The following is a 56,648-nucleotide window of genomic DNA, read 5'->3' on the forward strand; positions in this document are numbered from 1 at the left end:
AGGATCTTGAGTAGCAACAAATCCAGGAGCGCTAGTGTTTATAGAAGCTATAGCAGCGTCTAATTTAGTAAACAGGTCTAGATATATGGTTTCAGCATCGTCATATTTTGGACTTGGATTATTTGGGTTTAATGCATCTGTATAAGGCACATCACCAAAAATTTCAACCAAGTGTGCATAGGCTGCAACTTCTAAAATAGTGATACAGGCAACTTTATTATCTGCATTAGCTTCAGCATTAGCTATAACGATCTCTTTAGATCCTTTTAAATCCTGTAATACATCTTTGTACATTTCTCTCCAAATGTTTCTACCATGATTTCTGGTAACTTGAGTGTACTGGCTCTCTTCTGGGTATGTTGTTTGTGCCCAGTATTGCGCATACATTCTTAATGGATTGAAGTTTACACTCGCAGAGTTTTGCTGATCAAAGAATTGTCTCATACCTTCTGTAAACAAACCAGCAGAAGGTACTGATGACGGGCTTTTTGTATCGATGTTCAAGCTTTCATCAACCTCGCACGATACGAGAACGGTGAAAGCACTGACGATTGTTAAAATTATTTTTTTCATATTCAATATTTATTAAAATTCTAAATTTAGATTTAAACCAACGGTTCTAGCAGTAGGATAAGATCCTGAAATATATCCTTGAGCATTTCCAGCACCTAATCCAGATTCTGGATCAGCATAAGGAACACTCTTATCAATGATCCATAAATTTCGACCTATTAATGATAAGGATAATGCAGAAATATTATCACCTAGTAACTTACTTGGGAAACTATACGTAAATGCTAATTCACGAAGTTTTACATAACCTGCATCATAAACTGTCATTGCAGCTGGGTTTCCAGTTGAATTACCCCAGTAGTAATAACCACCAAAATAATCTGCTCTACCTCTTACAGTATTAGGTGTTCCGTCAGCTTGTACACCTTCACGGATAAGACCACCACTATCTGCACCTGCAGTTACAGGGTCTCTAACAGGATTTCCTAAATCATTAAGACCAGCTGTATGCTTTAATACACCAGTTCCTTGACCATAGTGCATATCTAAAGAATAAACATCTCCACCTTTTTGAACATCAATTAAGAAACTTAATGTCATGTTCTTGTAAGTAAATCTATTTGTAATACCACCATTCCAATCTGGGTTTGCATTACCAATTACTTGATCGGCTTGTGCCTGATACCAACGGCCATCTGGTCTAACTACTCTATTATCTTTTCTTCTTTCTGAAGGATCAGTAACACCATTACCATTGGTATCAAAGAAAACATAACCAGTACCTCTAATAGTTCCATAAGGCTCACCTTTAGTAGCATTAATGGTAATACCACCTTGATAAGAACCTAATACTATATTTTCAGTATCTGCATATAAATCAACCACTAAACTTTCGTTTTTAGCCCAGTTTACATCAACACCCCATTCGAAGTCTTCTGTTCTAACAGGTACCAAATTAACACCAACTTCCCAACCTTTATTTTGGACTTCACCAGCATTAACCCATCTGAATATTGCACCAGTTGCAGCTGTTGTAGTAACCGCCATTAATTGGTCTGTTGTATTTTTCTTATACCAAGACACATCAAAACCAACTCTGTTGTTAAACATACGAGCTTCTAATCCAACCTCAATTTCTGCAGTTCTTTCTGGTTTTAACTCTGAATTGTTTTTTGTATTTGGAAATGAGAACAATGAAGCCGCTCCAAATGCATCATTAACGATAAACGTATCATAAACATTATTAGCTGGTAAGTCATTACCTACTTCAGCATAGCCTCCTCTTAATTTACCAAAATTTAACCAATCTAAATCCATCAGACTTGAAAAGATTAAACTTGCACTTGCTCCATAATAATTATAATCATTTTTACCAGGAGGTAATGCCGAAGAAATATCATATCTATCAGTTAAATCTAAATATAAAAAGTTTTTATATCCAAAAGATGCTTGAGCATATACTCCATTAACTTGCTTTTTTTGTAAATTCTCTACTGGAAATGGATTAGCATTTACAGAATTGGCCAAAAAGTATAAATCTGGAACTTTTAAACCACCAGAAGTAGAATTCTTAAATAAAGAATACGTTTCTCTACGAATATTCACACCTGCAACACCACTTAATGTTAAATCTTCTGTTATGTTAGTATTGAAATTCAACATGAAATCGTAATTATAGTCTGTAGATTGGATGTCATATCTTGTATATCCAGAAGGCTCAGAGTTTGTTAATTCCAATATACCAAAACCGTTAGATACAGAACCTACTGCTCTTCTTTCTTCTCTAAGTTCTGTATATGTATCAACTGAAGCTCTAACTGTAGCGTCTAACCAATTGGTTAGAGAATAGGTCATATAGACATTTCCGAAAAAACGATTTCTTCTATCAGAGTTGTAGTTTTTATAACGTGTCCAATAAGGGTTATCCCAGTATAATCCATCGGCTTGAGATCCACCAACACTTCCTTGTCCGTTCCAAGTCCAGTTTTCACCAGTTTGGAAGAATATGGCTCTTTGATCTAGAACGTCTACATTGGTATTCCACCACTGTCTCATTTGTGACATTAAGTTATCACTATAACCAGTGGAGTTACGACCTTTGGCACGTTGAGCTATGAAATTAGCGTTAGAACCTACTTTAAATTTATCTGAAACCTGTAATGTTCCATTGAAATTAATTGTGTTTCTGTTCAATTTAGAGTTAGGTAAGATACCTGTAGATTCTAAATTTGTAAAACCTAATCTATAGGTTGCAGTTTCTGAACCACCACTAATAGCAATAGAGTTATTTAAATCGTAAGAAGTTTCAAAGAACTCTACTGGCGTATTTTTAGCAGCTACATAAGGTGTAGCAGTTAAATAATTTGGATGCGCAGGTACAAAAGCGTCCCATTGATATACCAATAAATTTGGATCAAATTCAGCTCCATAAGAAGCATCATCATATTGAGGCACAGCCAAATCGTCAATACCATCACCATTCACATCGATATCTTCAAAATAACCGGTTGATCCATAATATGCACCATAACCAACTCCATATTCATCTTGGTACTCAGCAAAAGTTTCTTTGTCAATATTACCAATTTGTATACCAGATGTAACAGTTACTTTAGCGCCTTGTCCTTTTTTACCTTTTTTAGTTGTAACAATTACAACACCATTTGCGGCCTGTGATCCATATAATGCCGATGCAGCAGCGCCTTTAAGTATGTTTATAGATTCTACATCATCAGGATTAATATCCGATGCGGCGTTACCATAATCATAACCAGTACTACCAGCTGCTTGATTAGCACTATTGTTAACTCTATTGGAAATTGGTACACCATCTACAACAAATAATGGTTGGTTGTTTCCGGTTAAAGAACTTGCACCTCTAATTAAGAAGTTTGCAGAACCACCAAAGTTGTTGTTCCCTTTAATTTGAACACCACTTACCTTACCAGAAAGTGAGTTTACAACATTTGTTTGTCTAACAGTAGAAACTTCTTCACCACCAACTTCTTGAGATGAATATCCAAGAGATTTCTTTTCTCTTGAAATACCTAATGCTGTAACAACAACTTCATCAAGTAAAGCAGCATCTTCTTCCATAGTTACACTAATAGAATTTGACGCTCCAACAGTAACCTCTTGAGTTTTTTGACCGATGTAACTAAAAACTAAAACATCGCCAGTGCTGGCTGTTATAGCATAATTTCCATCAAAATCTGTTTGAGTTCCATTGGTTGTCCCCTTAACAATGATATTTACTCCAGGAAGGGGTAAGCCAGAATTATCTGACACAGTTCCTGAAATAGTTTTTTCTTGTGCAAATGTTAGTTGCACAACAAACGCTAGTAATAGCGTTAGAATTCCACTAAACTTTGTTTTCATTTTATATTAATTTGAATTAGTCAAGGCCAAAAATCTTAATAAATTCTTAATAAAACAATAATTAAAGGTTAAAATTTCAATTTTTTTAGAAAATTTGTACCGTTGGATGCTAATATCACTAAAAATCAGCTATTAAGCTTATATGAATTTTGGAGTTTGAGAACTTAAATTTTTGATTTTCTATTTTGCCATTGGCATAGTTGAATTTAAGAAGACCAGCTTTGTTGATAATCCCAAAACCCAATCCAAATGAGTAGAGTTTTTCTTTTTGTAAGGCAATTTCATTTTCAAAATAGGCAAAATCCAAAATTGAATGGATGTATAAATTTCTCGCGAATTGAATTCTGTATTCTGAATTTATTAAACCATATAATGATGCAACCAAACTATTTTCTTCAAACCCTCTAATAGAGTTGATTCCTCCAAACCGTAATAACTCATTTTCTACATAGTTGTCAGAAAAGAGCGCGCCACTATTTATTCTAAAATATATGCTGTTTGTATGATTCAGTTTAAAAATTTTAAACCCATCTAGACTTGTTAGGTTTTGTTTTTCTGAAACTCCTTCAATCTTTCTTTGTCCAAATCCAGTTTCAAAGTAAAAAGACGACGTGTATGGGAATAGAATATTATCTGATAATGAACTTGTATGTTGATATCCTATTGAATAGTATTTAGAATCATAATCAGTAATTAAACCAGCAGTATTTTGAGATAATAAATCATTAGATTGCGTAGAGGTAAATCCTAAATAGATTGTATTTTTTGGATTTACTTGATAAAAAGTACGGGCTTTTTGATTAACCGTTGTAAATGAGGAATCTTTCTTGAAAATTCGTAATTCCAATTCAGCACCTAAAGGCGATCCAAACAAATATGGTGTTTTCAAATTTGCATTGAACGACTTTTGCTCACTTGCATCGCTTTTGTAGGTAAGATTAAAAGTCTCTCCATAATTTAAATTATTAATTAAAGACAAATTTAAATAACCATCAAACTTAAGCTTACCATTGTCTTCGTTGGTTCCAAAACCTAGAAACCCATCAAAGGAATTACTTTTTCTTTTCTCTATATATAAATACAGAGAAGTTGAGTCTTCAGTAAACAAAACTTCTGGTGGTTTAATTTCGTTAGCAAACTTCAAATCATTTAGTAAACTTGTCTTCTTCTTTATAGTGTTTAAATCAAAAACTTGAGAGGGTTTTATTTTTACGAAATGCTTTAAATAAGATTTTGGAAATTTTTCATATCCCTTGATAATAATTTGATCAATATTTCTTTTGGTTCTTTCAGACTCTATGATCAGTTTGGCTTGAAGGCTGGAAGAATCTTTAGCTTTAATATCAATGAGCTTAAGTTTTGCGAAAGGGAATCCATCTTCTGCAATTTTAGAATTTAGATAGTTTAAAGATTCTTCAGTTTTATCAATTGGTAATATAAAATGATCTTTATGAATCTGGTATGAAATCGAATTAATTAAATCTTTATTCAAAACTGTATCGTTGTAATATATATATATGGTATCAATTTTCTTTTTTAAATAAATCAAAGCGAAAAATGTGCTGTCATTAAATTTGGTGACATTTTCCAACTTGTTTTCTATAAAACCTATGTTGAATAATCTTTTTCTTAAGGAATCAATTTCAGTTTCTATACTAGAATAATCAAGATGGTAATTAGAATAATTTAGGGAGTCAATTAATTTGGTTTCGACATCACTCTTTCCTTCAATCAGCAACTGCAAATTTTGGCAAGATAAATCCTGAAAAAAAAGTATATATATAATAAGGAGTAAACTACCTGTTTTTTGCACGCTTCAATAGACTTTAATAATGCGTAAATCTAACGGAAAAACAACACTAATAATATATAGAGAAAATTATTTTTCAAATAAAGAATAAAATTAATCTTCTACTATTTGAAAAATACAATTTAATTTCTACCTTTGCAGCCCTCTTAACAGAGGTAATTAAAAATATATAGTAAATATATGCCAACAATTTCACAATTAGTACGAAAAGGAAGAGCCAAAATAACCAAGAAGAGTAAATCGGCTGCTTTAGACTCGTGTCCTCAAAGGCGTGGAGTTTGTACTCGTGTTTATACTACAACACCAAAGAAACCTAATTCAGCAATGCGTAAAGTTGCAAGGGTAAGGTTAACCAATGGTAATGAGGTAAATGCATACATTCCAGGTGAAGGTCACAATCTACAAGAGCACTCGATAGTATTGGTTAGAGGTGGAAGGGTAAAAGATTTGCCAGGTGTTAGATATCATATCGTTCGTGGAGCTTTAGACACAGCAGGTGTTGCAGGCAGAACACAACGTAGATCTAAGTACGGTGCAAAACGCCCTAAAAAGTAATTAAACTTTTATTGATTAGAGATGAGAAAAAGACAAGCAAAGAAAAGACCACTTTTACCAGATCCACGTTTTAACGATCAGTTAGTAACACGTTTTGTTAATATGATGATGTGGGACGGTAAAAAATCTGTGGCTTTTAAAGTTTTCTATGATGCTATTGACATTGTAGATGCAAAAAAAACAGACGAAGAAAAAACAGCTTTAGAAATTTGGAAAGATGCTTTATCAAATGTGATGCCTCACGTTGAAGTACGTAGCCGTCGTGTTGGAGGAGCAACATTTCAAATTCCAATGCAAATTCGTCCAGACCGTAAAGTTTCTACGGCAATGAAATGGCTTATTAGTTATTCAAGAAAAAGAAACGAAAAATCTATGGCTCAAAAGCTTGCTGCTGAAGTTTTAGCCGCAGCTAAAGAAGAAGGAGCTGCTGTTAAAAAGAGAGTTGATACTCACAAAATGGCAGAAGCAAACAAAGCATTCTCACACTTTAGATTTTAATTAGTAATGGCAAGAGATTTAAGATATACAAGAAATATAGGTATTGCTGCTCACATTGATGCTGGTAAAACAACAACAACAGAGCGTATTCTTTATTATACAGGAGTTTCTCACAAGATAGGCGAAGTACACGATGGTGCTGCAACTATGGACTGGATGGAACAAGAGCAAGAAAGGGGTATTACAATTACATCGGCCGCTACAACCTGTACTTGGGTTTTTCCAAAAGAAAATGCGATGCCAACTGAAGATGCAAAAGATTATCACTTTAATATAATTGATACTCCAGGCCACGTTGATTTTACTGTAGAGGTAAACCGTTCATTACGTGTATTGGATGGTTTGGTGTTTTTGTTTAGTGCAGTTGATGGTGTTGAGCCACAATCTGAAACTAACTGGAGATTGGCAGACAATTATAAAGTTCCCCGTATGGGATTTGTTAACAAGATGGATCGTCAAGGATCTAACTTTTTAGCAGTATGTCAGCAGGTAAAAGATATGTTAGGTTCTAATGCCGTGCCTATTGTATTGCCAATTGGAGATGAAATAGATTTTAAAGGAATCGTAGATTTAGTTAAAAACAGAGCAATTGTTTGGCACGATGAAACTCAAGGCGCAACTTTTGATGTTATTGAGATTCCGGAAGAATTAAAAGCAGAAGCACGTAAATACAGAGCAAACCTTATTGAAGAGGTAGCTACTTACGATGAGAATCTTCTTGAAAAATTTATGGAAGATGAAGATTCTATTACTGAAGATGAAGTTCATGCTGCGTTAAGAGCTGCTGTTATGGATATGTCTATCATTCCAATGATTTGTGGTTCAGCATTCAAGAATAAAGGGGTTCAGTTTTTATTAGACGCTGTATGTCGTTATTTACCTTCACCTGTAGATAAAGATGCAATTGTAGGTACTAATCCTGAAACCGAAAAAGAAGAAAAAAGAAAACCATCAGTAAATGAACCTTTCTCTGCTTTAGCTTTTAAAATTGCAACAGACCCTTTCGTAGGTCGTTTAGCATTCTTTAGAGCATATTCAGGTCGTTTAGATGCGGGTTCTTATATATTGAATAACCGTTCTGGTAAAAAAGAACGTATTTCAAGAATTTATCAAATGCATTCTAATAAACAAAATGCTATCGATTTTATTGAAGCAGGAGATATTGGAGCGGCTGTTGGATTTAAAGATATTAAGACTGGAGATACCATGTCTGATGAGAAACATCCAATTGTTTTAGAATCAATGAATTTCCCTGATCCAGTAATTGGTATCGCGGTTGAACCTAAAACTAAAGCAGATGTGGATAAACTAGGTATGGCTTTGGCAAAATTAGCTGAAGAAGATCCAACATTTACAGTTAGAACTGACGAAGCTTCAGGACAGACTATTATTTCTGGAATGGGTGAACTTCATTTAGATATTATTGTTGATCGTTTAAGACGTGAATTTAAAGTAGAAGTCAATCAAGGTCAACCTCAAGTTGAATACAAAGAGGCTATTACAAGACCTGCAGATCACAGAGAAGTTTACAAAAAGCAATCTGGTGGACGTGGTAAATTTGCAGATATTGTATTTACTCTCGAACCTGCTGAAGAAGGAAAAACTGGACTTGAATTTATTTCAGAAATTAAAGGTGGTAATGTTCCAAAAGAATTTATCCCTTCTATTGAAAAAGGATTTAAGATGGCGATGATTAATGGACCATTGGCAGGTTATGAAGTTGATGCCATGAAAGTAACATTAAAGGATGGTTCTTATCACGATGTAGATTCTGATCAATTATCATTTGAATTGGCGGCAAAATTGGGGTTTAAAGCTGCTGCAAAAGCTGCAAAAGCTGTGATCATGGAGCCAATTATGAAATTAGAAGTGCTTACTCCTGAAGAAAACATGGGAGATATTGTAGGAGACCTTAACCGTCGTCGTGGTCAAGTTAATGACATGAGCGACAGAGCAGGATCTAAAGTTGTTAAGGCACATGTGCCGTTATCAGAAATGTTTGGCTATGTAACTTCGTTACGTACGCTTTCATCTGGTCGAGCAACATCAACTATGGAATTTTCACACTATGCTGAAACACCTTCAAATATAGCAGAAGAAGTTATTAAAGCAGCTAAAGGAGTAGAAGCTTAAATCTAAAAGAAAATGAGTCAAAAAATTAGAATAAAATTAAAATCTTACGATCACAATTTAGTAGACAAATCTGCTGATAAGATTGTAAAAACAGTGAAAAGCACTGGTGCTGTTGTAACTGGACCAATTCCTTTACCAACTCACAAGAAAATTTTCACAGTGTTACGTTCACCGCACGTAAATAAAAAATCTAGAGAACAATTTCAATTAAGCTCTTATAAAAGGCTGCTTGATATTTATAGTTCTTCATCTAAAACAATTGATGCTTTAATGAAGCTTGAATTACCGAGTGGAGTAGAAGTTGAGATTAAGGTGTAAGTAAGACACGAACATGTCCTCAACGATGGTTGTGGAAAAACGGAAAAAATACAATTCAGGGTTGAAACGTATTTTGACCCTGAAGTTTTTTAAATAAGTAACAATTAATAAATAATAATTATGTCTGGGTTAATAGGAAAAAAAATCGGTATGACCAGCATTTTTGATGACAAAGGGAAGAATATTCCATGTACTGTTATTGAAGCTGGACCATGTATCGTTACCCAAGTCAGAACCGAAGAATTAGATGGCTATGAAGCCATTCAATTAGGTTTCGATGACGCGACAGAAAAAAGTGCTACAAAAGCAGACCTAGGTCATGCAAAAAAGGCAGGTACTTCTGTTAAGCGAAGAATCGCGGAATTTAAAGGTTTTGAGGAGGAGTACAAATTAGGTGATGCTATAACAGTTGAGCATTTTGTAGAAGGTGAATTTGTTGATGTTTCAGGAACATCAAAAGGTAAAGGGTTTCAAGGTGTAGTAAAACGTCACGGCTTTGCCGGTGTTGGTCAAGCAACTCACGGTCAGCATAATCGTTTAAGAGCACCTGGTTCTATTGGAGCCGGTTCAGACCCATCACGTGTATTTAAAGGTATGCGCATGGCTGGTCGTATGGGTGGCGAGAAAATAAAAGTTCAAAATTTAAGAGTTTTGAAAGTAGTTCCAGAAAAGAACTTACTTGTGGTTAAAGGATGCGTTCCTGGTCACAAAAATTCTTATGTAATTATTAGAAAGTAATGAAAGTAGCAGTTTTAGATATAAATGGAAAAGACACAGGTAGGAAAGCAGAGCTTTCTAAAGATGTGTTTGCTATAGAGCCTAATAACCATGCAGTTTATTTGGATGTTAAACAATATTTAGCAAACCAAAGACAAGGTACTCATAAGGCTAAAGAGCGTGCTGAAATTACAGGTAGTACTCGCAAGATTAAAAAACAAAAAGGTACTGGTACAGCAAGAGCAGGAAGTATCAAATCTGGTGTTTTTAAAGGTGGAGGCCGAATATTTGGTCCAAGACCAAGAAATTATGGCTTTAAGCTTAATAAAAATGTAAAGCGTTTAGCTCGTAAATCTGCCTTATCTATTAAAGCTAATGAAAAGGCAATTACAGTTTTAGAAGACTTCAATTTTGATGCTCCTAAAACCAAAAATTTCACAGCAGTTTTAAAAGCTTTAGACCTAGAGAACAAAAAATCTTTGTTTGTGTTGGGAGGCTCAAATAATAATGTATATTTGTCGTCGCGCAATTTGAAAAGCTCTAAAGTTATAACTAATTCAGAATTAAGCACTTATAAAATAATGAATGCTAATCAAGTTATACTTTTAGAGAGTTCATTAGAAGAAATTGAAACGAATTTAAGTAAATAAGAAAACATGAGTATCTTAATTAAACCTATAATCACAGAAAAAGCGACAGCAGATAGCGAGTTAAGGAACTGCTATACTTTTGCTGTGAATACAAAGGCGAACAAGGTAGAAATCAAAAAAGCAGTAGAAGCTGCTTATGGTGTTTCTGTTGAAAAAGTTCGTACTATAAATGTCCGTCCAGATCGTAGTACTAAGTTTACAAAAACTGGTATTCAACATGGTAAAACAAATGCCGTTAAAAAAGCAATTGTACAACTGGCGGAAGGTGAAATGATTGATTTATATGCTAATATGTAATTAGAAAAAATGTCAGTAAGAAAATTAAAACCAATCACACCAGGACAGCGATTTAGAGTAGTAAACGGATTTGACGCCATTACTACTGATAAGCCGGAGAAAAGTTTATTAGCTCCGAAAAAAAGGTCTGGTGGTAGAAACAGTCAAGGAAAAATGACCATGCGCTACAAAGGTGGAGGTCATAAGAAAAAGTATCGTATTATTGATTTTAAACGCAACAAACCTGGGATTCCAGCTGAAGTAAAGTCGATAGAATATGATCCAAACAGAACCGCTTTTATTGCCTTGTTGAATTATCAAGATGGCGAAAAAAGATACATCATTGCTCAAAACGGTTTGCAAGTAGGTCAAACAGTTGTTTCTGGAGATACTAATGTGGCTCCTGAAATTGGGAATGCAATGCCTTTAAGTCAAATTCCTTTAGGAACTATTATTTCTTGTGTTGAATTAAGACCAGGACAAGGAGCAATTATGGCTAGAAGTGCTGGTGCATTTGCACAATTAATGGCGAGAGACGGGAAATTTGCAACAATAAAATTACCTTCAGGTGAAACTAGATTGATTCTTTCAACTTGTTTGGCAACTATAGGAGTTGTTTCAAATTCGGACCATCAATTATTGGTTTCTGGTAAAGCAGGAAGAACAAGATGGTTAGGTAGAAGACCTCGTACAAGACCAGTAGTAATGAACCCAGTAGATCATCCAATGGGTGGTGGTGAAGGTAAGTCTTCAGGAGGACATCCACGTTCTAGAAATGGTATACCTGCAAAAGGTTATAGAACCCGTTCTAAAACAAATGCGAGTAATAAATATATTGTAGAACGTAGAAAGAAATAATTAAGTCATGTCAAGATCATTAAAAAAAGGACCTTACGTTCATTATAAATTAGAAAGAAAAGTTGCTGCCAATGTTGAAGCAAATAAAAAGACAGTTATTAAAACTTGGTCGAGAGCTTCAATGATTACACCAGATTTTGTTGGTCAAACTATTGCAGTGCATAACGGTCGTCAATTTGTTCCTGTTTATGTTACGGAAAATATGGTTGGCCATAAGTTAGGAGAATTTTCACCAACAAGATCTTTCAGGGGTCATGCTGGTGCCAAAAATAAAGGTAAAAAGTAGTAAGCTATGGGAAGTCGTAAAAAACAAATGGCAGACGCTATTAAGGAAGAAAAAAAGCATATTGCTTTTGCAAAACTTAATAACTGTCCTACATCACCAAGAAAAATGCGTTTAGTAGCCGATTTAGTTAGAGGTGAAAAAGTAGAGAAAGCACTTAATATACTAAAGTTCAACAATAAAGAAGCATCTGGACGTTTAGAAAAGTTGTTATTGTCAGCTATCGCTAACTGGCAGTCAAAAAATGAAGATGCAGATGTTGAATCAGCTGAATTATTTGTAAAAGAGATTAGGGTTGATGGAGGATCTATGTTAAAAAGATTACGTCCAGCACCTCAAGGTCGCGCACACAGAATAAGAAAACGCTCAAATCATGTAACGTTGGTGGTTGGAGCTAATAATAACACACAAGCTTAAATAGAGATATGGGACAAAAGACAAATCCAATCGGAAATCGTTTAGGAATTATCAGAGGATGGGAGTCTAACTGGTACGGAGGAAATGATTATGGTGATAAACTTGCCGAAGACGATAAGATTAGAAAGTACGTTCATGTACGTCTATCAAAAGCTAGTGTATCAAGGGTAATTATTGAGCGTACACTTAAACTTGTAACCGTTACTATCACAACGGCTCGCCCAGGTATCATTATTGGTAAAGGCGGTCAAGAGGTAGACAAGTTAAAAGAAGAGCTTAAAAAAATTACCGGAAAGGAAGTTCAGATTAACATCTTTGAAATAAAAAGACCTGAACTTGACGCATTTTTAGTAGCATCAAGTATTGCCCGTCAAATAGAAAATCGTATTTCTTACAGACGCGCAATCAAAATGGCAATTGCTGCAACAATGAGAATGAACGCTGAAGGAATAAAAGTTCAAATTAGTGGACGTTTAAACGGTGCTGAAATGGCACGTAATGAGCATTATAAAGAAGGACGTATTCCTTTATCAACTTTTAGAGCCGATATTGACTATGCTTTGGTTGAAGCACATACTACTTATGGTAGATTAGGTGTGAAAGTATGGATCATGAAAGGTGAAGTATATGGTAAAAGAGAACTTTCTCCGCTTGTAGGATTATCTAAAAAGCAAGGAAAAGGTGGACGTGGAGGAAACAGAGATAACAAATCTCGTCGTAGAAAGTAATTTTTTAAAGTAAAGAAAAAATGTTACAGCCAAAAAGAACAAAATTTCGTAAAATGCAAAAGGGCCGCATGAAAGGCAATGCTGGAAGAGGCAATCAACTTTCGAGCGGAACTTTTGGGATAAAGTCACTAGACTCAAATTTTTTAACATCACGTCAAATTGAAGCAGCACGTATTGCAGCCACACGTTATATGAAAAGAGAAGGACAGCTTTGGATTAAAATATTTCCAGATAAGCCAATTACAAAGAAACCTCTTGAGGTACGTATGGGTAAAGGAAAAGGAGCTGTTGAATATTGGGTTGCTGTTGTAAAACCAGGAAGAGTACTTTTTGAAGTAGGAGGAGTTACATTAGAAACTGCTAAAGAAGCATTACGTCTTGCTGCTCAAAAATTACCTGTTAAAACAAAGTTTGTTATCGCTAGAGATTACGAAGCATAATTTATTTGATATTATGAAACAATCAGAAATTAAAGAATTATCTACAGCCGAATTACAGGAAAAACTTGGTGAGACAAGAAAGAGTTATACAGACTTAAAAATGGCTCATGCAATATCGCCTTTAGAAAACCCAATTCAGTTACGAAGTATAAGACGTACTGTAGCAAGAATTGCAACTGAATTAACTAAAAGAGAATTACAATAATTCTGCTGAAAGATGGAAACAAGAAATTTAAGAAAAGAACGTATAGGAATAGTTACTAGCAATAAAATGCAAAAGTCTATTGTTGTTGCCGAAGTTAAAAAGGTAAAACACCCTATGTATGGAAAGTTCGTGTTAAAAACAAAAAAATATGTTGCACACGACGAAACAAACGACTGTAACGAAGGAGATACTGTAAGGATCATGGAAACAAGACCTTTAAGTAAATCTAAGTGTTGGAGATTAGTTGAAATAATCGAAAGAGCGAAATAATTATGGTACAGACTGAATCAAGATTAAAAGTAGCCGATAATACTGGAGCAAAAGAGGTATTAACAATACGTGTTCTAGGTGGTACAAAAAGAAGATATGCTTCTGTAGGAGATAAAATTGTTGTAACTGTAAAAGATGCAACACCAAACGGAACCATTAAAAAAGGTTCTGTATCTACAGCAGTTGTAGTTCGTACTGTAAAAGAAGTAAGAAGACCAGACGGATCTTATATAAGATTTGACGATAATGCTTGTGTCCTTTTAAACCCAACAGGTGAAATGAGAGGAACACGTGTATTTGGTCCTGTTGCTAGAGAACTTCGTGACAAACAATTCATGAAAATTGTATCATTGGCACCCGAAGTGCTTTAATGAAATTAAAAAGATGACAAAGCTTAAAATTAAATCTGGAGATACGGTAAAAGTAATTGCTGGAGACCATAAAGGTTCTGAAGGTAAAGTACTCCTAGTAATAAAAGATAAGAACAAAGCGATCATTGAGGGTATAAATATGGTTAAGAAACATATTAAACCAAGTGCACAAAACCCACAAGGAGGTATCGTAGAGAAAGAAGCAGCTATTCATATTTCAAACCTGTCGTTGTTAACTTCTAAAGGTGACGCAACAAGAGTTGGATATAGAATGGAAGGCGATAAGAAAGTAAGATTTTCAGTAAAATCTAATGAAGTAATATAGTTATGGCATATTCACCTAGACTTAAAGAAGAATTTAAAAGCAGAGTAGTTGCTGCTCTTACCGAAGAGTTCGGTTATAAGAATGTAATGCAAGTACCTAAACTTCAAAAGATAGTTATATCTAAAGGAGTTGGAGCAGCTGTTGCAGATAAAAAGTTAATTGACTACGCAGTAGAAGAATTAACTACAATATCTGGGCAAAAAGCTATTGCTACTATTTCTAAAAAAGACGTTGCATCCTTCAAATTACGTAAAGGAATGCCAATAGGCGCAAAAGTAACTCTACGAGGTCAGAGAATGTATGAGTTTTTAGATCGTTTAATTACTTCTGCCTTACCACGTGTAAGAGATTTTAACGGAATTAGAGCAACAGGTTTTGACGGAAGAGGTAATTACAATTTAGGAATTACAGAACAAATCATCTTCCCAGAGATAAACATTGATAAAGTAAACAAAATCTCTGGAATGGATATCACATTTGTAACAACTGCAAATACTGATAAAGAAGCAAAATCATTATTAACAGAATTAGGATTACCTTTTCAAAAGAATTAAGATATGGCTAAAGAATCAATGAAAGCCCGTGAGGTAAAAAGAGCAAAAACAGTAGCAAAATATGCTGAAAAACGTAAAGCTTTAAAAGAAGCTGGAGACTATGAGGCATTACAAAAGTTACCGAAAAATGCTTCTCCAGTTCGTATGCACAACAGATGTAAATTAACTGGAAGACCAAAAGGTTATATTAGAAATTTCGGTATTTCGCGTGTATTATTCAGAGAAATGGCCAATAAAGGTTTAATCCCTGGAGTAAAAAAAGCAAGCTGGTAAAATTATAAATTGGTTTCAGGTTCGGTATTAAAAATCGAAAACCAAAACCGCAAATTAATATATATGAATACAGATCCAATATCAGATTATCTAACAAGAATTAGAAATGCAGTACTTGCAAACCACAGAGTGGTTGAGATTCCTGCGTCTAATCTTAAAAAGGATATCACAAAAATATTATTCGATCAAGGATATATTTTAAGTTACAAATTTGAAGATTCTTCAGTACAGGGCATTATCAAGATAGCACTTAAGTACAATAAAGAAACCAAAGAATCTGTAATTAAAAAGATTGAGCGAATTAGTAAACCTGGTTTACGTAAATATTCAAGTTCAAAAGAATTACCTAGAGTTCTTAATGGTCTTGGTATAGCAATCGTTTCAACTTCTCATGGAGTAATGACTGTTAAACAAGCTCAAAGAGAAAATGTAGGTGGAGAAGTTTTATGTTACGTCTACTAATTTTTTAAAAGGAAAGAGAAATGTCAAGAATAGGTAATAATCCAGTAGTAATTCCAGAAGGCGTTACAGTAGAAATTAACGACGGTTTAGTTACAGTAAAAGGAAAATTAGGTGAATTAACTCAAAACTTCGATTCTGTTGAAATTAAAGTTGAAGATGGTAATGTTTTAGTAACACGCTCTTCGGACACTAAAGATCAAAAAGCAAAACACGGTCTTTACAGATCACTTATGGACAATATGATTGCAGGTGTATCTAAAGGATGGACTAAAGAACTTGAGTTGGTTGGTGTAGGTTACAGAGCGTCCAATCAAGGACAAAAATTAGATTTAGCTTTAGGGTTTTCACATAATATAGTTATGGATTTAGCTCCAGAAGTTAAAGTAGAAACTGTTTCTGAAAAAGGTAAAAACCCAATCATTAAGTTAACATCTCACGACAAACAATTAGTTGGACAAGTAGCTGCTAAAATTCGTGGTTTTAGAAAACCAGAACCTTACAAAGGCAAAGGTATTAAGTTTGTTGGAGAGCAAATAAGAAGAAAAGCAGGTAAATCAGCTTAATAAGTAAGTTATGGCATTAACAAAATATCAAAGAAGAATAAGAATTAAAAACAGAATACGTAAGGTTGTTTCTGGTTCAGAATCAAGACCAAGATTATCTGTTTTTAGAAGTAATAAAGAGATTTATGCTCAAATTGTTGATGATGTTACTGGTAAAACTATCAGTGCTGCATCTTCAAGAGATAAAGATATTAGTTCGGCAAAAGGCACAAAAACAGAAATAGCTACTTTAGTAGGTAAATCTGTTGCCGAAAAAGCTTTAAAAGCTGGTGTAGAAACTATTGCCTTTGATAGAGGAGGTTACCTATATCATGGTAGAGTAAAATCATTAGCTGAAGGAGCAAGAGAAGCAGGACTTAAATTTTAAGAAATTATGTATCAGAAATACAAAAGTGCAGAATTAGTAAAGCCAGGTGGATTAGAACTTAAAGATCGTTTAGTTGGCGTACAAAGAGTTACCAAAGTAACTAAAGGTGGTAGAGCATTTGGGTTTTCAGCAATTGTAGTAGTTGGTGATGAAGCAGGTGTAGTTGGTCACGGTTTAGGGAAGTCTAAAGACGTTGCCAGTGCAATTGCAAAGGCTGTTGAAGATGCTAAAAAGAATTTAGTTCGTATTCCCATTGTGAAAAAAACATTACCTCATGAGCAAAAAGGGAAATATGGTGGAGCAAGAGTAAATATTATTCCTGCTGCACCTGGTACAGGAGTTATTGCTGGTGGAGCTGTAAGAACAGTTCTTGAAGCAGTTGGTGTACATGATGTTTTATCAAAATCTCAAGGTTCTTCAAACCCTCATAATGTGGTAAAAGCAACATTTGACGCTTTACTTCAATTAAGAGATGCGAGAACTATTGCAAGAGATAGAGGTGTTTCACTTGAAAAGGTTTTTAACGGTTAATTATTTAAGAAGATGGCAAAGATTAAAGTAACAAAGGTTAAAAGCGCAATCAATCGTACGCAAAGACAAAAAAGGACTTTAGAAGCTCTTGGTCTTAAAAGAATTGGTCAAGTAGTAGAGCATGATGCTACTCCTAATATTTTAGGAATGGTTAATAAAGTTTCACATTTAGTTTCTGTTGAAGAAACAAAATAATAATACTGAAAAATGGATTTAAGTAATTTAAAACCTGCAGAAGGTTCAGTTAAAAGTCAAGGCAAAAGAATAGGACGCGGACAAGGCTCTGGTAAAGGTGGTACCGCAACGCGTGGACATAAGGGAGCAAAATCTCGTTCAGGATATTCTAAAAAGATAGGATTTGAAGGTGGGCAAATGCCACTTCAAAGACGTGTGCCTAAATTTGGCTTTACAAACATTAACCGTAAAGAGTACCAAGGAATTAATTTAGATACTTTGCAACAATTGGTTGATGACAAGAAAATAAAAGATGTATTAGACATAGATACAATAATTTCTTTGAGATTGGCTGGTAAGAATGATCTGGTTAAGATATTAGGAAGAGGAGAATTAAAATCAAAGTTAAAAGTATCAGCACATAAATTTACTGCTTCTGCAAAAGCTGCAATTGAAGCTGCTGGTGGTGAAGTAGTATCTTTATAAGACCAGAATTAGTATGAAATTTATAGAGACTTTAAAGAATGTTTGGAAAATAGAAGAGTTAAGAAACAGAATAGTTCTTACTCTTGGTTTACTCTTGGTTTATCGTTTTGGTGCACAGATTGTTTTACCTGGTATAGATGCTGAACAACTAGGTGGTTTGGCAGACAGCACCGATTCTGGTATACTTGGATTACTAAATGCATTTACAGGTGGAGCATTTGCTAATGCATCGGTATTTGCATTGGGTATCATGCCATACATTTCAGCCTCTATTGTGGTTCAGTTAATGGGAATTGCCATTCCTTATTTACAGAAACTACAAAAAGAAGGTGCTAGCGGACAAAAGAAAATTAATCAAATTACACGTTGGTTAACAATTGCCATTTGTTTAGTACAAGCACCAGGTTATTTAGCAAGTTTACCAGCTTTAGGAATACCACAAAGTGCATTTTTATTGGGACATGGAGGTTTATTCTATTTCTCGTCCGTAATTATACTTGTTACTGGTTGTATTTTTGCAATGTGGTTAGGTGAAAAAATTACTGATAAAGGAATTGGTAATGGAATCTCATTATTAATTATGGTTGGTATTATAGCAACTATGCCACAAGCATTCTTACAAAACGCAGCGTCAAGATTGGAAGGAAACAATGTAATGTTAATTCTTTTTGAAATTGTTATCTGGTTTGTCATTATACTAGCTTCAGTTATGTTGGTTATGGCTGTAAGAAAAATTGCTGTCCAATATGCAAGACGTACTGCTTCTGGTGGTTACGAAAAAAATGTTTTTGGGTCTAGACAATATATTCCACTTAAGTTAAATGCTTCAGGTGTTATGCCAATCATTTTTGCACAAGCCATTATGTTTGTGCCTAGCTTAATAGGAAAATCATTGTCCTCAAGTGATGCAGGACAATGGATGCAAACTCAATTTTCAGATATTTTTGGGTTTTGGTATAATTTAGTTTTTGCTTTATTGATAATTGTTTTCACATATTTCTATACAGCAATTACAGTACCTACCAATAAGATGGCTGATGATTTAAAAAGAAGTGGAGGTTTTATTCCTGGAATTCGTCCTGGTTCTGAAACATCTGAATATCTAGATAAAATTATGTCACAAATTACATTCCCTGGATCAATCTTTTTGGCTTTAGTGGCTGTGTTCCCTGCTGTTATTGTTAAACTAATGGACGTGCAATCTGGATGGGCATTATTTTTTGGAGGAACTTCACTATTAATTATGGTTGGAGTTGCAATAGATACTATGCAACAAGTAAATTCTTATTTGTTAAATAGACACTATGACGGCTTGATGAAAACTGGTAAAAATAGAAAGGCTTCGGCTTAATATAAAATACTATGGCAAAACAAGCAGCAATAGAACAAGACGGAACAATAATAGAAGCATTATCAAATGCCATGTTTCGCGTTGAATTAGAAAATGGTCATATTGTGACCGCGCACATCTCTGGGAAAATGCGTATGCATTACATTAAATTATTGCCAGGAGATAAAGTGAAATTAGAAATGAGTCCTTACGATTTAACTAAGGCAAGAATAACTTATAGATACTAATACGATGAAAGTAAGAGCATCAGTTAAAAAAAGAAGTGCAGACTGTAAAATCGTCCGCAGAAAAGGTAGACTTTACGTAATTAATAAAAAGAATCCTAGATTCAAACAAAGACAAGGATAATTATGGCAAGAATAGCAGGTGTAGACATACCAAAACAAAAAAGAGGAGTAATTGCTTTAACTTATATCTATGGAATAGGTAAGAGTAGAGCACAAGAAATTTTAGCTACAGCTAAAGTTGACGAAAGTATCAAGGTTCAAGATTGGACAGATGATCAAATTGGAAGTATTCGTGAAGCAGTAGGAGCCTTTACTATAGAAGGTGAATTACGTTCTGAAACTCAAATAAACATTAAGCGATTAATGGATATAGGATGTTACAGAGGTATTCGTCATAGAGCTGGACTTCCTTTAAGAGGACAACGTACTAAAAACAACTCTAGAACAAGAAAAGGTAGAAGAAAAACTGTTGCTAACAAGAAAAAAGCAACTAAATAATAATTAGTAATATGGCAAAGTCAAGTACTAAAAAACGTAAAGTAATTGTAGACGCTATTGGAGAAGCTCATATTGCTGCTTCTTTCAATAACATCATTATTTCTCTAACCAATAAAAAGGGAGACGTGGTTTCATGGTCTTCTGCTGGAAAAATGGGCTTTAGAGGTTCTAAGAAGAATACACCTTACGCTGCTCAATTAGCTGCTGAAGATGCTGCTTCTGTAGCACTTGAGGCTGGATTGAAGAAAGTTAAAGTTTACGTTAAAGGTCCAGGAAATGGTAGAGAATCTGCTATTCGTTCGATTCATAATGCTGGAATAGAAGTAACAGAAATTGTAGATGTTACTCCATTACCACATAATGGTTGTAGACCTCCAAAACGTAGAAGAGTATAATATTAATTAATAACAAGTATCAACGAGAGATTAACGATTATCGAAGGATAAGATTAAGACCTTAATTCATAATCACTCTCAAAACTCAATTTAAAAATGGCAAGATATACTGGTCCTAAAACAAAAATAGCTCGAAAATTTGGTGAAGCTATATATGGAGAAGATAAAGCTTTCGATAAAAGAAATTATCCTCCAGGTCAACACGGCAACAACAGACGTCGTGGAAAAAAATCTGAATATGCTATCCAATTAATGGAAAAGCAAAAAGCAAAATACACTTATGGTATTTTAGAGCGTCAATTCAGAAACATGTTTAAAAAAGCAACTTCGGCTCCTGGAATTACAGGTGAAGTTCTATTACAATTGTGCGAATCTAGATTAGACAATGTGGTCTTTAGAATGGGTATCGCTCCATCAAGAAATGCAGGAAGACAATTAGTATCTCACAGACACATTACTGTAAATGGGAATATTGTAAATATTCCATCTTACCAATTAAAAGCTGGTGATGTTGTTGCTGTTAGAGAAAAATCTAAATCACTTGAGGCCATTGAAAATTCTTTAGCAAATTCAAGCCATATTTATGAATGGATTACTTGGAATACAGAAAAGAAAGAAGGTACTTATGTATCGGTTCCTGCAAGAATTCAAATTCCAGAAAACATAAATGAACAATTCATAGTCGAATTATATTCTAAATAATAATTATAAATATTGGTGTTTAGCCAAAGGGTTTATTTGTACTTCTTCAAACTTATAAGCCGCGCAACTAAATAACAATTAAAAAGAAGAAAAACATGGCAGTATTTAATTTTCAAAAACCAGACAAAGTAATCATGATTTATTCTACCGATTTCGAAGGTAAGTTTGAATTTAGACCTTTGGAACCTGGTTACGGATTAACAGTAGGAAATGCTTTAAGAAGAGTATTATTATCTTCTTTAGAAGGATTTGCGATTTCATCAGTTAGAATTGAAGGTGTAGATCATGAATTCTCTGCAATTGCAGGTGTCGTTGAAGATGTTACAGAGATTATTTTAAACTTAAAACAAATACGTTTTAAAAGACAAATTGATGATGTTGATAACGAGTCTGTTTCAATTTCAATTTCTGGGCAAGAGCAAATAAAAGCTGGCGATTTTCAAAAATTTATTTCAGGATTCCAAGTCTTAAATTCAGAATTAGTAATCTGTAATTTAGATCCTAAAGTAAATATTAGTATGGAAATTACTATAGAAAAAGGTAGAGGTTATGTTCCTGCTGAAGAAAACAAAAAATCTTCTGCACCAGTTGGAACCATCTTTACAGATTCAATTTACACACCAATTAAAAATGTAAAATATAGCATTGAAAACTATCGTGTAGAACAAAAAACAGATTACGAAAAATTAGTTTTTGAAATCATCACAGATGGTTCAATAAATCCACAAGACGCATTAACTGAAGCTGCTAAAACATTAATCCATCACTTTATGTTATTCTCTGATGAGAGAATCACTCTTGAAGCTGATGAGATTGCACAAACTGAAACGTATGATGAAGAATCACTTCATATGAGACAGTTGCTTAAAACAAAATTAATTGACATGGACCTTTCTGTTCGTGCTTTAAATTGTTTGAAAGCTGCAGAGGTTGATACTTTAGGAGATTTAGTATCATTCAATAAAAATGATTTAATGAAATTCCGAAACTTTGGTAAAAAATCTTTAACAGAGCTTGAAGAGCTTGTAAACGTTAAAGGTTTGAATTTTGGAATGGACTTATCAAAATACAAATTAGATAAAGATTAATCACTTCATATTTTGCTCCTCAAGAACGAGTTGAAGCAAGATGAGGTAAAAAAGTAAGTCATGAGACACGGAAAAAAAGTAAACCATTTAGGTAGAAAAACTGCTCATAGAAAGGCAATGTTGGCTAATATGGCATGTTCATTAATTGAGCACAAGCGTATTAATACAACAACAGCAAAGGCTAAAGCACTGAAGCAATTTATTGAGCCTTTGGTGACAAAGTCTAAAGTTGATAGTACACATAACAGACGTATTGTATTTAGCCGCTTAAGACAGAAAGAGGCAGTTGCTGAATTGTTTAGAGATGTTGCAGTAAAGGTTGGAGACAGACCAGGTGGTTATACGAGAATAATTAAACTTGGTAATCGTTTAGGAGATAATGCTGATATGGCTATGATAGAGCTAGTAGACTATAATGAAATCTACAATGCAGACAAACCTAAAAAGAAAACAACTCGTAGAAGTAGAAGAGGTGGAAGTAAAACTGTGGCAGCACCTGCTCCAGAAACTAAAGCTTCAAACGAAGAAGAATAAATGTTAATAAGCATTAATAAATATTAAGGATAAACTTTTTTAGTTTATCCTTTTTTTATGCAATTTTGCGAAACTTTTTTAACGAATTAGATGAAATATCAAAAAAGAAATAAGGCATTAATACTACTTGCCGATGGAACCATTTTCTATGGTAAATCTGTTGGTAAATCTGGAACGGCTTTCGGAGAAGTTTGTTTCAATACAGGAATGACAGGCTATCAAGAGATTTTTACTGATCCATCCTATTATGGCCAGTTAATGGTTACAACCAATGCTCATATTGGAAACTATGGAACGAATAATGAAGAAGTAGAATCAGACTCTATAAAGATTTCTGGATTAATTTGTAGAAACTTTAGTTATGATTTTTCACGTCCGGCAGCAGATAATTCGCTTCAAGATTTTCTAAAAAAGAATAATTTGATTGCAATTTCCGATGTAGATACAAGATCATTAGTAAGCTATATTAGAGATAATGGTGCAATGAATGCAGTTATTTCAACAGAGGTTGATGATATTGAAAGTCTGAAAAGACAATTAGCTGAAGTTCCAAATATGGTTGGTTTAGAATTGGCCTCAAAAGTGTCAACTAAAGAACCTTATTTCGTCGGTGATGAAAATGCATCTTTAAAAATAGCGGCTCTAGATATTGGGATAAAAAAGAATATTCTACGTAATCTTGCTAAACGTGGAGCTCATATTAAAGTGTTTCCTTATAATACGTCCTTTGAAGAAATGAACGCCTGGAATCCAGATGGCTATTTCTTGTCTAATGGTCCAGGAGATCCAGAACCTTTAGTTGAAGCTCAATCGTTGGCTAAAGAAGTCATTAAAAGAAACTTACCTTTGTTTGGAATTTGTTTAGGGCATCAAATCATTGCTTTGGCAAATGGTATTTCAACATACAAAATGCATCATGGTCATAGAGGAATTAATCATCCTGTTAAGAATTTAATTTCTGGAAAAGGAGAGATTACATCACAAAATCATGGATTTGCAATTAACAGAGAAGAGACTGAAAATCATCCCGATATAGAAATAACGCATGTACACTTAAATGACAATACCGTTGCTGGTATAAAAATGAAGAACAAGAATTGTTTTTCAGTTCAGTATCATCCCGAGGCAAGTCCAGGACCACATGATTCATCATACTTATTTGATGAGTTTATCGCTAATATTAGAAGTAATTAATATTGAAACCTCAAAAAAACAGAAACTTTTTTGAGGTTTTTTCGTTACGAAAACATTATAGTATAAATTAAGTATAATAATAGAAATACAGCTATAAATTAGGCCAACTATTTTGTAAATTTGTATTTCAAATTTAACTAACCTAAATAATAAAACATGAGCATTATAATTAACATTCATGCAAGACAAATTTTAGATTCGCGAGGAAACCCAACAGTTGAAGTAGACGTTATAACAGAAAATGGTGTTTTAGGAAGAGCAGCTGTGCCTTCTGGAGCATCAACTGGAGAACATGAAGCTGTTGAGCTGCGAGATGGTGGTAGCGATTATATGGGAAAAGGAGTAATGAAAGCTGTAAAAAATGTTAATTCAATAATAGCTGAAGAATTATTAGGAATATCGGTTTTTGAGCAAAATCAGATAGATCAATTAATGATAGATTTGGATGGAACACCAAACAAATCTAAATTTGGTGCTAATGCAATTTTGGGAGTTTCTTTAGCAGTTGCAAAAGCTGCGGCCAACGAATTAAATTTACCATTGTACAGATATGTTGGAGGTGTATCAGCAAATACACTTCCAGTTCCCATGATGAATATTGTAAACGGCGGTTCTCATAGTGATGCTCCAATCGCATTTCAGGAATTTATGATTATGCCGGTAAAAGCTAAAAACTTTACACACGCTATGCAAATGGGAACAGAAATTTTCCATAATCTTAAAAAAGTATTACATGATCGAGGCTTAAGTACTGCTGTTGGAGATGAAGGTGGCTTTGCACCAACTTTTGAAGGTACGGAAGATGCTTTGGATACTGTGGCTAAAGCTGTTGATAAAGCTGGTTATAAATTAGGAGATGATGTGATGCTTGCTTTAGATTGTGCATCGGCAGAATTTTATATTGATGGTAAATATGATTATACTAAATTTGAAGGGGATAGTGGTGTTGTAAGAAATTCCAAAGAGCAAGCAGATTATTTAGCAGAATTAGTATCAAAATATCCAATTATCTCTATTGAAGATGGTATGGATGAAAATGATTGGGAAGGTTGGAAATATTTAACCGAAAAAATTGGTGATAAAGTACAACTAGTTGGTGACGATCTTTTTGTAACCAATGTTGAACGTTTATCTCACGGAATTGAAAACGGTATAGCAAACTCAATTCTTATAAAAGTAAATCAAATAGGTACTCTCACTGAAACTATTGCAGCTGTTAACATGGCACATAATGCAGGTTATACATCTGTAATGTCACATCGTTCAGGTGAAACAGAAGACAATACCATTGCAGATCTGTCAGTTGCTTTAAATACAGGACAAATTAAAACAGGTTCAGCTTCAAGAAGTGACCGAATGGCTAAATATAACCAGTTATTAAGAATAGAAGAAGAATTAGGTAATATTGCATATTACCCTAAAAGAAAAGCATTCAAAATTTAAGATAAAGTTCAAACTGTTTAAAATAGAAAGAGCCAAAATTATATAATAATTTTGGCTCTTTCTTTAATTAATGATAAATATCATATTTATTTATTTTTTATTGAATTAAATTATATGGATTTTTTAAAACATTAATTTAATTTTTATGTCATGAGTACCTTAAAAGAAAAATTACATAAAAAAATAATAGAACATCGTCCAAGAACAACAAAGTTGTTAAAAGATTATGGGGACAAGGTCATTGCTAAAGTTACAGTTGAACAAGTAATAGGAGGGATGAGAGGTATTAAAAGCCTAATAACAGACATTTCTTATTTAGATCCATATGAAGGGATTAGATATAGAGGTTATACTTTGCAAGAAGTATTGAAAAAATTGCCTAAAGCTAAAGGAGCTGAAATGCCATATGTCGAAGGGCTATATTATTTGTTATTAACAGGCGAAATTCCTGCTCAAAATGAAGTTGAAGATTTGATTATTGACTTTAATAATAGGCGTATTGTACCTCGTTATGTATGGGATGTTATAGATTCATTTCCTAGTGAAAGCCATCCAATGGCAATATTATCGGCAGCTGTTATGAGTTTGGAACGCGAGTCACATTTCAATATTAAGTACAAACAAGGCATGAATAAAAAGGATTATTGGAATTCTACATATGAAGACGCAACCAATCTGCTAGCAAAAATGCCACTCATTGGTGCTTATATCTATAATAAGTTATACCATCCTGAAAGAGGACATCGTTACCCTGATCCATCATTAGATTTTGGTGCTAACTTTGCATATATGATGGGGAAAGACAAACCATATGACGATGTATCTCGAATGTATTTTATTATTCATGCTGATCATGAAAGTGGTAACGTAAGTGCACATACTGGACATTTAGTGGCCAGTTCATTGTCTGATGTATATTATGCAACTTCTGCAATGATAAATGGTTTAGCAGGTCCATTACACGGTTTAGCAAATCAGGAAGTTCTTAGATGGTTACAAGGGTTGATTGACCTAACACATGGAAAATTACCTTCAAAAGATGAGTTGAAAGCCTATGTATGGAAAACATTGAATAGTGGTCAAGTTATCCCTGGTTACGGTCATGCCGTTTTACGTAAAACTGATCCACGATATACGGTTCAGAGAGAATTTTGCTTAAAGCATTTACCAAATGACAATATATTTAAGTATGTTGATGCACTCTATAATGTTGTTCCTGATATTTTGAAAGAGCATGGTAAAGCAAAAAATCCTTGGCCAAATGTAGATGCACAATCAGGAGTTGTACAATGGCATTATGGAGTAACCCAATATGATTTTTATACTGTATTATTCGCTATAGGAAGATCAATTGGTGTGCTTTCAAATATAATTTGGGATAGAGCTTTAGGTTACCCATTGGAAAGACCAAAATCTATTACAACTAATATGCTTGAAGAAATGGTTCAATCAAAAGAAGAATTATCTCATTCAGCACATTAATTAATATTTTATTTAATAAACTAAAAGCTATATAAAAGTCCATTAGTTAGCTCATATCTTGTTTTGGAAACATCTGTTACTGGAACTGCATCATAATTATATGTAAATGTTGTTTTAAAGGCAAGTTGTTCATAGATAGTAATAAGCAAGGTTATTTCACTAGAAAATCTATAATCGTCAAAATCTTTTAATAGAGGTTGGTAATAGCTTGTACTTATAATGCTAATAGTTTCTATTGGATATAAGCTAAAGGACAGATAAGAACTTCCTCTAAAATCTTTTGTAATTCTTTGTGCTTCAACTTCTGATGCTTTTTCATGTTCGTACATAACTAGTGTTCCTAAATAAAACTTATAATTGTCGTTGTTATTAAGCTTAAATCTAGGCCCTAAACCTATGAGACCTCTAAAATCAATTTGAGCAATAGCATCATATTGAGATTGTAAAAAGGCTTCCATTTTTATTCTGGGCGTTAATACTCGATTATACCTTAAATGTTGAGTTCCATTATTTTCAAATGAGCTTTTGTCTAATTGCTGAAAACTCAAATCATTAATAAAAAGCCATAGATTTTTTTCATTTTTGTATTGTATATGTGCTTTTGTCGATATTCTAAAAATGTCGTTCTGGTTTTTTATGAGAGAAACATTTAGACTAACTGTTCCGGACCATTTTGAAGAATCTGATTTTCTTCTCATAGACTCAACATTAATTACTTGACTATAACAGTTATTTGAAATTATAACAACAAGAAATAATTTTAAGACTTTATTCATTTTAAATATCAATTTTTTCAATAATAAAATTGCGAAAACCTTTGATTTGTTCCTTTATTAATCATAAGATATTTCGTAAATTAGTAGTTTGCAAAATTAAACAAACATTTATATAATATGTCAGATAAAGCCACCTTAAATATTAATGGTAACACACACGAATTTCCTTTATTAAATGGAACCGAAAATGAAGTCGCTGTAGACATTAGTTCTTTGCGAAGTAGCACTGGACTAATAACTCTAGATGCAGGATATAAAAATACAGGTTCTTGTGAAAGTGGCATTACATTTCTTGATGGTGAAAAAGGTATTTTACGATATAGAGGATATGCCATAGAAGATTTGGCTGAAAAAGCAGATTTTCTTGAAGTTGCTTTTTTATTAATTTTCGGAGAGTTACCTACAAAAGCACAATTGGATAAATTCTACACTGATATTAAATCTAAATCTGTAGTTGATGATGATGTTAGAAAAATTGTAGATGCATTTCCGAAATCGGCTCATCCAATGGGTGTTTTGTCATCGCTTACAAGTGCATTGACTGCTTTTAATCCGTCTATAGTTAATGTCAGTTCTGAACAAGACATGTACAATTCTGTAGTTAAAATTATGGGTAAATTCCCGGTATTGGTTGCTTGGGCACTTCGTAAAATACAAGGTTTACCTCTTGACTATGGCGACAATAGTTTAGGATATGTTGAGAATGTTTTAAAAATGATGTTCAAACAGCCAAATCAAGAATATGTGCAAAATCCAATAATTGTCAATGCTTTAGATAAACTTTTAATCTTACATGCAGATCACGAACAAAATTGCTCAACATCTACTGTAAGAATTGTTGGTTCTTCTCATGCTGGATTGTTTGCCTCTATCTCTGCAGGAATTTCGGCACTTTGGGGACCACTTCATGGCGGAGCAAATCAAGCTGTTCTTGAGATGCTGGAAGCTATACAGGCAGATGGAGGAGATACTAAAAAATACATGGCAAAAGCAAAAGATAAAAATGATCCATTTCGATTAATGGGCTTTGGTCATAGAGTATATAAAAATTTCGATCCACGAGCCAAGATAATTAAAGCTGCAGCTGATGAAGTTCTCAATGATTTAGGTATAGAAGATCCTATTTTAGATATTGCTAAAGGTCTGGAGCGAGAAGCCTTAAGCGATGATTATTTTGTTAAGCGAAAATTATATCCGAATGTTGATTTTTATTCAGGTATTATTTATAGAGCTATGGGTATTCCAACCGATATGTTTACGGTTATGTTTGCATTGGGCAGATTACCAGGATGGATAGCGCAATATCGTGAAATGCGTTTAAGAAATGAACCTATTGGAAGACCAAGACAACTTTATATTGGACAAAATCATAGGGTTTTTAAAACAGTAAAAAATCGATAAGAAACATTTTTATATCTTAAGGCTTCATATTTATATGAAGCTTTTTTTATAGCTAGAGTATGTTAAAACTGAACATTAAGAACGAAACCTCCCGATTAAGAGCTGTCATTCTAGGCACTGCAAAGAGTAATGGTCCAGTACCAAAGGTTGAAGATTGTTATGACCCAAAAAGCAGATTACATGTTTTAAATGGAACTTATCCAAAGGAAGAAGACTTAATTGTTGAGATGAAAGCAGCTCTTGATGTTTTTATTAAGTATGGAGTTGCTGTATACAGACCTGAAGTCATAGAGAATTGTAATCAGATATTTTCGCGTGATATTGCATTTGTAATTGATGATAAAGTAATTAAAGCAAATATTTTACCAGATAGAGATAGAGAAATTGAGGCCATACGTTATGTTTGGAATCAGATTGAAAGTAAAAATAGAATTATACTACCAGAAGAATGTCATGTAGAAGGCGGTGACGTCATGCCTTGGAACGATCATATCTTCATCGGAACCTATTCTGGAGAAGACTATGCTGACTATATCACTGCAAGAACCAATATGGATGCAGTAATAGCTATACAAGAATTATTTCCAAATAAAACTGTTAAGGCTTTTGAGTTACGAAAATCAAATACTGATCCATATAATAATGCGTTGCATTTAGACTGTTGTTTTCAACCTATTGGAAAAGACAAAGCTATAATCCATAAAAATGGCTTTTTAATAGAAAATGAATACAACTGGCTTGTTGATTTCTTTGGTAAAGGAAATATATTCGAAATTACCAAAGAAGAAATGTACAACATGAACAGTAATATTTTCTCCATTTCTGAAGATGTTATTATTTCAGAAAGAAACTTTACTCGTTTGAATGCTTGGTTAAGAGAACAAGGCTTTACTGTTGAAGAAATACCTTATGCAGAAGTTGCTAAACAAGAAGGTTTATTACGTTGTTCTACTATGCCATTGATAAGAGATTAAAATAACATTTGCCAAGCAGAAATCGAATATTTTTGATTTAAAATTTCTAGAACCCCAATCCAGTAATTGTTGAGGTAGGTTCTCCATTAGAATTATAATGTTATTCAATTAACCATTTGGTTACAGAATGAATGCTGCTTTGGGATTCTGCAAATGTGTAAGTCATATTTAGATATTTGAGCGATATAATTTACAACTTGTTAGAGCATACAAATTTGAGTTTCGTATCAAAAATTCTAAAGTAAACTGAAAGCAAAAAGTACAGGCTTCTTTAAATTTATTTTTTTTGTTTAGATAAATTCCTTTATTATCAATAGAAGTTTTTTATGAAGTACAAAAATCACATTATATTTTTAAAAAAAGCTAGTAATCTTATACATTTTTTAGTTCATTACTAATCGATGTTTTAGTTGTTGTCTTTCTTTAGCTTATAAGCATAATATCCCATATATCCAATACTAACATCAATAGCAATATGTAATATTATAGCTAACCATATATTGTTTGAAAAATAATATATGGCTGTAAATAGTAATCCTAGAATAAATGCCCCAATTATATTTTCTTTAGTACTGCTTATATGTGTTAAAGCGAAAATTATATTGGTCAGTGCAAATGCCAAAATCAGATTTGTATTTTCAAGGAAATATGAAAACATAAAAAGTCTAAAGATAATTTCCTCACAAATTCCAGCACTTAATGAAAGAAAATTAAACCAAATAAACTCTTGCTTGGATTTAGGAAGATAGTAATAGTTTCCTTTCATTCTTTCTATTACTGATTGGGCTTTTTCGATTGTTGGTATCTTCGATGTATAAATCTGTAATCCAATAAAGACCAGGATTAATATAGACATAATGATGCCGAAAGTATTAAAGGTAGGAAAGAAATTAAGTTGTTCAGATTTATCAATAAACAAATTAACTATAATCAAACATGTTTGTAGCCAAAAAATAAAAATGGTTTGTTTATAATCTTTCAATCTATCATAATCATCTTTTTTTATCTGGTTATTGGTTTTCTTATATATGATGTATAAATAAGTTGGATAAACCAATCCAATTAATAATGCCAATATATGTGTTGAAAGCGTCATTTACTTAAATTAGTATTGTTTGCTATAATTATGTTACAAATCAAGTATAATTATATAAAATAAAGGCTGAATGAGCATGACTATTTTTTTAAGAAAGTCAAATGGTTTCAAATCAAAAAGAACTAATATTGTACTTTTAAAAGCTGTTAGATGAAACAAGTTACCAACACTGTTTTAATGATTCGTCCTGTGAATTTTAGGATGAACGAGCAAACTGCTGTAAATAATTATTTTCAGGAAGATTTGCATCTTAAAAACAAAGAGATCAATGAACGTGCACAAAAAGAATTTGATGAGTTTGTTTCCAAATTACGTTCGGTAGGTATCACTGTTATTGTGGTTGACGATCGTTTGGAAACAGATACACCAGATTCAGTTTTCCCAAATAATTGGGTGTCTTTCCATGATGATGGTACTGTCGCGATTTATCCTATGTTTGCTGAAAACAGAAGACAAGAACGACGTGAAGATATTTTTGATATTCTTGAAGAGCATGGTTTTTTAATCAAAAATATAGTTGATTATACTAGTGCTGAAGAGGAAAATATATTTCTTGAAGCTACAGGAAGTTTATGTTTGGATGGAATTAACCAAAAAGCATATTGTGCTTTGTCGCCAAGAGCAGATGAAGATCTGTGTATAGAATTTTGTGAAGATTTCGAATATACACCAATCTTATTTACGGCTTATCAAACGGTTGATGGTAAACGATTGCCAATTTATCATACTAATGTTATGATGTGTATAGGCAATACATTTGCTGTTGTTTGCTTGTCTACAATAGACGATAAAAAAGAGCGTAATAATGTGGTAAAGAATTTAAAGGAAGATGGTAAAGAGATTATTGATATTTCTGAAGACCAGATGAACAATTTTGCTGGAAATATGCTTCAGCTCAAAGGCAAAAATGATGCTTCCTATATTGTTATGAGTCAGGCGGCTTATAATTCATTGACCAATTCTCAAATTGAAAGACTTAAAGTACACGGTAATATTTTGTATAGTCCTTTAGACACCATTGAAACTTGTGGAGGTGGAAGTGCAAGGTGTATGTTGGCAGAGGTCTTTTTACCAAAAAACTAATTAACCACTGAAGATTTAGATTTTGGTAATTGTACGTAGAAAGTACTACCAACACCTTCTGTACTTTCTACCCAAATTTTACCTTTATTAAGTTCTACCAATTCTTTACAAATTGATAAACCAAGACCAGTACCTTTCTCATTTTTGGTTCCAGTAGTTGTGAAGGAATGGCTTTTGAATAGCTTTCCTATATTTTCTTCAGATATACCAACACCTGTATCAGATACACTTATTACGCTACTACCATTACTTATATGATTTGAAATGGTAATAATATCTCCTGCTTGGGAAAATTTAACAGCGTTGGTGAGTAAATTCTGAATCACGATTTCTATCATACTTCTATCTGCATAAGCAAAATCTTTAAGCGAACGATCAATGAGTTTTATTCCTTTGTTATCTAAGCGTTGCTCAATGAGATTGATTTTGTCTTGAAAGATTTCTTGTACATCAAACAAGCTTGGATTGGCCTCAAGAGATTGCATTTGAGATTTAGACCAGTTTAGTAAATTAAACAGCAACATGGTTGCATTATTGGCATTATCGCTTAATTCTGGAATTAATTTATCAAATTCTTCTTCAGAAATATCGCCATCGCTTAACAAATCTATAAAGCCTTTTATTGAGGTTAACGAATCTTTTAGATCATGAGAAACAATTGAGAATAATTTGTCTTTCACTCTATTTATGTCTTCTAGGTGTTTAACTTGCTCTGTAACTGCCTCATTCTGTAACTTACTTTTTTGATTTTCTTCTTCAAGTTCTCGAAGGTGCTTAATGTTTTCAGACTTCTTTAAGTAGTTAACAATCAATAAAATTAGTGCAATAATAAAAGCACCAATTAGAGCATAAATGAAATATGTTTGAGTTTTAATTCTTTGTTGAAAAGCCAAAGTTTCAGCTTTAGCCATGACTGGATTTACAACAATTGAATCATCACTTATTAAATCTTCCTCAAAGGGCTCAATAGAATGAATATTGTCTGTGGTAATATTTCTTTGTTTGTTAATACTATTCTGTAATTCATAGTACTCTCTTTGCCAAACATAGGCTCGTGCAAAATTCCTTCGGGTAGAATCCAAAGATTTTAAAAACTTGTAGTTTGCTAAAAGTTCTGTATCATTATTTCTAGATTTTGCAATATTTTTTGCTTCCAAAAGTTGCGCCTCTGCAGTATTATAAAAACCACGTTCAAAATTAAGTTTACCTAAATTATTAAGTGAGATGAGTAGACCATTTTCATTATTGGTTTTTCTATTAAGTTGCAAACCTTGAATTAAATACAGTGCAGATTTATCATAATCTTTAAACTGTAAGTATTCTCCGCCTAGTTTAGGTAATATAATACCTTTTAAGGAATCATTATCTTGATCTATGATAGACAATACATTTTCAAAATACTCTATAGCTTTTCGGTTTTCCTTTTCACGAGAATATAATTCTCCCAAATTTATTGAAGACCTAATAATACCATCCGTATCATTTAATCGCTGCTGTAAGTTGAGTGCCTTAAGGTTAAATTCTATAGCCTTATTGTATAAGTTAATATTTCTATAAGCTGAAGCCAAATTTGAATAGGCAGAAACGAGCTCATCTCTTAAACCTCTTTTTTCAAGCTCATTAATTGCTGCAAGTGAGTATTGTAAACCTTTATTGTAATTACCTCTTTGTATTTCAATCAAACCAATTTGGTTGTTCACTTTGGCTATACCAAGGGTGTCGTTTAATTCAGCAAAAAGAGCTTTAGATTTTGAGTAATTATCAATAGCGTTGATATAATCATTGTTGGTGGTATAAATCAGAGCCTTGAAGTATAAAACTTCCGCATTCCCTTGTTTGTAGTTTAGACTATTGGATAGTTTTTCGGTTTCAGAAATAAATTTTAATGCTTTACTATAATCTTCTAATTTATATAATGCTTTAATGAGTTCTACAGATGTTTTTACTTTAGAAGTATCTGCGTTTTGAAAAGCTAATTGTATGGTAAGACTGTCTACCTCTTTAGTTTGAGAGAGACTAATGAAAACAGACAGAAAAGAAATTATAGTAATTATCTTTCTCATACACGCTTATAAATTACAACCGTCATTTACACTTCTTATATGAGGCATTTATAAGTAATTAAGTGTTTTAATAGGTTGTAATCTCTTAATAGTTAGTTATTCATAACTCTAGAAATTGAGGGAGATTAATAGCATTACTAGACAAAAGTTAAAAAAAGCAGTCTAAAAAGCTAATTTCTGCGTTTTACTGCTAAAAAATTAGATGAAAGGAGATTAAATTTTTTTTAGAAAAAATCGGTATCGATGAAGTGTATATATTAAAGGGAAACAACATTTTTACCGACCAAATACATGTTTCTTTAACACATTGTCCGATCAATTATTTAATTCTTTGTAAATGAGGTATTTTGTCGAAAAACATTGATTATTCTCAAAAACTATCATTTTTCATTATAGATAATTTAATAGATTTTATCCTCAATAAAATTTTATCTTTGCCATTTAAAATGAATTCCTTAAATGAACCTTCAAGAAGTATTATCTGTTCAAGTAAAAAAAGCTGTAAAATCAATTTACGATGTAGAGTTAGAATTGGTTGAATTTCAATCAACTCGAAAAGAGTTTTCTGGAGATATTACAGTAGTTATTTTCCCAATGCTAAGGTTTGTAAAAGGTAATCCAGTTCAGATAGGTGAAACCATTGGTGATTACCTACTTAAGCATGTTAATGAAGTAAAAGGATTTAATGTTGTAAAAGGTTTTTTAAATATTGAAATTAGCGATCAGTACTATATTCAATTTTTTAATGGAATTGTTAATAAAACCAACTATGGTTTTGTATCTCCAAAACCAGAAACTAAAGCCGTCATTGTAGAATATTCTTCACCTAATACTAACAAGCCACTTCATTTAGGTCATATCAGAAATAATTTGTTAGGCTATAGTGTTGCAGAAATCTTAAAGGCTTCTGGAACACCAGTATATAAAACTCAAATTATTAACGATCGTGGTATTCATATTTGTAAAAGTATGTTGGCTTGGCAACGTTTTGGTAACGGAGAAACACCTGAAAGTACAGGTTTAAAAGGGGATAAACTGGTTGGAATTTACTATGTAAAATTTGATCAGGAATACAAAAAAGAAATAGAGACTTTAGTTGCAAAAGGTTATAATAATGAAGAAGCTAAAAAAAATGCACCTATACTGTTAGAAGCTCAAAAAATGCTTCAAAAATGGGAAGCTGGAGACGAAGATGTGGTTGCATTATGGAAAACTATGAATAGCTGGGTTTATAAAGGTTTTGAAGAAACCTATAAAAATCTAGGTGTTGATTTTAACAGCTATTATTATGAAAGTGAAACCTATCTTTTAGGTAAAGAATTTGTAGCCGAAGGTTTAAAAAGAGGTGTCTTTTTTAAGAAAGAAGATGGCTCGGTTTGGTGCGATTTGACCGATGATGGTTTGGATGAAAAAATTGTGCTTCGAGCAGACGGTACTGCAGTTTACATGACACAAGATATCGGCACAGCCATTCAGCGTATTAAGGATCATCGAGATGCTGGTGGTATGGTATATACTGTAGGTAATGAGCAGGATTACCATTTTAAAGTCTTGTTCTTGATCTTGAAAAAATTAGGTTTTGATTGGGCAAAGAATCTATACCATTTAAGTTATGGTATGGTAGATTTGCCCAGTGGAAAAATGAAAAGTAGAGAAGGAACTGTGGTTGATGCCGACGACTTAATTCATGAAATGACAGAAACTGCCAGAGATATCTCTGAAGAATTGGGCAAGTTGGATGGTTATACAGAAACTGAAAAAGAAGAATTGTATAGAATGATAGGTTTGGGTGCTTTAAAATATTACATTTTAAAAGTTGATCCTAAAAAACGCATTTTGTTCGATCCTAAAGAATCTATCGATTTTCAGGGTAATACGGGACCATTCATTCAATATACTTATGCGAGGATACAATCTATTTTACGTAAAGCTTACTTTGATTATCTAAACGTTTTGAATGCAGAAGAAATTAAACTTCATGAGAAGGAAAAAGAACTTTTAAAACAAATACAGTTGTTCCCTGAGATTATACAATATGCAGCAGAAGAACACAGTCCTGCATTAATAGCCAATTACACCTACGATTTAGTAAAAGAATTCAACTCGTTCTACCAAAATGTTTCTATACTTGGGGCAGAAACCGAAACCGAAAAAGTGTTTCGAGTACAACTCTCTAAAACTGTGGCAATCATTATTAAAAACGGCTTTAGCGTTTTAGGTATACAAGTGCCAGAACGTATGTGATTTTGCTATACATTCAAGCGCTTATTATTTATCAAAGTTCAGTTCGTTAAGTGGAATAGTATATTCAATCCTTTGATTATCTTCTATATCCCAAATTTCAGCTTTTACATTAGGCACCGAATTGTCAAAATCAATAGTGAGCAATCCAAAATGATTCTCCATGATTGGCCCTTCAATTCTATTCTTGTTTGGTGCAGCAAAATACCAAGTAGAAGATAGACCACTCGATGTAATATCATATATAGGATAGAGGTTAGGGGTTTTCAATTTAGAAATTTCTGCATAGTGGACATCTCCAGAAATGAATAAAACCCCATTGGCTTTTGTTTTAATAATTAAATCTAAAAGTCTTTCTTGCTCATTTGGGAAATTAGCCCAAGCTTCATATCCGTTAAATTCAATCCCAAATTGTGTTCCCGAGCCAATGATGCGGACATCGGCAGGCTTTTCTAATTGACTTCTAAGCCATTTCCACTGCTCACTTCCTAACAATGTAGGATTTTCCGAGACAGGATGTGGTGCATATTCTAGCTCATAGAAGTATCTTGAATCCTCTTCAAATTCTCCTTCATTTGTTTTTAAATTGTCTCTAAATGTCCTTACATCCAGTAAGATAACTTGTATGATTTTGCCTTGATGTTTGTACTCGTATGAATGATAAATCCCTTGATGTGTTCTGCGAATGCTGTTTTTAGGTTCCTCAAAAAAATCGAGAAATATTTCTTTTGATTCTTCTTTAAATTCATAATATTTTCCTGAATCATTCCATCCAAAATCATGATCATCCCAAGTAGCAATTATTTCTGCATTTTCCTTTAAATTTTGATAAGATGATTTTTCAGCTAGCTGATTATATTTTAATCTTAATGTATCCATATCTTTCGTGTCTCCGTAAATATTATCGCCTAAAAAAACAAATATATCAGGATTATGAGCAACTATTGTATTAAAAATTGGTAATGGTTGGTCTTGACTTGCACAAGATCCAAATGCTATTTTAAAGGGTTTTTCTTTTTGCTTACAAGAAACAGTCAATAAAAATAGTATGATGTACAGAAGTAGAGATAATTTGATTTTCATCAATTAGAAGTAGTTTAGAATTCTATACTAACAGGTTTATATTTTTTCAAGTAGTCGAAAAACAAAATTCAACTATTTTTTTGATAAAAACAAAGATTCAAAACACCTCTTTAATATCATCATCTTCATTGTCATCATCTCTAGTATCTAATTGTTCAATTAGATATTTGGGTAAATTATCTTTTCTGTAAAATGTGATTGGTATTGGCAAAACTGATGCTAATGCTATAATGAGTATCAAAGCGACTAGCTTAAACGTTCTTTTGAATGTTTTCATTAATTAAATTCATGTATGTGAATCCTGATAGATACAACATAGGATTAAAGTGAAAAATGGAATTTGCTAAACTCTTGACAAAGAGTTTCGAATTATTTTACAAAAGAAGTGTGTGTAGGAATAGTGTTTTTGTAAGCAATAAGATTTTGCTTTAAAATACTGTTAGTATCCAGAAACTGGAAGGTTTTTTGCTTTTGGGTTTTAAGGGCTAGTCTGAAGCTTAAATGACACATGTTCAGCAAGCTTTCAAAACTAAAAACAGTATAATGGTTTACTGTTACTTGCTGTGATTTGAAAAGGTTTACGCCAGAATATTTCGCTGTGGTATCTTCATCGAAAGAATTAAAAACAACAAGTTCTGTTTGAGGATTATTAAAATTTGCTTCATAAGTAGAAACCTCTGAAAAACCAGAAATAGTTACAAATAGCAAGAATGTTAGAATCCATTTATGTAAAGTTTTAAAAAACTGCATGTTACAAAGATAGTCTTTTTGCATTATTTTAATTAAATTAGAAATCTAACTAACACATAAATACTTTTATGAAAATAATATTATTTCTTTGTTTTACCGCTTCTACTTTTTTTTACACCTATGCTCAAGACAGTCTTCCACAACATTTAAAAGGAAAAATAAAATACCCAGTAATTGATGTGCATCCTATGGTAGGTGTTTTAGATATTGACAGTAACGCATTACATTACGATGCATCTATTGATTATAAAATAGTAATCGATGCATATGATAAAATGAAGGATTCTACACAGGTGTATAAACCATTAAGCGAAGTGGCAAGAATCTATAACCTTAATATTGCTAATGGTGTTCCAGAAGACAAATTACAATTGGCCATGGTTTATCATAGTTTTAATATGGATCCTTTATTGAATGACGAAAGTTACCAGGCAAAATACGGTATTGATAATCCTAATACAGAGCTTATTAGTACTCTTAAAGATTTAGGTGTTCATTTCTATGTTTGTGGACAATTGCTTGGATTTTTTAATGTTCCAAGTGAAAATCTTGCTTCCCAAATTGAAATTGCTGTGTCTGCGAAAACAGCATTAATTACTCTAGACCAAATGGGATATTCTTATTTGAACGTAAATGAGGATTAATTCTTAAAAAGCACCACTGTCAACATCTATGATGAATTTTATCAATCCAGGAAAGAAATGTTCTTGGTCATCATATTGTGATAAGTGGCTTCCGTTTGGGCAATGCAGATAACGACCATTTTGTACTTCTGTAGAAATCCATTCCATATGTTTTGGATCCATGGTATCATATTCCGCACCAATAGTTAATGTAGGAACTGTAATCTTATGTAACTGGTCTTTTACATCCCAATCTTTTAAAGTGGCATCACCTTTTACACCAAATTCGCTTGGACCTTGCATAGTGACATAAACATCGTAATTTACATGAGCAAAGGATCTGTTTATTGAATTAGGCCATTGTTCCATGGGTATTCTTAAAATATGTTTACTATAATAATGCTCAACTATTAAGTCTAAATAACGTTTATTTTGATAATCTTCTTTATTTTCATATATCATGATTTCTTCTAATACTTCAGGAGGAAGTTGAGGAGCCAAAACTTCATCAGAATATTTCATGTAATCAGCTATTGAAGCAACCATGTTAGAAATAATTAATCCTTTAATGTTATCTTGGTATTTCAGTGCATATTGCATACATAATATTCCGCCCCAAGATTGTCCATATAAATAGAAATTGTCTTTATGCAATCCTAAAGCAACTCTTACTTGTTCAACTTCTTCTACAAAACGATCTAGATCCCAAAGAGAAAGATCATTGGGTTGGTCGCTATAATAAGAACCTAATTGGTCATAATAATAATATTCAATGTTCTCTTGTGGCAAGTAACCATCAAAACTTTCAAAGAGCTCATGAGAAAAACCTGGGCCACCATGAAGTAGTAATACTTTCATGGTTGGATTGTTACCTATTCTTTTCGTCCAAACATTAAAAGTGCCTTTTGGAGTTTCTATTGGAATCATTTTAATTCCACCTGTAAATTGATCATCACGATCTGTAAAATCCCAATATGTGCAATTTTCTATAACTTTTGCTTTAGAAGAGTTTGTAGCTTCTTTACATCCTAGAAATAAAATAAAGGCAATTGAAAAGAATAAAATGTTTTTCATTGTGGTTGGAGTTAGTAAGCGAGGAGAAATTCAAAACAGAATGAGACTGTTAAATATAAGTATTTTTAACAAGGAAATTAAATTATTCACCTATGTCTTCATTCCATAATTCAGGTTTTTCCTGTATGAATTTTGTCATGAGTTCAAAACATTCAGAATTATTGACCACTTTAACTTGAACTCCTTTTGATTTTAAAAGATCTTCTTCACCCAAAAACGTTTTGTTTTCACCTATAATCACTTTTGGAATTCCATAGAGTAGAATAGTGCCAGAACACATAGAACAAGGAGATAATGTTGTATATAGTGTAGATTCTTTATAAACGGTTGCTTTTAATCTACCAGCATTTTCAATTGCATCCATTTCGCCATGTAAAATGGCACTACCGTTTTGAACACGTCTATTATGTCCACGACCAATAATTTTATCTTGGTAAACAAGCACAGAGCCTATTGGAATACCTCCTTCGGCATATCCTTTTTTAGCTTCATTTATTGCTGCTTGTAAAAACCGGTCTTGCATTTTTTAAAAATACAAAACATCTTTTTAATTTTAAAAATGAAGTCTTAAACTAACATTTGGGGTTATACCAAGGGAAAGGTTTTCTACTTTGGTTATTTCTTCATCACTATTAATTGTATAATAGGTATTAGTAACATTTTTTTTGTTTAAAATATTCCATAGCGAAGCACCTACAATGGCTCTTGTTTTATCGTTGAAATGAAATGTATAGGTTGCAGAACTATCTAAACGTAAATAGTCATCAAGATTTGCATTATTTGGGCTGTTATAATTAATATTACCATTGGATACTTCATTACCAACTTCTGGAGTTGTAAAAGGTTTTCCCGAATGCCAATTTAATCCAAGAGCTAATTTAAAATTATTGTAATTGTAAGTTCCAGCAAAAGTTAAACTATGTCTTATGTCCACATTATTAGGGAAAGATTCACCATTGTTTAACTCTTCAAAAGTATAATCATTCTTACTGTATGAATAGCTAAACCATGAACTGAACTTTGTAAATTGTTTGTTTATTAAAAAATCTACACCTCTGACTAAATATCCGCCATTAGCATTAACAAACTGATATTGGTTTTGAAACCCTTGACTTCTAGCAGTAATACCTTTTACATCTTTAATATAGGCCTCTGCACTGACTAAAAGTTTGTTTTTATTAAAATGAATGCCACCGGATATCTGCTTACTTTTAATTATGGGAATATGTGTTTCACCATTGGCAGTGTCTAGTTCATCTTTATTGTTTGACAAAACCCAACGACGTTTTTCGACACCAAGAAAATCGTTTTGTAAGTCGATAATTTGAGAAGTGGTCTGGCTTTTAAATTCGCCAAGTAATTCAAATCTAAAAAAGTCAAGAAAACGTTGGTTAAAACTTAATCGAGGTTCTATTAAAGTCTTATCAAGTTTTTTAATTTGATTCAATCTTCCACCAAATTTCAAGTGAGTATTTCTGTTCTCTGATATGAATTCAATTTCAGAAAACACAGAATGACTTCTTGTTACTTCTTTGATGTAGCTTCTAAATTCTGGGTTGTTAACATCTTCTAGGTTACTTATTCCAGTTTCAAAAAACTGATAACCACTTTTTAATTTAAAGTAATTTGAAAACGTATAATCAAAATCCAATTTAATAGCTGTATCATAGACCTCATTCTCTTGAATTAAACGTTGATTATTGAGGATGTCAAAATTGGTCGCGTCCAAATCATAATTTGACAGATAGACTTGAGCATTAGTTGAAATTTTGTTGTTCCAATCTCTGGTATACGAAATGCCTGCCGCCAGATTATGTTGCGTTAGTTTACTGTTTAAAGCTTCATCTACATCATTAACTCTAGACTGCTCTTCATAATCTAAATTATTATATATGTTTAAAAAATTGAAGCGTAATTTATCTTTTTCAGAAATATCATACAGTAGTTTGGTCATGACATCGTAAAAATAAAAGCGCTCATTTTTTGAGATGGCATTATTATCATTGGATTGATTATTTGTTAAATCAGAATCCTGAAAAATACGTTTAAAATATTGATCATAGGTTGGTGTGATAACTAGGTCAGTAAGTGATCTTCTTGTGGATACTTGTAACTCTAATTTTTTTGAAATCGGAATTTTTGCAAAACCATCAACATTAATCAAATTTAGTCCAATACCAGCGCTAAAAGTATCATTTATAGTGTTTGATAATTGCATATCTATAATGCTCGAAACTCCATCACCAAATTGAGCACTTGTTCCATTTTTATAAATATTTACCTGTTCTGTTAGATAAGGATTATAAGCAGAAATCAATCCGAAAAAATGACCTGATTGGTACATTTTAATGCCATCCAAAAGAATAAGATTTTGGTCGTGTGTTCCACCTCTAACATTAATATTTGAAACTGTTTCATCAACACTCAAAATGCCTGGAAGTGCTTGAACTGTTTGTAAAATATCAGGTTCTATTAATCCAGGAAGAATCCCAAAAGATTCAGTTTTAATATTAATCGCTCCTGTTTTTGTTTTTGTGATACCAGTAGTAAGATAATTAGTAATAAAAATTTCAGGCAAATGTTCCACAGTATTAGGAGAGCTTGTTTGCAAATTAATTGTCCTTATAACCACAAAACGGTTATCTAATAATTCGAACTCTAGTTGTGTAGATGTTTTAAGATAATTTAAAAGCTCTTGAAGTGTTAAATCTGGACTTGGTAAAACAACTAATTTATCTTGTACGGTTTCATCTGCATAGGAAAAACTAATGTTGTAATTTGTTTCAAGGTCTTTTAGGATAACGGCAAGAGGCTGCTTTTCTTCTTGAACTGTTTGGGCAATTATGCTTGTGAAATTCAGAAAAAATAAAGAAATAAAAAGATAAATAATTCCTTTACTATTCACGTTTTAAAGTTATAGTATTATTTGTTTTACTATAAGTTATATGTAAAGGTAATGTAATTGATTTTAAAGCAACATCAATATTATTATGTGAGAAACCACCAGTAAATAATTGATCTGTATCAATAGTTTCAGAATTTATTTTGACGTTATATTGTCTCTCAAATTCTGCTATGACTAGATTGTAAGGTAAACTTTCAAATTGACTTTCATTATTAAGCCACGAAGGTGTTGTACTTATTTCTTTTTCTTTAGCAATTAATTTCCCATCAATAATTAAAAAACTGTCTCCAGGAGATAGTTTAGTTTGTTGAGATTTATAAGTAACACCAACTAACCCTTCGTAGCAAATAACTTCAAAATAATTGTCTCGTTGTTTTACGTTGAATTCTGTACCAAATACAGTTACTGTTCCAGTTTCTGTAATGACATTAAATGTAGAACCTTTGGCAACTTTAAAGAAGGCTTCTCCTTCAAGTTGAACATCCCTTGATTCATCCCATTTTTTCTTGTTGAATACAATAAACGATTCGGCATTTAAAGAAACATTGGATGCATCTGGAAGCTCAATCGATGTTTTTTCTGATGCCAATGTTTTAACTGTTGTATCTAATGTTGTTGTATAAAAGTAAACACTAAAGCAAATGGCTAAAATTGCAGCAACCCTAAACAATGGTTTAAGCCAAACGGTTTTGGATTTATTACTTTCAGTTGCTTTTACAGTAACTTTGAGCTTATTTAATTCAATAGAAGTATCATAATCATCAGCTTTAAAGTGCTGAAGATTAAAATCTAATGATGTTAATTCGTCATAATCTTCAAGCTTTTTAAATGCTTTAAGTTCATGCGAATTTAACTCATTATCTAACCATTTCTTTATTAAATTTTCTCGTTCCATTTTCTTTAATTCAACTATATAACAGGTTACTTGTTTTTTTTCCTACCCCTTATTTTAAATTTCTTTAATTTCTTCTCTTAACTTTTTTAATGCACCATAAATTCGCTTTTCAACAGCTTTGGTCGAAATGTCTAAAATAGATGCAATTTCCTTGAAGCGTTTTCCTTCAACTCTGTTCATTAAAAAAGCTGTCCGTTGTGCTTCTGTTAAATTTGAAAGAGCTTTTTGAAGCTTTTGCATGTACTCATTTTCCTGCATTAAAAATTCAGGATTTTCATTTGTATAAGTTTTAGGCTTTGTTTTAGCATATTTTAATACCACTTTTTGATGCGCATATTCATTTAACATCAAATTGTTGGCTGTGGTAAAAACAAAACTTTTGGCTTTGTCTGGAGTTACTTTACTACAATTTTGCCAAAGTTTTACAAATGCTTCTTGCACCTTGTCTTTAGGGTTTAGGTGTTCTCCAAACTTATAGTATAAAAAATCGTGTAGGTCTTTAGAATACTTATTAAAAATAGAAGAAAACAGATGTTCTTCACATACATTATCATATAGTTGTTTACTCATTTATTCAGGACATAAGGTTGTGCTAATTTAAAAAAATTAAATCGTTAGGGTAGGAATTTTAATTGTTATGCTGTTCTATTACCAAAAAATGCTATGTCTAATTTAAAAACCTACATTATGAAAACGAATTTTAAACTACTTTTTGTTTTACCTTTTTTTGCCTTACTAATGTTTTCGTCTTGCCAAGATGAAGTCATGGAAATTACTGAAACTAACGAAGAACAAGTTTTCGAAGCCGATTCTGAGGTTGCCGAATTAATGTCTAAAGTTGCCACATATGATGGCTCTAAAGACAATATTATTGATGGCGCAAATGAACTGTCTTTAAAATTGCCTGTTACTGTTATTGCCAATGGGGAACAGATTGTTGTAGCTTCAGTTGAAGATTACAATAAAATTGAAGCAAATTTTGATGCTTTTGAAGATGATGATGATAGTCTAGAAATAGTTTACCCTGTAACTGTTACTTTACGTGATCATTCAGAAGTTGTTGTTAATAGCCGTACTGAACTTGATGCTTTAAGAGATAATAGTACAGATGAAGAAGATGATGATATTGAATGTATAGATTTTAAATATCCTATTTCATTTTCAGTTTACGATCCTAATTTTCAGGTTATCGATGTAATTACAGTCGAAAATGACACGCAGTTGTACAGATTTATTCATAACCTAGAAGCAGGAGTATTAGTGAGCTTGAACTTTCCTGTTACTATGATTTATGCAGATGGTTCTACAATTGAAGTACATACCTATTTTGAATTAGCCAGAGTAATTTTAGAAGCAAGACATATTTGTGATGAAGATGATGATAATGATTATAATGATGATGATTTTACCATAGAGCGTCTAAACAGTCTATTAGTATCTTGTCCTTGGGTTGTTCATGATTTGAGAAGAAATAATTCTGATTTAGCCAATGAGTATAGAGAATATGTAATGTTCTTTTTCGAAAATGGTGTCGTAAAAGTAAGAGCTAGAAATGGTGATATGCTTACTGGAGAGTGGAGCACCGTAATGACAGATCATGGTCCGAAAATTACTTTAGAGTTTGACACTTTGGTAGATTTTACGTTACAATGGTTTGTTTACGAAATAGAACCAGGAAAAATCAAGCTATACACAGAAGGAGGAAATAGAATAATTTTACGTAAAAATTGTGATGTTGCACATGAGCCAACACCAGAACAAGTAGAAGCCATTTTACAAGAATGTATCTGGAGAATAGCTAGAATTTACATTGATAATAATGACCATGATCAAGAATACATTGGTACACCGCTTAAATTTGAAAGTGATGGCGTCGTTAAGTTAAGAGTTAATGGAGAGTTCATTACAGGTACTTGGGATATTTTGTCCACATCTGCAGGTTTAGCTTTACAAATGAGTTTTGATAATCGTCCTGAACTTAACTTATATTGGTTAATTAGAGTTATAAATGAGGAGAAAGTAGTGTTAGTAAACAACAATAGTGAAATGTTGTTAAGAAGACACTGTCCAGATAATGATGGAGATATTCTTTATATTAATGACATATTAATAGATGGATTGTGGAACTTCGCCTTATACCAAATTGAGAATGATATTTTAACAGATCAGTATTCAATGTTCAGTATTGATTTCTTTGCTAATGGTGGACTTAAAATTCTAAACCCAAATGAGCAAGTTGTAGATTATGGTGCTTGGTTAGCATATAGAAACGAAGGTCTTTATCTTGGATTGAATTTCGGACTGGACTCTGGGTTTAGTGAGTTTAACCACAGATGGAAAATTGTAGAAATTTCAGAAACTAGAATTGAATTACATGATTTGAGCAGTACTGGTTTAATAGAAAGAAAATTAGTACTTGAGAAAACCTTATAGCGTTTAGTGTTATGGTTGGTTAGTAAAGGGCTTCATATCTTTGAGGTTAATTATAAGTTGGTTAGTTACCCTTTACTATAAAGCTGTCAGGACGAAAGTTTTGGCAGCTTTTTTCTTTAGGCTTTTTATAAATATATACTTCATTTATAAACAACAAATCGTTAAATTTGCACTTCTTAAAATTAGAAGTAGATTATGTTTAATAGTTTAAGTGAAAAGTTAGATAAAGCCTTACATGTTTTAAAAGGACATGGTAGCATTACAGAAGTAAATGTTGCCGAGACCTTAAAGGAAGTAAGACGAGCATTGCTTGATGCAGACGTTAACTTTAAAATAGCAAAAGAGTTTACAAATACTGTTAAGGAAAAAGCTTTAGGTCAGAATGTATTAACTTCTTTACAGCCAGGACAATTAATGATAAAACTCGTTAAGGACGAGTTAACCAAATTAATGGGTGGAGATGCAGAAGGGATTAATCTTTCAGGAAATCCTAGCATCGTATTAATGTCTGGTTTACAAGGTTCTGGTAAGACAACTTTTTCTGGAAAACTAGCTAACTACTTAAAAAACAAAAAAACAAAAAAACCTTTATTGGTAGCTTGTGATGTGTATCGTCCAGCTGCAATTGACCAATTGCATATTGTTGGAGAACAAATAGATGTAGAGGTTTTTAGTGATAAAGCCAATAATGATCCTGTGTCCATTGCAAAGGCAGCCATTGCTCATGCAAAATCAAATGGATTCAATGTTGTTATTGTAGATACAGCTGGGCGATTGGCAGTAGATGAGGTCATGATGACCGAAATTTCTAATATTCATAAAGCCATTCAACCACAAGAAACCTTGTTTGTTGTAGATTCAATGACAGGTCAAGATGCAGTTAATACAGCAAAAGCATTTAACGATATTTTAAATTTTGATGGTGTTATCCTTACAAAATTAGATGGTGATACAAGAGGTGGAGCGGCATTATCAATTAAATCTGTAGTTAATAAACCAATCAAATTTATTGGTACAGGAGAAAAGATGGATGCCATAGATGTTTTTTATCCATCTCGTATGGCAGATCGGATTCTTGGCATGGGTGACGTTGTTTCTTTAGTTGAAAGAGCTCAAGAACAGTTTGATGAACAGGAAGCGCGAAAACTTCAAAAGAAGATTGCCAAAAACCAATTTGGGTTTGATGATTTCTTGAAACAAATACAACAGATCAAAAAAATGGGTAATATGAAAGACCTTGTTGGAATGATTCCTGGAGCTGGCAAAATGATGAAAGATGTAGATATAGATGATGATGCATTTAAAGGCATTGAAGCTATAATTCACTCCATGACACTCAAAGAAAGAACAAACCCTTCAATTATTGATGCCAGTAGAAAAAAGAGAATTGGAAAGGGTTCTGGTACTTCTGTACAGGAAGTTAATCAATTATTGAAGCAATTCAATCAAATGAGCAAAATGATGAAAATGATGCAAGGAGGAAAAGGAAGAGCTATGATGCAAGCTATGAAAAACATGAGGTAACTCATGTTTTTTTAATTTAATAAAATAAGTAAATTATTATTCAATACTATGACGATTTTAGACGGAAAAAAAGTTAGTAACGATATCAAGGATGAAATAGCTTTAGAGGTTAACAAGATGAAGGCTGATGGAGAAAAGGTTCCTCATTTGGCAGCTGTAATTGTTGGTAACGATGGTGCAAGTTTAACATATGTTGGTAGTAAAGTTAGAGCGTGTGAGCGAGTTGGTTTTAAATCTACAATGGTAAGGCTATCTAATACGACTAGTGAAATTGAATTATTGGATAAAATAGAAGAATTGAATAATAATGATGATATAGATGGGTTTATCATTCAATTACCATTACCACCACAAATAAATACTCAAAAAGTTTTGATGGCCGTAAATCCTGATAAAGATGTTGATGGATTTCATCCAATGAATTTTGGAAAAATGGCATTGGATATGAGTACCTTCATTCCGGCTACTCCTTTTGGTATTTTAGAGTTATTAGATAGATATGGTGTAGAAACTCAAGGAAAGCATACTGTAGTTATAGGTCGTTCTCATATTGTTGGAAGACCAATGAGTATTTTAATGGGTCGTAAAGGCTTTCCTGGAAATTCCACGGTTACATTAACACATAGTCACACAAAAAATATTACTCAAATTACAAGTCAGGCAGACATTATTATTTCGGCATTGGGCGTACCAAATTTTCTAAAAGCTGAAATGGTTAAGGATGATGCTGTGATTATAGATGTTGGTATAACTCGTGTTCTAGATGAAACTACTACAAAGGGTTATAGGATAACAGGAGATGTTGATTTTGAAAACGTAAGTAAAAAAGCTAGTTATATTACACCAGTACCAGGAGGCGTTGGACCAATGACCATAGCCATGCTTCTTAAAAACACATTATTGGCTTGTGAGCAAAATAAGTCGAGAAATGATTAGCTAATTTCTATTTAGCAAATATTTGATTCATGTCTTTAAAAGACTTAAATTCTAGAGCATTACCAGCTGGATCATAGAAAAACATCGTAGCTTGTTCGCCCGTTTGACCCTGAAATCGGATATATGGTTCTATATTAAATTCAATTTGTTTTGATTTTAAATCTTGAGCTAACAAATGAAATGTTTCCCAAGGTAAAACAATTCCAAAATGTGGTACAGGAACCGATTTTCCGTCAACAGGGTTGGTGTGTAACTCTTCGTCAGATTTTGGTTTGTAGTGAATAACCAACTGATGCCCAAAGAAATTAAAATCTACCCAATGGTCACTGCTTCTACCTTCTTCACAATTCAAAATATCTTTATAAAATTTTCTGCATTCTTCTAAATTATGAACAGGAATTGCCAAATGAAAAGGTGATAATGCTGACATCTAAATTTTTTTACATGTAAATTTACCTATTAATTTATTTTCTTTCTAAAAATTCAGAAATAAGTTTTGTAAGTTTTTCGCTTTCATCTTGTTGCACAAAATGACCAGCGTTAGGTAAGATTTCGATAGTTAATTCATTGTCTGTAAAATCCCACGTGTTATTATGTCCACTTATTGGTAAATATTTATCATTCTTTCCATGGACAATTAAAACTGGCATCTTTAAGTTTGGAAGGTCATAATTTCTTTTAATAAAGCTTTCTTTTTTTAAATTCTCCAGTGTTGGGTAATTGGCTTTATAATAATTGATCATGACATCCTTATCAGATCGTTTAAAGGCTTCGATGTAAATTGATTTTGCATCACTATCTTTTACCCAACCTGAAAGCCATTGTTCTGTGAGTTGTGTTCTAAATTCATCGGATACAAAAGTATCTGCATAAGATGGTTGACGTTCTTCATCTTGAATTATGGGTTTGTTGTTTCCAGCTTTTGGATGTGGAACATTTAATATCACCAATTTTTTAATAAGTTCAGGATATTCTATTGCGAGCCTCCAAGAAATAGCTGCTCCCCAATCATGTCCGACCAAATGAACAGGTTGTTCACCAAGACTTTTAATTACTGCTTCTATATCTCCGATTAATTCATTAAAGAAATAATTTTCAACACCTTTTGGGCTATCACTTAAATTGTAACCTCTTAAATCTACGGCAACCGTTTTATAGTTTTTTGACAATGGTAGCATTTGTTCATGCCAAGTGTACCAGAAATCAGGAAAACCATGTACAAAAAGTACTACAGGACCTTTACCTAGTGAGACATAATGAATTTTAACACCTTTGTTGTCTGCATAATGATGTTCAACCAAATCGAAAATCTTTGATGATTGAGAATTGCAAAATTGAATGTAACATATAAAGACAATAAAAAGCTTAATAAATTTTTTCATTTGACATTTACTATTTAGATTAAAATAATATACTAATTAATTTAATATTAAGTATACTATTCCATTTTAGAACACTCAATTTTCCAGGTAGGATATACTATAGTTTCATCTTTACTTACCCATTCACCTATCCATTTGTATCCAGCTTTAGAAATGTCATAAAATGTTAAGCGGTAAAAGCCTTCCATACCGTTTGGTGCATTTTGGTTTCTATACAATATAATTTTGTCTTCAACTTTATTACCTTCCCAAGCAGGTAATGTTTTTGGAATTCCTTTTGTAGTGTAGTAATGCACATACCATTTGCTGCTATCTGCACTAAACTGCCTGATACTTCCAGAGTGTGTTCCATCAGATTTAAGCGTTTCGTCTTGAACTATCATTCCGTTAGCTATGTATTTAAACTTCCAAAGCATATCTATTGTTTCTCCCCAAGTTCCATCTTGGTTTCTTGCAGTGGATTTACAATTGCAGACCCCGATCAGAGGGTCAAAATCTTTAATTTGTTCTGGAGCTTCAGGGTTTGGTCTTCCAAAAGGGAACTCTTCAGTAGGTTCATAACTGTATTGAGCATTTGTTGTAAATGATGATAGTAATAGTGCTAATGCAAGTATAATTTTTTTCATGATTTTATATTTTCGAACAAGTAAATAAAAAACTAGATGTAGAGTTTGACTTTTGCAGAGAGTTGCAAGAAAATTGCAGTAAGCTTCGTTAAAGGAATACTAATTATTTTGAAATAAAATCTTTTACCACTTTAAGGTTGCTTTTTGAAACAGGTATTTCTTCGTTGTTTTTAAGAATTAAACAAGGTGGTTGAGATAACTTTAATTCTTTCGCTACATTCATATTGACTATAGCTTTTCTGTGTACTCTTAAAAAATTGCCATTCAGTTTTTCTTCCAGAGATTTTAAACTACTCCTCATGGTATAGACCTTTAAGTTTGCAGTATGCACCTTAACACAATAGTCATCTGCTTCTATCCAACTAATATCATTTACCAAAATAATTTTGTGATTATTACCAATTTTAATATTCAAGATATTGGTTTTATCATCATTTGTTGCACTAAATTTATTATAAAGATTTTGGTTGGTTTTCTTTAATTCAGCTAATTCAAGAACATCAATTTGTAATTTTATATTAGCAAAATGCAAATTAAGGATAATGGCAACAGCTATATAACCTAAAGTATAAATAGGTGCTTTTTGAAAAGTAAAAAAAGGAATAAACACACCAAATAAAAGGTTCAAGTTGAAAGTAGTATCAGAAACTAAAAATTGTAAGATTGAAATAATTATAATACCTAACAAAACCAAACTAGCAATCAGCAGTATATATTTTAAAATGTCTAGTGTGGACAAATTTGCTTTTGAAGCATTTGATTTGGCATATCTGTAAAGAACATATGAAAGCATCAACCAAACAAGCCATCTTAAAGCTTGATATTTTACAACTCCGAAAAAAGTAACATCTTCAGCTAATTGATACCTGTTAATGTAATAAACCTGCTGAAAGGATTCAAATGTAATAGCAACACAAAGAACAATCAAAATAATAACTATTGTTCTTTTTAAATTTATGAAGCTGTCTTTAAAACGTCCCATTTTTTGATGCAACTTATTTTTTGTTAGTTTTCGGTTTGAACTCCTTTGTAGACCCTTTTAATAGGGTATTAAGTTCATTTAATTCCGTTTCAGACAATTCTCTATACTTACCTACAGGAATATCTAATTTAATATTCATAATGCGTGTTCGTTTCAAGGTTTTAACTTCATAATCTAAAAATTCGCACATACGTCTTATTTGTCTATTAAGCCCTTGAGTTAGTATAATTTTAAACTCATAAGTATCTAGTTTTTCGACTTTACATTTACGTGTTACAGTATCTAATATTGGGACACCTTGAGACATTCTTTTTACAAAAGTTTGCGAAATAGGTTTATTGACGGTAACGATATATTCTTTCTCATGATTATTACTGGCACGAAGAATCTTGTTGACAATATCTCCATCATCTGTTAGAAGTATGAGTCCTTCACTTGGTTTGTCTAATCTGCCAATCGGGAAAATACGCTTATGATAGCCAATAAAATCTATAATATTATTTTTTTCTACTCGTGTGTCTGTTGTGCAAACAATACCAATAGGTTTGTTAAAAGCTAGATAAACTGAAGACTTTTTGGAGTTCTTTACAAGTTTTCCATCAACATGTATTTCATCATTTGGAGCTACTTTGGTTCCTATTTCGGTAACTTTACCGTTTATAGTAACACGACCTTCTTCAATAAGTTTATCTGCTGCACGACGGGAACAGTGACCAGCTTCACTTAAATATTTATTAAGACGTATTAAAGGCTTATCCATAAATTAGGTTTCTATAAATTCGTTGATGTAATCTGTAACTTTTGGATTGTTATAAGAATGACCTAAACCTTTTGTACTAATAAATGAAGCATTATTAAAACTATCTTTTACCAGCAAAGCATCATTATATGGGATAACGTCATCTTCTTCATCATGTATGATGAGCCCTTGAGATTTTATATTTTTCAAATATTTTGCTGTAGATACAGAAGAAGGCTCTTGACCAAAGCGTTCTATAATAATTGAATTTAATTGAATTTTAATCCTCTGGTTATAGCCCAGCATATTAGTATACCGTTCAAGTAATCCTTTATATTCCGAAGGAGAACCAATTAGAATAAGTTTTTTTACTTGTTCTAATTTATGATTGTGTTGGCTAATAACTGAAGCCATACCACCAACAGAATGTCCAATAATTATTTCTGCATGAAATCTTTTGGCTACAACATTAATAAATTCTGAATACAAAAAAGCATCAAAAAAATCACTTCCAGAATTGCCATGAGCTGGAGCATCTAAAGCTACTATGTTGAAACCTTTGGGTTTTAAATTTTGAATAATTGGTTGCCATCTTGCCGCATTACTTTCCCAACCATGTGCTAATAGCACAGTAGGTTTATTTCCTAACCAGCGATAGGTCATTATATGATAATCAACATATTTGAGCTCTTCTTTAAAAGCTGTGTCTAAAAATTCTCCTTGACTTCTAGTGATTTGACCTTTTCTTGGTTTAGTAAAAAGAAATAAAGCTAATTTTGTGGCGTAAGATTTTGAAAAAAAGCTTGCGGCATTTACATATTTTCCAACCATGTAAAAAAGTACCTTTTTCATTCGTCTTCTCTGTTCACTTCATTAATTGAAAAAGCAGGCAGGCAAATGGCTAAATATTCGCAAGGTTCTGTAAAGGGGTTAGAATATTGTACTCTTGTATTTTTATTTATTTTAATGCATTGATTGGCCTCCAGAACAACAATTTCATCTTCAATAATAAATTGTTTTTTTCCTTTGATGATATAAGTGTATTCGTCAAAATTAGGTGTTTGATAAGGTTCTTTCCATCCAGGAGGAGCTATCATATGCGCAATGCTAATTTTGGAATTTCCAACACTAGCATTGCCAAAATGTTCTTCAATAAGTTTTCCGTCGTTAGTTGGAACAACAAATGGAGAGGCTTGAATAGTATATTTTTTAGACATTATTTTTCGAGAGGCTTTCTTTTTATCATTCCACCTCGAAGATCTTTTACAAGACCCATGATGATGAACGCATTTTTATCTATTTTGTCAATTTCTGTATGCAATTTAGCTAATTCTAATCTCGTGACTACAGTATATATAATATCCTTGTCATAACCTTTACCACTTTTCCCATAACCTCCTTTTCCCGCATAGATTGTACAAGCACGCCTTAACTTATCTATCAACATGACTCTTAATTCTTCGTGTTTTTCTGAAATGATGGTTACCCCAACATACTCCTCAACACCATCAACTACAAAATCAACTGTTTTAGCTGCAGCCAAATACGTCAAGATAGCATACAAAGCAATTTCTACAGACAAAATATAAGCTCCAAACGAAAAGATGATGATGTTAGTTAGTAATAATACATCACCAACTGTTATAGACAATTTTCTACTTAAGAATATGGCCAAAACTTCTGTGCCATCAATCACGCTTCCTCCTCTCATTGCCATACCTATTCCCAAGCCTAAAAAGAAACCACCAAAAACCGCAATTAGTAATTTATCATCTGTTATTGTAGGATAATCTACATAATGTACAACAAATGAAAGTGCAAAGATGGCTATGATACTTTTAATAGCGAACTTTAAGCTAAACGTTTTAACACTCAAAATTAAAAAAGGAATATTGACCAGAATCAATAAATATCCTAAAGGAATATTGGTTATGTTTTCCAATAATAATGAAATACCAGTTGCACCGCCATCAATAAAACGATTTGGTAATAAAAAGCCTTTTAGCCCAAAACCAGCAGAAAACACACCAATTAATATAAAAATGTACTCTTTTATGGCATGCGATAACTCAACTTGAAGATTTCTAACCAGCGGTGCAATCTGTTTGTTGCTTATAGGTTTAGCATGAGCCTTTGTTTCGAGTCTTTTTCGAGCAATAGCTATTAATAATTTTGAAACAAAAGGATTCATATATTTATTTTTTTTATTTAATTCCAGTTAATAAAGAAATATTTAATCTTTGCACCATCTGGAATATGTGTAGCTTCAATTTTTAATTTCATATCAAATCGAAGATTGGCAGGCAATTCTTTCTTGTCTATAGTAAAGGTTGCATTTATATCATTAACAGTTACAACTACAGAATTTATCAAGTTATCAATTCTTGAAATTTTGTAATTATTTTGAATATCCTTAAATGTACTTAATATTGAGATATTCTTATCTGTTTTATAATTAGAATCTAGAATATTCACATTACTAATCACGGCTGTTGAATCATTTATTTTATTAGGTGAAAGGACTAGTGTTTTCTTCCCGTCTTTATTAAAAATTTCAATATTATTGATATCGCCAGTAAATTCACTATCCCCTTTATATTTTACGATAGAATCGTTGATAAAAACAGATTCTAAATCTTTGACTTGGGTGGAGTCTGTTAATAAACCAACATTTTGTTTAGCAATTTGAAAAGGATTCTCTTCTTTATTACAACCGACAAAAATTACTAGTAGCAGTATGATTTTTATTAAATATTTTTTCATTTATTTTTTCATGACTTTAGTTAATATTCCGAAAACACTTCTTATAAAAGTTGCGCTGGTCAAAACTTTTACAACTGGATTCATGCGTGTACTCCGTCTTGTGCTTGAAGTTCTTCTTTTTGATTCGGCTTTTTTAAGTTCTTCTTTTTCCTGACGCGCTTTTTCTTTGGCTTCTTCGGCTTCAGCTTGTTCTATTTTTTTATTCAATAATTCATAAGCACTTTCTCTATCAATTTCTTCATTATATTTTTTAACCAATTTAGAGTTTGATAATAAATGGCTTAATTCTGAATTGTTCAAAATATCCATTCTACTCATTGGTGCGCGCATCATAGTTGCTGCTAGTGGAGTAGGACGCCCTTTTTCATTAAGAGCTGAAACCAGAGCCTCTCCAGTCCCTAGAGAAGTTAATACTTCAGCGGTATCATAGTATTCAGTATCTGGATAATTTTGAGCTGTAAGTTTTATTGCTTTTCTATCTTTTGCAGTAAAAGCCCTTAATGCATGTTGTACTTTCAGACCTAACTGACTTAAAACCGCTTCTGGAACATCCGTAGGATTCTGTGTAACAAAATATAATCCAACACCTTTACTTCTAATCAATTTCACAATACTTTCAATTTGGTTAAGCAATGCTTTTGATGCTTCATTAAAAATTAAATGTGCCTCATCGATAAACATAATCAATTCAGGTCTTCCTGTATCACCTTGTTCAGGAAAAGTAGAGTATATTTCTGCCAACAAGCTTAACATAAATGTAGAAAACAATTTGGGCCTATCTTGAATATCTGTAAGCCTGATAATATTGATATAACCTCTACCATCTTCCGAAATTCTTAAAAGGTCATCGACATCAAAAGATGTTTCGCCAAAAAACAAATCTGCACCTTGTTGCTCTAATTCAATAACTTTTCTTAAAATAGCTCCAGTAGAAGCGGTGGAGATTCTTCCGTAAGCTTCTGCAAACTCTTGTTTACCTTCATCTGTTGCATATTGTAATATTTTTTTAAAATCTTTTAAATCGAGTAGAGGTAACTTATTGTCATCACAATATTTAAAAATAACTGCAACCACACCGGATTGTGCTTCAGATAAATCCAAAATTCGAGATAAAAGAACTGGTCCAAATTCACTTACAGTCGCTCTTAATCTTACACCATCTTGTTCAGATAATGTTAAGATCTCAACAGGAAAAGATTTTGCTTGAAAAGGTAAACCAATAGCATCATG

The 56,648-nt window shown here is 32.6% G+C and carries 67 protein-coding genes (1 of these 67 running past the window's edge); 43 read left to right on the forward strand and 24 right to left on the reverse strand.

All coding sequences use genetic code 11. The annotated features are described in order from the left end of the window. From AAFP94_RS07010 to AAFP94_RS07020, 3 genes are all read right to left on the reverse strand, one after another. Positions 1-573: SusD/RagB family nutrient-binding outer membrane lipoprotein (locus tag AAFP94_RS07010; RefSeq protein ID WP_316661826.1), on the reverse strand; the 573-nt coding region annotated here is incomplete at its 3' end. A 12-nt stretch (positions 574-585) separates the two neighbouring features. Then, on the reverse strand, positions 586-3,891 hold the full coding sequence (locus tag AAFP94_RS07015) for a SusC/RagA family TonB-linked outer membrane protein (protein WP_316661828.1): 3,306 nt from the start codon (positions 3,889-3,891) through the stop codon (positions 586-588). A 118-nt stretch (positions 3,892-4,009) separates the two neighbouring features. Further along, entirely contained in the window at positions 4,010-5,635 is a 1,626-nt protein-coding gene (locus AAFP94_RS07020; protein WP_316661829.1) for a POTRA domain-containing protein, read from the reverse strand. Between the two features lie 246 nt (positions 5,636-5,881). Here AAFP94_RS07020 and rpsL point away from each other — a divergent pair, with 246 nt between their 5' ends. The 35 genes from rpsL (at position 5,882) to AAFP94_RS07195 (ending at position 27,069) form a co-directional block, all read left to right on the forward strand. Further along, positions 5,882-6,256 carry a 30S ribosomal protein S12 gene (gene rpsL, locus AAFP94_RS07025; RefSeq protein ID WP_057783973.1) on the forward strand — a complete coding sequence of 125 codons (375 nt, stop codon included), beginning with the start codon at positions 5,882-5,884 and terminating at the stop codon, positions 6,254-6,256. A 21-nt stretch (positions 6,257-6,277) separates the two neighbouring features. Beyond that, complete coding sequence (rpsG, locus tag AAFP94_RS07030) at positions 6,278-6,754, forward strand: 30S ribosomal protein S7 (protein ID WP_316661830.1); 477 nt, start codon at positions 6,278-6,280, stop codon at positions 6,752-6,754. Positions 6,755-6,760: 6 nt separating this feature from the next. Then, positions 6,761-8,887, forward strand: a complete 2,127-nt coding sequence (fusA, locus tag AAFP94_RS07035) for an elongation factor G (protein WP_316661831.1) — start codon at positions 6,761-6,763, stop codon at positions 8,885-8,887. A gap of 12 nt (positions 8,888-8,899) precedes the next feature. Further along, positions 8,900-9,205 carry a 30S ribosomal protein S10 gene (rpsJ, locus tag AAFP94_RS07040; protein ID WP_007650482.1) on the forward strand — a complete coding sequence of 102 codons (306 nt, stop codon included), beginning with the start codon at positions 8,900-8,902 and terminating at the stop codon, positions 9,203-9,205. 120 nt (positions 9,206-9,325) lie between these two features. After that, on the forward strand, positions 9,326-9,943 hold the full coding sequence (gene rplC, locus AAFP94_RS07045) for a 50S ribosomal protein L3 (RefSeq protein WP_316661832.1): 618 nt from the start codon (positions 9,326-9,328) through the stop codon (positions 9,941-9,943). Beyond that, positions 9,943-10,572 (forward strand): 50S ribosomal protein L4, encoded by a 630-nt coding sequence (rplD, locus tag AAFP94_RS07050; RefSeq protein ID WP_316661833.1) that lies wholly within the window; start codon positions 9,943-9,945, stop codon positions 10,570-10,572. Before rplC ends, rplD begins: the two co-directional genes overlap by 1 nt. Positions 10,573-10,578: 6 nt before the next feature. Beyond that, entirely contained in the window at positions 10,579-10,869 is a 291-nt protein-coding gene (gene rplW, locus AAFP94_RS07055; RefSeq protein WP_316661834.1) for a 50S ribosomal protein L23, read from the forward strand. Positions 10,870-10,878: 9 nt separating this feature from the next. Continuing rightward, the gene (gene rplB / locus AAFP94_RS07060; protein ID WP_316661835.1) at positions 10,879-11,706 is read left to right on the forward strand and encodes a 50S ribosomal protein L2; all 828 of its coding nucleotides are present in this window, start codon (positions 10,879-10,881) and stop codon (positions 11,704-11,706) included. Positions 11,707-11,713: 7 nt separating this feature from the next. Continuing rightward, on the forward strand, positions 11,714-11,992 hold the full coding sequence (gene rpsS / locus AAFP94_RS07065) for a 30S ribosomal protein S19 (RefSeq protein ID WP_104735690.1): 279 nt from the start codon (positions 11,714-11,716) through the stop codon (positions 11,990-11,992). Positions 11,993-11,998: 6 nt separating this feature from the next. Further along, entirely contained in the window at positions 11,999-12,406 is a 408-nt protein-coding gene (gene rplV, locus AAFP94_RS07070; protein WP_316661836.1) for a 50S ribosomal protein L22, read from the forward strand. An 8-nt stretch (positions 12,407-12,414) separates the two neighbouring features. After that, complete coding sequence (rpsC, locus tag AAFP94_RS07075) at positions 12,415-13,134, forward strand: 30S ribosomal protein S3 (protein WP_316661837.1); 720 nt, start codon at positions 12,415-12,417, stop codon at positions 13,132-13,134. A gap of 20 nt (positions 13,135-13,154) precedes the next feature. Then, positions 13,155-13,574, forward strand: coding sequence for a 50S ribosomal protein L16 (gene rplP, locus AAFP94_RS07080; RefSeq protein WP_316661838.1), 420 nt, complete (start codon positions 13,155-13,157; stop codon positions 13,572-13,574). 13 nt (positions 13,575-13,587) lie between these two features. Beyond that, entirely contained in the window at positions 13,588-13,779 is a 192-nt protein-coding gene (gene rpmC, locus AAFP94_RS07085; protein WP_316661839.1) for a 50S ribosomal protein L29, read from the forward strand. Between the two features lie 12 nt (positions 13,780-13,791). Continuing rightward, complete coding sequence (gene rpsQ, locus AAFP94_RS07090; RefSeq protein WP_316661840.1) at positions 13,792-14,049, forward strand: 30S ribosomal protein S17; 258 nt, start codon at positions 13,792-13,794, stop codon at positions 14,047-14,049. A 2-nt stretch (positions 14,050-14,051) separates the two neighbouring features. Further along, complete coding sequence (rplN, locus tag AAFP94_RS07095) at positions 14,052-14,420, forward strand: 50S ribosomal protein L14 (protein ID WP_316661841.1); 369 nt, start codon at positions 14,052-14,054, stop codon at positions 14,418-14,420. A 13-nt stretch (positions 14,421-14,433) separates the two neighbouring features. After that, complete coding sequence (gene rplX / locus AAFP94_RS07100; RefSeq protein ID WP_316661842.1) at positions 14,434-14,745, forward strand: 50S ribosomal protein L24; 312 nt, start codon at positions 14,434-14,436, stop codon at positions 14,743-14,745. A 2-nt stretch (positions 14,746-14,747) separates the two neighbouring features. Next, complete coding sequence (rplE, locus tag AAFP94_RS07105) at positions 14,748-15,299, forward strand: 50S ribosomal protein L5 (protein WP_316661843.1); 552 nt, start codon at positions 14,748-14,750, stop codon at positions 15,297-15,299. A gap of 3 nt (positions 15,300-15,302) precedes the next feature. Beyond that, entirely contained in the window at positions 15,303-15,572 is a 270-nt protein-coding gene (gene rpsN, locus AAFP94_RS07110) for a 30S ribosomal protein S14 (RefSeq protein WP_316661844.1), read from the forward strand. Positions 15,573-15,635: 63 nt separating this feature from the next. After that, positions 15,636-16,034, forward strand: a complete 399-nt coding sequence (gene rpsH / locus AAFP94_RS07115) for a 30S ribosomal protein S8 (protein ID WP_316661846.1) — start codon at positions 15,636-15,638, stop codon at positions 16,032-16,034. Between the two features lie 20 nt (positions 16,035-16,054). Continuing rightward, entirely contained in the window at positions 16,055-16,597 is a 543-nt protein-coding gene (gene rplF, locus AAFP94_RS07120; protein ID WP_316661847.1) for a 50S ribosomal protein L6, read from the forward strand. 10 nt (positions 16,598-16,607) lie between these two features. Beyond that, complete coding sequence (gene rplR, locus AAFP94_RS07125; RefSeq protein WP_316661848.1) at positions 16,608-16,964, forward strand: 50S ribosomal protein L18; 357 nt, start codon at positions 16,608-16,610, stop codon at positions 16,962-16,964. A gap of 6 nt (positions 16,965-16,970) precedes the next feature. Beyond that, a complete protein-coding gene (gene rpsE / locus AAFP94_RS07130) occupies positions 16,971-17,495 on the forward strand; it encodes a 30S ribosomal protein S5 (RefSeq protein ID WP_316661849.1) in 525 nt (174 codons plus the stop codon). A 12-nt stretch (positions 17,496-17,507) separates the two neighbouring features. Continuing rightward, entirely contained in the window at positions 17,508-17,690 is a 183-nt protein-coding gene (gene rpmD / locus AAFP94_RS07135) for a 50S ribosomal protein L30 (RefSeq protein ID WP_316661850.1), read from the forward strand. Positions 17,691-17,702: 12 nt separating this feature from the next. Next, complete coding sequence (gene rplO / locus AAFP94_RS07140; RefSeq protein WP_316661851.1) at positions 17,703-18,155, forward strand: 50S ribosomal protein L15; 453 nt, start codon at positions 17,703-17,705, stop codon at positions 18,153-18,155. A gap of 13 nt (positions 18,156-18,168) precedes the next feature. Further along, positions 18,169-19,506 (forward strand): preprotein translocase subunit SecY, encoded by a 1,338-nt coding sequence (gene secY, locus AAFP94_RS07145; RefSeq protein ID WP_316661852.1) that lies wholly within the window; start codon positions 18,169-18,171, stop codon positions 19,504-19,506. A gap of 11 nt (positions 19,507-19,517) precedes the next feature. Next, positions 19,518-19,733 carry a translation initiation factor IF-1 gene (infA, locus tag AAFP94_RS07150; RefSeq protein WP_007094967.1) on the forward strand — a complete coding sequence of 72 codons (216 nt, stop codon included), beginning with the start codon at positions 19,518-19,520 and terminating at the stop codon, positions 19,731-19,733. 4 nt (positions 19,734-19,737) lie between these two features. Then, the gene (gene ykgO / locus AAFP94_RS07155; RefSeq protein WP_013305171.1) at positions 19,738-19,854 is read left to right on the forward strand and encodes a type B 50S ribosomal protein L36; all 117 of its coding nucleotides are present in this window, start codon (positions 19,738-19,740) and stop codon (positions 19,852-19,854) included. Between the two features lie 2 nt (positions 19,855-19,856). Further along, positions 19,857-20,231, forward strand: a complete 375-nt coding sequence (gene rpsM / locus AAFP94_RS07160) for a 30S ribosomal protein S13 (RefSeq protein WP_316661854.1) — start codon at positions 19,857-19,859, stop codon at positions 20,229-20,231. A gap of 11 nt (positions 20,232-20,242) precedes the next feature. Then, positions 20,243-20,626, forward strand: a complete 384-nt coding sequence (gene rpsK, locus AAFP94_RS07165) for a 30S ribosomal protein S11 (RefSeq protein ID WP_316661855.1) — start codon at positions 20,243-20,245, stop codon at positions 20,624-20,626. Between the two features lie 96 nt (positions 20,627-20,722). After that, entirely contained in the window at positions 20,723-21,328 is a 606-nt protein-coding gene (gene rpsD / locus AAFP94_RS07170; RefSeq protein ID WP_316661857.1) for a 30S ribosomal protein S4, read from the forward strand. Between the two features lie 95 nt (positions 21,329-21,423). Next, positions 21,424-22,416, forward strand: coding sequence for a DNA-directed RNA polymerase subunit alpha (locus AAFP94_RS07175; protein ID WP_316661858.1), 993 nt, complete (start codon positions 21,424-21,426; stop codon positions 22,414-22,416). Between the two features lie 60 nt (positions 22,417-22,476). After that, positions 22,477-22,950, forward strand: coding sequence for a 50S ribosomal protein L17 (rplQ, locus tag AAFP94_RS07180; protein ID WP_316661859.1), 474 nt, complete (start codon positions 22,477-22,479; stop codon positions 22,948-22,950). Between the two features lie 90 nt (positions 22,951-23,040). After that, complete coding sequence (gene carA / locus AAFP94_RS07185; protein WP_316661860.1) at positions 23,041-24,144, forward strand: glutamine-hydrolyzing carbamoyl-phosphate synthase small subunit; 1,104 nt, start codon at positions 23,041-23,043, stop codon at positions 24,142-24,144. Positions 24,145-24,300: 156 nt separating this feature from the next. After that, complete coding sequence (gene eno / locus AAFP94_RS07190) at positions 24,301-25,587, forward strand: phosphopyruvate hydratase (protein WP_316661861.1); 1,287 nt, start codon at positions 24,301-24,303, stop codon at positions 25,585-25,587. Positions 25,588-25,737: 150 nt separating this feature from the next. After that, positions 25,738-27,069 carry a citrate (Si)-synthase gene (locus tag AAFP94_RS07195; RefSeq protein WP_316661862.1) on the forward strand — a complete coding sequence of 444 codons (1,332 nt, stop codon included), beginning with the start codon at positions 25,738-25,740 and terminating at the stop codon, positions 27,067-27,069. A gap of 20 nt (positions 27,070-27,089) precedes the next feature. Here AAFP94_RS07195 and AAFP94_RS07200 read toward each other — a convergent pair whose 3' ends face one another. Next, positions 27,090-27,845, reverse strand: a complete 756-nt coding sequence (locus AAFP94_RS07200) for a DUF481 domain-containing protein (RefSeq protein ID WP_316661863.1) — start codon at positions 27,843-27,845, stop codon at positions 27,090-27,092. 117 nt (positions 27,846-27,962) lie between these two features. Here AAFP94_RS07200 and AAFP94_RS07205 point away from each other — a divergent pair, with 117 nt between their 5' ends. Next, positions 27,963-29,246 (forward strand): citrate synthase, encoded by a 1,284-nt coding sequence (locus AAFP94_RS07205; protein WP_316661864.1) that lies wholly within the window; start codon positions 27,963-27,965, stop codon positions 29,244-29,246. Between the two features lie 59 nt (positions 29,247-29,305). Next, on the forward strand, positions 29,306-30,220 hold the full coding sequence (locus tag AAFP94_RS07210; protein ID WP_316661865.1) for a dimethylarginine dimethylaminohydrolase family protein: 915 nt from the start codon (positions 29,306-29,308) through the stop codon (positions 30,218-30,220). A 406-nt stretch (positions 30,221-30,626) separates the two neighbouring features. Here the strand turns inward: AAFP94_RS07210 and AAFP94_RS07215 are convergent, their stop codons facing one another. Next, positions 30,627-31,316, reverse strand: a complete 690-nt coding sequence (locus tag AAFP94_RS07215; RefSeq protein ID WP_316661866.1) for a CPBP family intramembrane glutamic endopeptidase — start codon at positions 31,314-31,316, stop codon at positions 30,627-30,629. Between the two features lie 150 nt (positions 31,317-31,466). On the opposite strand from AAFP94_RS07215, the gene ctlX reads away from it, so the two are divergent. Next, positions 31,467-32,399 carry a citrulline utilization hydrolase CtlX gene (gene ctlX, locus AAFP94_RS07220; protein ID WP_316661867.1) on the forward strand — a complete coding sequence of 311 codons (933 nt, stop codon included), beginning with the start codon at positions 31,467-31,469 and terminating at the stop codon, positions 32,397-32,399. Here ctlX and AAFP94_RS07225 read toward each other — a convergent pair. Further along, entirely contained in the window at positions 32,396-34,462 is a 2,067-nt protein-coding gene (locus AAFP94_RS07225) for an ATP-binding protein (RefSeq protein WP_316661868.1), read from the reverse strand. The two genes, ctlX and AAFP94_RS07225, sit on opposite strands and share 4 nt — an antisense overlap. 459 nt (positions 34,463-34,921) lie before the next feature. On the opposite strand from AAFP94_RS07225, the gene argS reads away from it, so the two are divergent. Beyond that, positions 34,922-36,706, forward strand: a complete 1,785-nt coding sequence (gene argS, locus AAFP94_RS07230) for an arginine--tRNA ligase (protein ID WP_316661869.1) — start codon at positions 34,922-34,924, stop codon at positions 36,704-36,706. A gap of 24 nt (positions 36,707-36,730) precedes the next feature. Here the strand turns inward: argS and AAFP94_RS07235 are convergent, their stop codons facing one another. From AAFP94_RS07235 to AAFP94_RS07245, 3 genes are all read right to left on the reverse strand, one after another. After that, the gene (locus tag AAFP94_RS07235) at positions 36,731-37,786 is read right to left on the reverse strand and encodes an alkaline phosphatase D family protein (RefSeq protein WP_316661870.1); all 1,056 of its coding nucleotides are present in this window, start codon (positions 37,784-37,786) and stop codon (positions 36,731-36,733) included. 97 nt (positions 37,787-37,883) lie between these two features. Beyond that, positions 37,884-38,063: a hypothetical protein gene (locus tag AAFP94_RS07240; RefSeq protein WP_316661872.1), complete on the reverse strand. Its 180-nt coding sequence runs from the start codon at positions 38,061-38,063 to the stop codon at positions 37,884-37,886. Between the two features lie 92 nt (positions 38,064-38,155). Continuing rightward, complete coding sequence (locus tag AAFP94_RS07245) at positions 38,156-38,560, reverse strand: hypothetical protein (RefSeq protein ID WP_316661873.1); 405 nt, start codon at positions 38,558-38,560, stop codon at positions 38,156-38,158. A gap of 44 nt (positions 38,561-38,604) precedes the next feature. On the opposite strand from AAFP94_RS07245, the gene AAFP94_RS07250 reads away from it, so the two are divergent. Beyond that, the gene (locus tag AAFP94_RS07250; RefSeq protein ID WP_316661875.1) at positions 38,605-39,180 is read left to right on the forward strand and encodes a DsrE family protein; all 576 of its coding nucleotides are present in this window, start codon (positions 38,605-38,607) and stop codon (positions 39,178-39,180) included. A gap of 3 nt (positions 39,181-39,183) precedes the next feature. On the opposite strand, the gene AAFP94_RS07255 is transcribed toward AAFP94_RS07250, so the two are convergent. From AAFP94_RS07255 to AAFP94_RS07275, 5 genes are all read right to left on the reverse strand, one after another. After that, positions 39,184-40,233 (reverse strand): proline iminopeptidase-family hydrolase, encoded by a 1,050-nt coding sequence (locus AAFP94_RS07255; protein WP_316661876.1) that lies wholly within the window; start codon positions 40,231-40,233, stop codon positions 39,184-39,186. 82 nt (positions 40,234-40,315) lie between these two features. After that, complete coding sequence (locus tag AAFP94_RS07260; RefSeq protein ID WP_316661877.1) at positions 40,316-40,756, reverse strand: nucleoside deaminase; 441 nt, start codon at positions 40,754-40,756, stop codon at positions 40,316-40,318. A gap of 30 nt (positions 40,757-40,786) precedes the next feature. Next, positions 40,787-43,138 carry a TonB-dependent receptor plug domain-containing protein gene (locus AAFP94_RS07265; protein ID WP_316661878.1) on the reverse strand — a complete coding sequence of 784 codons (2,352 nt, stop codon included), beginning with the start codon at positions 43,136-43,138 and terminating at the stop codon, positions 40,787-40,789. Continuing rightward, positions 43,131-44,033 carry a FecR family protein gene (locus AAFP94_RS07270; protein WP_316661879.1) on the reverse strand — a complete coding sequence of 301 codons (903 nt, stop codon included), beginning with the start codon at positions 44,031-44,033 and terminating at the stop codon, positions 43,131-43,133. The genes AAFP94_RS07265 and AAFP94_RS07270 overlap by 8 nt, the downstream gene beginning before the upstream one ends. Before the next feature lie 54 nt (positions 44,034-44,087). Beyond that, positions 44,088-44,603 (reverse strand): RNA polymerase sigma factor, encoded by a 516-nt coding sequence (locus AAFP94_RS07275; RefSeq protein ID WP_316661880.1) that lies wholly within the window; start codon positions 44,601-44,603, stop codon positions 44,088-44,090. A gap of 117 nt (positions 44,604-44,720) precedes the next feature. On the opposite strand from AAFP94_RS07275, the gene AAFP94_RS07280 reads away from it, so the two are divergent. The 3 genes from AAFP94_RS07280 to AAFP94_RS07290 all read left to right on the forward strand — a co-directional run bounded on the left by AAFP94_RS07280 (position 44,721) and on the right by AAFP94_RS07290 (position 48,926). Beyond that, complete coding sequence (locus AAFP94_RS07280) at positions 44,721-46,466, forward strand: hypothetical protein (protein WP_316661881.1); 1,746 nt, start codon at positions 44,721-44,723, stop codon at positions 46,464-46,466. Positions 46,467-46,661: 195 nt separating this feature from the next. After that, complete coding sequence (gene ffh, locus AAFP94_RS07285) at positions 46,662-47,990, forward strand: signal recognition particle protein (RefSeq protein ID WP_316661882.1); 1,329 nt, start codon at positions 46,662-46,664, stop codon at positions 47,988-47,990. A 48-nt stretch (positions 47,991-48,038) separates the two neighbouring features. Beyond that, the gene (locus tag AAFP94_RS07290; RefSeq protein ID WP_316661883.1) at positions 48,039-48,926 is read left to right on the forward strand and encodes a bifunctional 5,10-methylenetetrahydrofolate dehydrogenase/5,10-methenyltetrahydrofolate cyclohydrolase; all 888 of its coding nucleotides are present in this window, start codon (positions 48,039-48,041) and stop codon (positions 48,924-48,926) included. 7 nt (positions 48,927-48,933) lie between these two features. Here the strand turns inward: AAFP94_RS07290 and AAFP94_RS07295 are convergent, their stop codons facing one another. From AAFP94_RS07295 to AAFP94_RS07340, 10 genes are all read right to left on the reverse strand, one after another. After that, positions 48,934-49,356, reverse strand: coding sequence for a VOC family protein (locus AAFP94_RS07295; RefSeq protein ID WP_316661884.1), 423 nt, complete (start codon positions 49,354-49,356; stop codon positions 48,934-48,936). Between the two features lie 34 nt (positions 49,357-49,390). Further along, the gene (locus AAFP94_RS07300) at positions 49,391-50,308 is read right to left on the reverse strand and encodes an alpha/beta fold hydrolase (protein WP_316661885.1); all 918 of its coding nucleotides are present in this window, start codon (positions 50,306-50,308) and stop codon (positions 49,391-49,393) included. A 56-nt stretch (positions 50,309-50,364) separates the two neighbouring features. After that, entirely contained in the window at positions 50,365-50,934 is a 570-nt protein-coding gene (locus AAFP94_RS07305; RefSeq protein WP_316661886.1) for a hypothetical protein, read from the reverse strand. Positions 50,935-51,037: 103 nt separating this feature from the next. Further along, on the reverse strand, positions 51,038-51,916 hold the full coding sequence (locus AAFP94_RS07310; protein ID WP_316661887.1) for a LytR/AlgR family response regulator transcription factor: 879 nt from the start codon (positions 51,914-51,916) through the stop codon (positions 51,038-51,040). 13 nt (positions 51,917-51,929) lie between these two features. Next, a complete protein-coding gene (gene rluF, locus AAFP94_RS07315; RefSeq protein ID WP_316661888.1) occupies positions 51,930-52,676 on the reverse strand; it encodes a 23S rRNA pseudouridine(2604) synthase RluF in 747 nt (248 codons plus the stop codon). 3 nt (positions 52,677-52,679) lie between these two features. Further along, positions 52,680-53,507 (reverse strand): alpha/beta fold hydrolase, encoded by an 828-nt coding sequence (locus AAFP94_RS07320; protein WP_316661889.1) that lies wholly within the window; start codon positions 53,505-53,507, stop codon positions 52,680-52,682. Continuing rightward, positions 53,504-53,872 (reverse strand): cupin domain-containing protein, encoded by a 369-nt coding sequence (locus AAFP94_RS07325; protein ID WP_316661890.1) that lies wholly within the window; start codon positions 53,870-53,872, stop codon positions 53,504-53,506. The genes AAFP94_RS07320 and AAFP94_RS07325 overlap by 4 nt, the downstream gene beginning before the upstream one ends. Further along, positions 53,872-54,846, reverse strand: a complete 975-nt coding sequence (locus AAFP94_RS07330; protein WP_316661891.1) for a YitT family protein — start codon at positions 54,844-54,846, stop codon at positions 53,872-53,874. Before AAFP94_RS07330 ends, AAFP94_RS07325 begins: the two co-directional genes overlap by 1 nt. 17 nt (positions 54,847-54,863) lie before the next feature. Continuing rightward, entirely contained in the window at positions 54,864-55,418 is a 555-nt protein-coding gene (locus AAFP94_RS07335) for a hypothetical protein (protein ID WP_316661892.1), read from the reverse strand. After that, positions 55,419-56,648, reverse strand: the 3' portion of a protein-coding gene (locus tag AAFP94_RS07340; RefSeq protein WP_316661893.1) for a helicase HerA-like domain-containing protein. It continues 309 nt past the right edge of the window; the window shows 1,230 of its 1,539 coding nt (coding positions 310-1,539); its start codon lies beyond the right edge, outside the window; the stop codon is at positions 55,419-55,421.

This window comes from Gilvirhabdus luticola, from assembly GCF_040117515.1.
Lineage (GTDB): Bacteria > Bacteroidota > Bacteroidia > Flavobacteriales > Flavobacteriaceae > Gilvirhabdus > Gilvirhabdus luticola.

What these genes read in the sequence shown, in the direction of transcription:
- argS (WP_316661869.1), top strand. Translation starts at nt 34,922, where the DNA reads ATGAACCTTCAAGAAGTATTATCTGTTCAAGTAAAAAAAGCTGTAAAA.
- AAFP94_RS07245 (WP_316661873.1), bottom strand. Translation starts at nt 38,560, where the DNA reads ATGCAAAAAGACTATCTTTGTAACATGCAGTTTTTTAAAACTTTACAT.
- rpsH (WP_316661846.1), top strand. Translation starts at nt 15,636, where the DNA reads ATGAATACAGATCCAATATCAGATTATCTAACAAGAATTAGAAATGCA.
- AAFP94_RS07215 (WP_316661866.1), bottom strand. Translation starts at nt 31,316, where the DNA reads ATGACGCTTTCAACACATATATTGGCATTATTAATTGGATTGGTTTAT.
- rplV (WP_316661836.1), top strand. Translation starts at nt 11,999, where the DNA reads ATGGGAAGTCGTAAAAAACAAATGGCAGACGCTATTAAGGAAGAAAAA.
- rpsQ (WP_316661840.1), top strand. Translation starts at nt 13,792, where the DNA reads ATGGAAACAAGAAATTTAAGAAAAGAACGTATAGGAATAGTTACTAGC.
- AAFP94_RS07335 (WP_316661892.1), bottom strand. Translation starts at nt 55,418, where the DNA reads ATGAAAAAATATTTAATAAAAATCATACTGCTACTAGTAATTTTTGTC.
- rpsM (WP_316661854.1), top strand. Translation starts at nt 19,857, where the DNA reads ATGGCAAGAATAGCAGGTGTAGACATACCAAAACAAAAAAGAGGAGTA.
- AAFP94_RS07330 (WP_316661891.1), bottom strand. Translation starts at nt 54,846, where the DNA reads ATGAATCCTTTTGTTTCAAAATTATTAATAGCTATTGCTCGAAAAAGA.
- ffh (WP_316661882.1), top strand. Translation starts at nt 46,662, where the DNA reads ATGTTTAATAGTTTAAGTGAAAAGTTAGATAAAGCCTTACATGTTTTA.
- AAFP94_RS07325 (WP_316661890.1), bottom strand. Translation starts at nt 53,872, where the DNA reads ATGTCTAAAAAATATACTATTCAAGCCTCTCCATTTGTTGTTCCAACT.
- AAFP94_RS07240 (WP_316661872.1), bottom strand. Translation starts at nt 38,063, where the DNA reads ATGAAAACATTCAAAAGAACGTTTAAGCTAGTCGCTTTGATACTCATT.
- rplC (WP_316661832.1), top strand. Translation starts at nt 9,326, where the DNA reads ATGTCTGGGTTAATAGGAAAAAAAATCGGTATGACCAGCATTTTTGAT.
- AAFP94_RS07305 (WP_316661886.1), bottom strand. Translation starts at nt 50,934, where the DNA reads ATGAAAAAAATTATACTTGCATTAGCACTATTACTATCATCATTTACA.
- rpsK (WP_316661855.1), top strand. Translation starts at nt 20,243, where the DNA reads ATGGCAAAGTCAAGTACTAAAAAACGTAAAGTAATTGTAGACGCTATT.
- AAFP94_RS07205 (WP_316661864.1), top strand. Translation starts at nt 27,963, where the DNA reads ATGTCAGATAAAGCCACCTTAAATATTAATGGTAACACACACGAATTT.
- rplX (WP_316661842.1), top strand. Translation starts at nt 14,434, where the DNA reads ATGACAAAGCTTAAAATTAAATCTGGAGATACGGTAAAAGTAATTGCT.
- rpsL (WP_057783973.1), top strand. Translation starts at nt 5,882, where the DNA reads ATGCCAACAATTTCACAATTAGTACGAAAAGGAAGAGCCAAAATAACC.
- secY (WP_316661852.1), top strand. Translation starts at nt 18,169, where the DNA reads ATGAAATTTATAGAGACTTTAAAGAATGTTTGGAAAATAGAAGAGTTA.
- AAFP94_RS07195 (WP_316661862.1), top strand. Translation starts at nt 25,738, where the DNA reads ATGAGTACCTTAAAAGAAAAATTACATAAAAAAATAATAGAACATCGT.
- ctlX (WP_316661867.1), top strand. Translation starts at nt 31,467, where the DNA reads ATGAAACAAGTTACCAACACTGTTTTAATGATTCGTCCTGTGAATTTT.
- fusA (WP_316661831.1), top strand. Translation starts at nt 6,761, where the DNA reads ATGGCAAGAGATTTAAGATATACAAGAAATATAGGTATTGCTGCTCAC.
- rpsD (WP_316661857.1), top strand. Translation starts at nt 20,723, where the DNA reads ATGGCAAGATATACTGGTCCTAAAACAAAAATAGCTCGAAAATTTGGT.
- rplR (WP_316661848.1), top strand. Translation starts at nt 16,608, where the DNA reads ATGGCATTAACAAAATATCAAAGAAGAATAAGAATTAAAAACAGAATA.
- AAFP94_RS07275 (WP_316661880.1), bottom strand. Translation starts at nt 44,603, where the DNA reads ATGAGTAAACAACTATATGATAATGTATGTGAAGAACATCTGTTTTCT.
- eno (WP_316661861.1), top strand. Translation starts at nt 24,301, where the DNA reads ATGAGCATTATAATTAACATTCATGCAAGACAAATTTTAGATTCGCGA.
- AAFP94_RS07225 (WP_316661868.1), bottom strand. Translation starts at nt 34,462, where the DNA reads ATGAGAAAGATAATTACTATAATTTCTTTTCTGTCTGTTTTCATTAGT.
- AAFP94_RS07290 (WP_316661883.1), top strand. Translation starts at nt 48,039, where the DNA reads ATGACGATTTTAGACGGAAAAAAAGTTAGTAACGATATCAAGGATGAA.
- rplP (WP_316661838.1), top strand. Translation starts at nt 13,155, where the DNA reads ATGTTACAGCCAAAAAGAACAAAATTTCGTAAAATGCAAAAGGGCCGC.
- carA (WP_316661860.1), top strand. Translation starts at nt 23,041, where the DNA reads ATGAAATATCAAAAAAGAAATAAGGCATTAATACTACTTGCCGATGGA.
- rpsG (WP_316661830.1), top strand. Translation starts at nt 6,278, where the DNA reads ATGAGAAAAAGACAAGCAAAGAAAAGACCACTTTTACCAGATCCACGT.
- rplN (WP_316661841.1), top strand. Translation starts at nt 14,052, where the DNA reads ATGGTACAGACTGAATCAAGATTAAAAGTAGCCGATAATACTGGAGCA.
- rpmD (WP_316661850.1), top strand. Translation starts at nt 17,508, where the DNA reads ATGGCAAAGATTAAAGTAACAAAGGTTAAAAGCGCAATCAATCGTACG.
- AAFP94_RS07200 (WP_316661863.1), bottom strand. Translation starts at nt 27,845, where the DNA reads ATGAATAAAGTCTTAAAATTATTTCTTGTTGTTATAATTTCAAATAAC.
- AAFP94_RS07255 (WP_316661876.1), bottom strand. Translation starts at nt 40,233, where the DNA reads ATGAAAAACATTTTATTCTTTTCAATTGCCTTTATTTTATTTCTAGGA.
- AAFP94_RS07175 (WP_316661858.1), top strand. Translation starts at nt 21,424, where the DNA reads ATGGCAGTATTTAATTTTCAAAAACCAGACAAAGTAATCATGATTTAT.
- rplD (WP_316661833.1), top strand. Translation starts at nt 9,943, where the DNA reads ATGAAAGTAGCAGTTTTAGATATAAATGGAAAAGACACAGGTAGGAAA.
- AAFP94_RS07310 (WP_316661887.1), bottom strand. Translation starts at nt 51,916, where the DNA reads ATGGGACGTTTTAAAGACAGCTTCATAAATTTAAAAAGAACAATAGTT.
- AAFP94_RS07235 (WP_316661870.1), bottom strand. Translation starts at nt 37,786, where the DNA reads ATGAAAATCAAATTATCTCTACTTCTGTACATCATACTATTTTTATTG.
- AAFP94_RS07250 (WP_316661875.1), top strand. Translation starts at nt 38,605, where the DNA reads ATGAAAATAATATTATTTCTTTGTTTTACCGCTTCTACTTTTTTTTAC.
- rpsE (WP_316661849.1), top strand. Translation starts at nt 16,971, where the DNA reads ATGTATCAGAAATACAAAAGTGCAGAATTAGTAAAGCCAGGTGGATTA.
- rpmC (WP_316661839.1), top strand. Translation starts at nt 13,588, where the DNA reads ATGAAACAATCAGAAATTAAAGAATTATCTACAGCCGAATTACAGGAA.
- rplF (WP_316661847.1), top strand. Translation starts at nt 16,055, where the DNA reads ATGTCAAGAATAGGTAATAATCCAGTAGTAATTCCAGAAGGCGTTACA.
- AAFP94_RS07260 (WP_316661877.1), bottom strand. Translation starts at nt 40,756, where the DNA reads ATGCAAGACCGGTTTTTACAAGCAGCAATAAATGAAGCTAAAAAAGGA.
- AAFP94_RS07300 (WP_316661885.1), bottom strand. Translation starts at nt 50,308, where the DNA reads ATGAAAAAATTTATTAAGCTTTTTATTGTCTTTATATGTTACATTCAA.
- ykgO (WP_013305171.1), top strand. Translation starts at nt 19,738, where the DNA reads ATGAAAGTAAGAGCATCAGTTAAAAAAAGAAGTGCAGACTGTAAAATC.
- AAFP94_RS07320 (WP_316661889.1), bottom strand. Translation starts at nt 53,507, where the DNA reads ATGAAAAAGGTACTTTTTTACATGGTTGGAAAATATGTAAATGCCGCA.
- AAFP94_RS07280 (WP_316661881.1), top strand. Translation starts at nt 44,721, where the DNA reads ATGAAAACGAATTTTAAACTACTTTTTGTTTTACCTTTTTTTGCCTTA.
- rluF (WP_316661888.1), bottom strand. Translation starts at nt 52,676, where the DNA reads ATGGATAAGCCTTTAATACGTCTTAATAAATATTTAAGTGAAGCTGGT.
- rplQ (WP_316661859.1), top strand. Translation starts at nt 22,477, where the DNA reads ATGAGACACGGAAAAAAAGTAAACCATTTAGGTAGAAAAACTGCTCAT.
- rplO (WP_316661851.1), top strand. Translation starts at nt 17,703, where the DNA reads ATGGATTTAAGTAATTTAAAACCTGCAGAAGGTTCAGTTAAAAGTCAA.
- AAFP94_RS07210 (WP_316661865.1), top strand. Translation starts at nt 29,306, where the DNA reads ATGTTAAAACTGAACATTAAGAACGAAACCTCCCGATTAAGAGCTGTC.
- rplW (WP_316661834.1), top strand. Translation starts at nt 10,579, where the DNA reads ATGAGTATCTTAATTAAACCTATAATCACAGAAAAAGCGACAGCAGAT.
- rpsJ (WP_007650482.1), top strand. Translation starts at nt 8,900, where the DNA reads ATGAGTCAAAAAATTAGAATAAAATTAAAATCTTACGATCACAATTTA.
- infA (WP_007094967.1), top strand. Translation starts at nt 19,518, where the DNA reads ATGGCAAAACAAGCAGCAATAGAACAAGACGGAACAATAATAGAAGCA.
- AAFP94_RS07270 (WP_316661879.1), bottom strand. Translation starts at nt 44,033, where the DNA reads ATGGAACGAGAAAATTTAATAAAGAAATGGTTAGATAATGAGTTAAAT.
- rpsN (WP_316661844.1), top strand. Translation starts at nt 15,303, where the DNA reads ATGGCTAAAGAATCAATGAAAGCCCGTGAGGTAAAAAGAGCAAAAACA.
- rplE (WP_316661843.1), top strand. Translation starts at nt 14,748, where the DNA reads ATGGCATATTCACCTAGACTTAAAGAAGAATTTAAAAGCAGAGTAGTT.
- rplB (WP_316661835.1), top strand. Translation starts at nt 10,879, where the DNA reads ATGTCAGTAAGAAAATTAAAACCAATCACACCAGGACAGCGATTTAGA.
- AAFP94_RS07295 (WP_316661884.1), bottom strand. Translation starts at nt 49,356, where the DNA reads ATGTCAGCATTATCACCTTTTCATTTGGCAATTCCTGTTCATAATTTA.
- rpsC (WP_316661837.1), top strand. Translation starts at nt 12,415, where the DNA reads ATGGGACAAAAGACAAATCCAATCGGAAATCGTTTAGGAATTATCAGA.
- AAFP94_RS07015 (WP_316661828.1), bottom strand. Translation starts at nt 3,891, where the DNA reads ATGAAAACAAAGTTTAGTGGAATTCTAACGCTATTACTAGCGTTTGTT.
- rpsS (WP_104735690.1), top strand. Translation starts at nt 11,714, where the DNA reads ATGTCAAGATCATTAAAAAAAGGACCTTACGTTCATTATAAATTAGAA.